Raw genomic sequence first — 57,671 nt, forward strand, 5'->3', positions numbered from 1 at the left:
TAGCAGGCTTAAAACGGCTATAAATCAGTCAAGTGCACACTTTTACCGGTATATACTGGCCACTTTAGCTGAAAAGAAAGTGGCCACTTTGAGTAAAAAACGGTGGCCACTTTTTGGATAATCCCCAGATAACCAACAAGCCATTATAAATATGAAAACTCTAACCATTGTATTACTTTTTGTGCTGTTTGGTGTATCGGCAACATTTGCGCAAAACCTTAAATTAGATAAGGATACGGCAGGTAACTACGGCTATATAAACAGAAAGGGTGTTTTAAAGATACCCCACAAATACAACATGTTTGCCAATGAGTTTTCTGAAGGGCTTGCCGCCGTTTATAACGACGGAAAATATGGTTTTATTGATGAGAATGATAAGTTGGTCATTCCATATCAGTACAGCGAAGTATTATTTGGTTTTAGCGAGGGGCTTGCAACGGTAAAACAGAATGGCAAATGGGGCTATATTGATAAGAAAGGCAATCAGGTTGCGCCTTTTCTTTACGATTTTACGTATGGCTTTGATGAAGGGATGGCGGCTGTAAACCAAGGGGATAAATGGGGGTTTATTGATAGAACTGGCAAACTGGTAATTCCGTGCATTTACGAAAGCGTGTATAGCTTTCGAGAAGGTCTTGTATCGGTAAAACAGAACAATAAATGGGGCTATATTGATAAGACAGGTAAACAGGTAGTGCCTTTTGTATACGATGATGCCGGCTCATTTAATGAAGGTTTGGCGGCGGTGCAACCCACACACGATAAAGGTTTTGGCTACATCAACCAAAAAGGAGAAATGGCTATTCCGGTACAATTTAAAACAGCCTATTCGTTTGAAGATGGAATAGCAATGGCAAGTACCGAAACAAAAAGTTACGTTCATATAGATAAAGCCGGAAAAATAATTGACGTAAATAACCAAACCACCGGAAAAGGGAAATATAGATTTAGAACTGGCGATGTTTATGATGGTGATATCCTTAACGGAAAAAGAACAGGAAAAGGAAAAAATGTGTGGACAAACGGCGATGTTTACGATGGCGATTGGGTATATGATAAGATGACTGGAAAGGGGAAAAAGGTATTGGCTAACGGAAATGTGTACGAAGGCGATTGGAATGATAATTTATTAAACGGAAAAGGAAAATATACCTGGGCTGATGGCGCAGTTTACGAAGGCGACTGGGTAAATGGTAACATGACTGGTAAGGGAAAGCTGAAATGGGCAAACGGAGATGTATATACTGGCGATTGGAAAGATAACGAACCAAACGGAAAAGGAATTTTTACCAAAAAAAATGGAGCGGTAAAAAACGGCGACTGGGCAAATGGTATTTTTACCAGCAGTGTAAAACAACCAGCCACGGTGGCCACAAAAATAAATACGGCCGATGCTGCAGCACAAAAAGCACTGGTATTTAGAAATGAGGGCAATTACACCGCAGCTTTGCCCGAAGCCCAAAAAGCATTGAAACTTAGCCCAAATAATTTTTTGGCTTTGTTTGCCAACGGCGTGCTTTACGCAGAATATGAAAAAAATAATGCAAAAGCGATTACATTTTATGCAAAAGCAATTGCGGTAAACGGAAATGATTTTCGTCCATTTGTGTTCCGAGCGTATTCATATGTAGACAGCAAAAATATGGTGGAAGCCCAAAAAGACTTAGATAAAGCCATAGCGCTAAACCCTAAATGTTTTGATTGCTTTACGCTTCGCTCGCAAATTTTGGGTAAAGCGCAAAAATGGGCAGAAGCAAAAGATCAGGCACAGCTTGCCCTTAACTTAAAACCCAATTCAGAACGTGCAAAATCGCTTTACGAAATGTACAAAAATTTAGCAGAGCCAGAAACCATTAGCGCAAAGCCTTATGTAAAAAAAGAAGAACCCCAAACTGTTAGCTATAATAATAATACTTCATCAAATAAATACACCTCAGGCGATTACGCCGACCTAAGCAAAATAAAACGGGTTACTTTTGCTTTTGATAAAGATTATGATGATGAAGACAACAACAACAGTAACAGTAACAGAAAAAGAAGAACCAGCTTGAGCCAAAGCGATATGGATAATATCATTAGATCCAATTCGCCATCATCTTCATCCAGCTCATCGGGTTACGATAATTGGTTTAGGGAACGAGACAGGCAATCGGACCGAGATTACAAACGGAAAAATGACGGGTACAGGGGTTATTAAATCTGTAAAAAGAACAATTCTTAAAGGGAACTTAGATCTTTCAAAAACCCAACAAATTTACATTTAGAAACTCTCCTAGCGAATGTTTCTTTAACCCCAGCTAGGAGGTCTTCTTCAGTTAGTGCTGACCAGGAAGCTGGGGAACATTATAGCGGTAAATCACGGCATTTTTTCCCTCACTGATGCAGTAGTAGGCCTTTCCGTCTGGGGTGAAACCCACAGCCTCGCCCTGGCGCTCTAAAATGTAAGGTAGTTTAGTTGGCGTCCGCCTCAAAGTTTGGGAAATGGGTTCTTTACCATTACGCAACCAATAATACACATTGGCATAGGTTTTCAATAAAATCTGTTGGCCATCTCGGGATATATCTCCAGAAACGACATACTTTACCAAACCTTTACCTGGCAGAAAAAGGCTTCCCTGCTTTTTCATTTTAATGGTATCGCCCTTTTTGAAAAACAGCGGTGCTGAATATATTCCAACCGTATCCTGTCGCTTGGATATAATGATCAGTTCTTTCAAGATCGGATCAACCATTAAAGTCTCGGCATCCTGCGGACCATTAGGATATTTTAGGTGAACCGCCTCACTTTCGATCTGCATGTTACCGGAGAACTTGTTCGGCTCTGGGAAACGATATACCGTAACATAAGGGCGGTTGCCTCCATTGTCTCCAATATCGCCGAGGTAAATGTAGCTTTTATTCTTTACCGGGCCTGGACCACCGGCGATATCTTCGCAATCCGTTACGCCCAAATGCTTTTTTGAAGGATCTCCCTTAAAATATAAGGTAGACAACAAATTGCCCTTCGCATCGATGGCAAAGAACCGCGAGGTGTCTCCACTGTCGTTATGTATATAAAACAGATTATCTTTGGCAACAAATAAACCAGATGTCTCACTCAGCTCGGCGGGAATAATCTTAACTGGGGCTTGCTGTGCAGATACAGCGTAAACCAGGCCTACCAACCAAAACGTTATAAATGCAATTCTGGCAGGAACAAATGCGATCAGTCTTTTTGTGCTTAGGCTCATTAGGGTTTAAGGGTTTGATATCCAATGGCGAATTTGGACATCCTTATTGGAACAATCAAGTCGATTAGCAAAAAAAACCAAAATCTTACACCTTTTATTTGAACATTACGCTCGTAACCATTTATCACATCATTAAACCAGCTAACAGGTCGCGATTTTCCGTTCAACTTGTTCATTTCGATATTCAACACGCAATAAAGGTAACTTTGGTACCGTACTGGATGCTAAATTAATTGCCCTGAAATAATTTTTTTCTTTTAGAATTTGCCTGTATGAAAAGAATATTGCTCCTTGCTTTTTGCCTTATCGGATCATTTGAAAAATTAATTGCACAAAGTTTCACTGTCGGTCAGGCCTGTCGCTATCAATGTTTCGGCACATGCGATAATATATACCAAACTTATTTTGGTCAGCACAATGGCCAGCGTGCCTATGTTTTCGATTCAAGTCAGGGAAATCATGCTGAGCTTGCTTGTTCCATATATTCTGAGTCTACTGTTCTCGGCTCCTGTTATGTAGAGCAATTTGGACTATATTATAGCGGTTATGCCATTAATATTACACAGGTAATTACTTGTCCATTAGATTCCTTATCTATGCTACTTATTTCAACATCAGCAGTTTATGGGGCACTTAAGCTTATGGTGCAATATAAGTTTAACTAATTGTTCATCTATAATTTTTGGATAAGGCCAATTGCCCTTGTCCATTTTTTGTATACCTCAATGGGTTTGGGATAGTTATCAATGTCGAACATCCAAGGAATCAGGACTTCAATGTCGTTTTTGTCGGAAAGTTCCGGAATCCACTTACGGATGTAATCCTGTGCATGGTATTTGTTCGATTGATGTACCGGATTGGTATACCAGATCTCAAAGGCCTGCATATGCCAGTTCATCCAGTTGGAGCTTACATCATAATCGATAAGTTTAGATTCGAAATAATATGCGCCCCAGGTCCAGTCAATTTTCAAATCGTGAACAAGATAGCTTGCACAGTTTACCCTACCGCGGTTGCTCATGTATCCGGTTTGGTTCAGTTGCCTCATGTGGGCATCAATAAAGGGAATTCCGGTAATGCCCTGACACCATTTGCGAAACTTCGACGGGTCGTTTTCCCATTCCAGCTTCTTGTTCTTATAACCCTTTGTTTTAAATACCAGGTCTCCAAACCGCATGGATTTGAATGTGAAATAATCCCGCCATACCAGTTCGAAAATTAACCACCAGGTACTCTGATTTTTCTTGACGTCTGCCTCGTAAGCAAGCACTTTCTCATAAATTTCTCGTGCAGAAATACAGCCCAAAGCCAGGTAAGGAGAGAGTTTTGAACTGTAGTCAAGTCCATCCGATTTATTTCTGCTCCACCTATAGCCGGTTAAAAGCTCCGATTTAAAAGTATAATACTGCAACCTTTCTAATGCAGCTTTTTCACCACCATCCATTAACGGCGCTGCCTGATCATACTCATGTTTACTAAATCCATAAAGTTCATGGGATGGAAATTTATGATCGGTTATACCTGTAACCGCATTTAATTTAGAAGGGCGATTAAAGGTTTTTCTGGGATTGGCTTTAGAGCCAGCAGGGATTCTGTACGCCTTGCTGGTAAGCGGAATTTTAGCAATCTCAAACGGTATATCGTCTTTGTGATAAAGTGTTTTGCCCCAGAAAAAATGAAAGCTGACTTTAGGAGATGCCTCTACAACTTGCTTAACCAGCCCGGTTTCGTAGCTCGCATATTCCTCCTCTGCATATACATCTGTGATGTCATATTTTTTAATCAGTTCTGGCAACGTTATTTTTGCGGAACTTTCCCCCACAATTAAATGCCCGCCCAAATCTTTCAAGTTCTTTCTCAGATGCAGCACAGACTGCTCCATAAATTTAAATCTGATGATGTCTTTTCTCCTAAAGCCAAGTTCAAGCAGCTCAAACTCTTCTTTTTCGATACAGTAGCAGAAAACAAGATCTTTGCATTCTTTTTGGGCACTGATTAAACTCTCGTTATCGTGCAATCTCAAATCATTCTTAAACCACACCAGGCCCCGTTTATTCATTTATTGAAATGTTATCCTATTGCTTTAATATTATGATGGAGCCCATTGTATATTGGGGCGATTGTAACTGTCAGAACATTTTGGTCTAATAAAAGTTTTGGAGGATGTGTAGAACCTACTTTAATTCGGATAATTCAGCAACAGCTTTCAATCGTTTATAATCAAAAAACTGCATCCTGTGCAACAGACTAAGTTTTGGTTAATATTTATGTGTTGCAAATTACACCAAATGCTAATTTAAAGCCGATTATTTGGCTTGTTTTAATACAATCCAAGGCTTCCTATTTGCCCATTTTTGTGATTTTGCCATTATCCTAAAGATCGCATTGTCTTTTGAGTAAAAGCCAGCGTTTAATTCCTGCTCGAAATCTCCATCTGATCTTGGATACTCAATCATTTTAATAATTTTATCATCATCAAAAAATATAAGCTGATTAATGTCATCCCGATTGTCAATGTCAGAATGTTCAATTGGTTTCAAGTTAACATTCATTTCTTTTTGTACCCGACCAATATTGGTATAGGGAGCCAGAATCAGCACCTTTGTCCATTTGAACGCAGCTATTTTTTTAAATTCCAGTGTGCCTCCTATATTTCTTTGGACTTCACTTTTTATTGCTGCCTCAAAATCTCGATCGGTTTCTATTTTATTACAGCTTGTTAGAACTGAAATTAAAAATATGACGCTAAATAATTTATAAAAGAAAATTCTAATCATATGAGCTCTGTATCTGATCATGTTTTAAAGTTTAAATTTTTGTTTATTATGATCAGTGTAACTAAAATAAGTTACAAAATTTTGATTTGCTAGACGCTTCTTATCGTGCGCAAGCGTATGGCATGTGCATTTAAAAATCTTCTTAATTTTTTTAACCTCATCAGCAAGACTATATACATCTGGGGCATCAATGTATATATCATCTAATAAGCTATATAAAAATAGCCCATAAAATAAGCTGAAAGTTCTATTTTTGAAGATTCTCTTTAAGCAACTAAACATGCATAATTTTCAAGCGCTGTTCGATTACATTGAAGACCTTTCTGGCCAAACGCTTTCTGCGGAGGATAAGCAAGTATTGATGGCACACTTTAAACCCAAAAAAATAAGAAAACGACAATACTTTTTACAGGAGGGTGATGTATGTAAATACACCGGATTCATTGTAAAAGGTGCTGCCAAAACGTTTTCAGTTGATGAAAAGGGACATGAGCACATTTTAAAGTTAAGTGTAGAAAATTGGTGGCTGGCCGATTTTGAAAGTTTTTACAAACTGACACCAAGCCGTTTCAATATTGAAGCACTGGAAGATCTGGAGATTTTACAAATAACCCATAGCGTAGTTGAAGAATTTATAAAACCCATTCCCGCTTTTTTAGCAATGCAAAATGTGCTGAGCCAAAACAATACCATAGCTGCACAAAAGAGGATGCAGTCTTCCATTAGCCAAACTGGCGAAGAGCGGTTTCAGGAACTGGTTAATGATTATCCGCACTTTATACAGCGCTTTCCTCAGAATTTGATTGCTTCTTACTTGGGTTTAACACCCGAAAGCCTGAGCCGGATCAGAAAAAACGCCTTAAAATAGATTGATCTTTGTTAAGTGTATTTAATGACTTTTGATAAGATTTAGTTCGCTATACCGCTGCATCTTTGAGGTAACATAAATCGTAAAGATCATGAGTAAATTAAAAAACAAAATAGCCGTAATTACAGGCGGCAATAGTGGCATTGGATTGGGCATTGCAGAAGCCTTTAAAAATGAAGGGGCTTCTGGTGCAATTGTGGGCAGAAACCATCAAACTTTAGAAAATGCGATTGCTCAGCTTGGCAGTGATTTTATTGCCATTAATGCAGATGTAACCCACCTTACCGATCTGGAAAGCATGTTTAAAGAGACGGCAGAAAAATTCGGCAAAATAGATGTGCTGGTAGCCAATGCGGGAGCAGGAACGACTGGAACGGTTGCAGATGTGAGCGAGGCTGACTACGATAAGACCATGAACCTTAACCTAAAAAGCGTTTATTTCACGGTACAAAAAGCACTGCCATATATGAATGATGGAGCTTCAATCATTCTAATCGGATCCAACGCCGCACATCGGGCATATCCATCATTTGGGCTTTATGGTGCGGCAAAAGCCGCCGTAATCTTTTTGGCGAAAAGCTTTTCGAACGATTTGTTGGCAAGAAAGATTAGGGTAAACGTAATTACGCCGGGTACTACAGACACGCCTGCCTTTGATAAATTTGTTCCTGCAGAACACATTGAGGCCGTGAAAGCACAGTTTGCAGGCGTAATGCCAATAGGCAGAATTGGGCAACCTTCAGATATTGGTAAAACAGCGGTTTTCCTAGCTTCAGATGATTCTTCCTTCTTGCTCGGAACCGAAATCCTGGTTGATGGCGGCATGACTTACTTAGCCCAATAATTTATGATATACCGGCACGGTTAAACCCGTGCCATTTTTAAAACAGGCATCGTGTGAAATTTACAAAACTTCGTTTGATTTCTTTTTCGCGATATCAGCGACAGTTTCCTACTTTCCCCAGATGGAAATGAGCAATACATACCTGCGAAGTTAAGATTTACAACTGCGCAGAAATGACGCTAAAGCGCTGTTCGATCAACAATTTAAATAATCGATAGCGGTTTTATTCGTTACTTTCTTAAAAGGCATGAAACGGCAATCGGGATTCCATTTATTGCCCACATATTCAAAACCAGCTGTTTGCATAATCTCCGTTACAATTGCTGTTTGCCAGCTTCTGGCAATAAAAGGTTTTTCGTGATAAACAATTTCCTGATAGCTTGATTCTGCATTCAGTTCATCATCATTCGTTACGGCAACCAAATCATGGTAATGGTGCAATTGCTTTTCAACATCGAATTTTACGGCACTAAACCAATGTGCGTACAAGCCGTTAAAACCTGGTTCTGTATGGTTGCTTATCGCTTTTACAGAATAATCGATAAGGAAATTAGAAACTGCATCATGTTCTTCGAAATAGGAAAGCACAGCCAATCCATTTATGCGAACGTTGTTTTGGAGAAAAATTCCAAGCCGCATAATTTCTTTTAACTCCCTGAGCATACACATAGACGCATTTGCACTGCCGATAAAAATCAGATCCTGTTTCTGAGGATGCTGATAATGAATATCTGTACAGTTGGCCTTTAAATAATTTAATCCCGGAAAAGGAGTAAAATAATCGGCATTATCCAAACAGCTATAATAATTATGGGGAAATTTTTTAGCGATTGCATTGCTTTCGTAACCATTGCCGGCCATAATTTCCATAATTTGATGCCCTTTCTCCAAACCGTATTCTTCCATCAAATCAATCAGTTCCTCAATTTTCGGATCGGCCTGATTATAAGTTAAGCTGTAAACTAAATCGTAATGTGGTTTTGGGATGGCTTGGTTGCAAATCTGATGGATAATTTCTGGCGCCACTTTCACCTCAGCCAATATGAGCTGTTTGATGAGTTCGATCATATGGGTTTAATGTTTTTCAGAATTTTCCTGTGCTAAACGGTTGGCAAGTCTAATTTTTTCTTGTGTTAAATGCATTAGGTCTTGTTCCATGGCCTCGAGGTTAAGACCCAAGAGATTTTTGTCGCCTTTCATAAAATCCTGGGTAATAATGGCATAAGCCTCATCATTATAGGTTTCCCAAAAATCCCAGGTCATTTTTTTTTCTTCCCCCAAAGTAATACACGTAAGGTATTCTTCATCATAAGCAAGAATAGCAACTGCATGTCCACCTAACGAGTAGGGTTCATTATCTCCTGTCAGTCCACCAGGTTTAACTTCCCAGATTTCCTGATGCTTACTGCTTAAAGGAAGCAGAAGACCAACATAAATTCCACCAAAAAGATAAATTGAGGCTTTTACAATTTCACGCCGATCTGGCGGAACGGTTGCAAATACCCGGATTCGATGCTGATCGATGCCCTTTTTACGCCAGTACTTTAAAGCATCTATCATATATATACCCTCAGCATTTTCATGGGTGATGGGATTGTATTTAGAAAGTGCGATGTAAGTATTTAAAATGGCTTCGTCTGTAATTTCAAACTCTGCACCGGCATTGGCGGTCCAGCATTTTATCATGTGTCCGGCAGCAGCACAGGTACAGTTCTCTAAAGTGTCGTTCCCGAATACGCCCCATTCACTTTTCTTCACTGCGGTCCAATCGTGTGCATCAGGAATTTGAAGCTGATGCATGGCCAGATAATCGGTAACCTTAAAACTTCTTGGATCTTTAATGGCCTTAGGTTTTCCGCCCTTAACCTGTCCAGTGGTATTTTCCATTTCCAATTTCTACTAGCCTCCGGTTTTCCCGCTCTTACCCATTTTTTTCTTTTTACGGGGCAAACGCTTTTGTACAATTGCCGGTTTTTCTTGTTCTGTAGTTTCTACTTTTTTAGCCATAATTGTGATGCTGAGCGATGGGTTAAATAATTTCAATTCATATGGATTTAGCCAGATTTACCACCACTATTGCCCATTTTTTTCTTTTTTCTTGGCAATCTCTTTTGAATTTTTTTTTCTGCAGCAACTTCTTCAGCTGTACTTTTTTTCTTGTCCATAGGATTAAAAATTTCTATTTAGCAAAGATGACCTTCCATAAGGCTAAATGATTTTACAATGTAGCCATTTTTTGGAAAGTTTTATTAAATGCCAAAAGATGGAAAGCTGAAATGTTGGTTTTTTTTTAGTGAATTTGTTTAGGTGTCTTAATTTTTTCAATCCAGCGCATAACAACAACGCCATTAGAGCTATAAATTAATTCGCCATACAAACCATTCAATTATTCATTAATTTAGTGCAGGCAATATAATCTCTAGGTAATATGAAAAAACTGAAATTCATATGTATAACGGCATTTTTAATCAATTCATTGATACATTTCGATCTGCTCGCCCAGAAACGCGATAATCCAATAGATCAAATGTTAGCGAACTCGCATCCTGGTGCCAATCATGCACAGCTTGACCAGTTAACCGGGACATGGAATTTCCAGGATAGCAAACTGGTTTTTGTAAAAGGCACGCTTGTTCGTAAACCCATGTACGATGGCCGGTTTTATATGGTAGAAATTATTGGAGGTAAACTGCAGCTTCCGGTTGCGGATGGAAAAATGAAGGAAGACCGTTACCAAAGCTTACAGATTGAAGGTTACGACAATGTAAAATCAAAATTCATTACAATATCGCTCAACAACCATATTGGCAGTGACATTCAATATCAGCTAGGCATTTATGATGCAAATAAGAAAACTTTCACTTATGATTGGGATAGCGAAATGATAAAAGGTGAGGTTAAACACAATAGGAGGATTATAACTTTAATTGATGGTTCGCACTATACAGAAAGCTTTTATGAATTAAAAAGCGGTCAATACATCAATATTCGTACGTTATTGTACTCTAAATCTGAATAGTCAGACGCAGTTTCTACTTTCATTTGTCATCCAGCTTATCTCGTTTAGCCAAATACCTCCATTGTTATAAAGCAATAAATTTCAGCATCGTGAAAGCTTTGTAGGTACTATTCTTATAGAATTTCAAAGATATTTTAGGCTGAAGTTGTACAGATTAAGTATTCAATTAACCAAAGCAATTTTAGATTAGAAAACAAGCTCTGATCCACCCTGTAAATTAGCCCATATCCTGAATCGATACGCACTTCTATTCAAAATTTAAACTTTTTACACCTTAGCAGTGTTGAGTAACTTAACGAATCTCAAAATCGAAAGCGCTCGAACCCAAAAATCTGATATGGAAAACTTTACAATGCTGCAATATTTTCAGTGGTATTACCCTGCTGATGGAAGCTTATGGAAAAAAATGGAAACCGAGGCCCAAGAGCTAAAAGCCTTCGGCATCGATACGCTCTGGCTTCCTCCCGCACATAAGGGAATGGACGGAAAAAAATCAACGGGATATGATTCTTACGATCTTTACGATCTGGGCGAATTTGATCAAAAAGGATCTATCCGCACTAAGTACGGCACTAAAGAGGAATTTTTAAGTGGCATTAAAGCCCTTCAGGAAGCGGGCATTCAGGTATATGTAGACATCGTGCTAAACCATTTGGGTGGAGCAGATGAAACCGAAACCGTGCCGGTAAGAAAGGTAGATCCCCAGGATCGGAACGTTTTCATTTCCGATGCTTATGATATTGATGCTTATACCAAATTTACTTTCCCCGGAAGAAATGGAAAATATTCTGCCTTTCAATGGGATTTCCAGTGTTTTACCGGGATAGATTTCGATCAGCGGAGTGGAGAAAATGCCATTTTCAGCATCCAAAACCAATATGGCGAAGGCTGGCAAGATGTGCTGGATACCGAAAACGGCAACTATGATTACCTCATGCTCTGTGACATCGATTTCCGGAACCCTAATGTAACCGAAGAACTGATGAAATGGGGCGAATGGTTTCACGAGACCGCAAAATTCGACGGCTTTCGCCTGGATGCGATTAAACACATGCCCGCTTCTTTTTATAACCAATGGCTTGATCACATGCGAGAATTTACCGGGAAAGAACTTTTTACGGTAGGAGAATATTGGTCGCCTGGAAATTTGGATGCCATGCTGGCTTATATTGAAGCTACAGAAGGAAGAATGTCGCTTTTTGATGCGAGTTTGCAGGGCAATTTTTCGGCAGCCTCCAAACAGGGGAATGGTTTTGATTTATCTACCATTTTTCAGGATACATTGGTATCCGTAAAACCCGAACTTGCCGTTACCCTTGTAGAAAACCACGATACCCAACCCCTACAGTCGCTAGAGCAAACCGTTGATGAATGGTTTAGACCCATTGCCTATGCCATGATTTTATTGCGGGCCACGGGTTATCCCTGCATCTTTTATCCCGATCTTTATGGTTCTACCTACACAGATAAGGGCGACGATGGCAACGACCATAAAATCTCGCTCGAACCTGTTCAGGAAATCAAAACCATGCTCGAACTTCGAAAACATCAGGTTTATGGTGTGCAACGCGATTACTTCGATCACCCCAACTGTGTAGGCTGGACGGTAGATGGAGAAAGCGAACACCCCAATTCCGGAATCGCTGTTTTGGTTTCCAATGGAGACGAGGGCTTTAAATCGATGGAAATGGGAAAACAATTTGCCGGAAGGATTTTTCGCGACCGCTTAAACAATATCGATACAGAAGTACAGATTAATGAAGAAGGCTGGGGCGAGTTTTTGGTTAAGGCCGGATCAGTTTCTGCATGGACAGCCGATTAAACGTTACACATTTGATCTGTGCCCCAACGAATGCCAAAGATTCTTGTTTTCTCACTATAATTAAATTTCCAAAACCTTTTATTCCTTTAGCGTGTACTAGCTTGAAAGTTTAAAAACATAAAGGAAATGAAAAAACAGAACTTCTTTGAGCTAATATCCGATAAGATTACCTGTTGGACAGGTAGTCTTTGGGCATTTATAATTGCATTCGGAACCATCATCATCTGGGGGATTAGCGGACCGCTGTTCCACTTTTCAGATACCTGGCAATTGGTTATCAACACAGGGACCACAATTATTACTTTTTTAATGGTGTTCTTAATTCAAAAAACACAGAATAAGGATTCAAAGGCCATTCACCTAAAGTTAAACGAGCTCATTGCCGCCAGCAGGCATGCAAGCAATCGGATGGTAGATGTAGAAGATCTGAACGAAGATGAATTGGATGTGCTCCACCGTTATTACGAAAAACTATCTGATGTTGCGGAAAAGGACGATGACATCCACAAATCGCACTCTATCGATTCGGCCGAGAAGAATTCAGAAGAGAAAAACAGTGCGATCAAAAAAGCTAAGCCAAAGGCCTAAAAATCAACCCTAAAATTTAATATTATCGTCATCCAAAATATGTTTTCATCCTCCGAAGAGATTAAAAACTTCAATAAAAACCGCCTGCCTTGGGCACTTCAGCTAAAATACGAGGCGATGCTGGAAAATGCATTCCGGTTTTTTAGGGGCACCTGCCATCTTTTTTACCAAAGGCTTTCCAAATTAAAAAACATGCCCAAATCTCCTGTTGGATGGATCTGTGGCGACCTTCATCTCGAAAACTTTGGCAGTTACAGAGGTGGAAACAATTTGGTTTATTTTGATCTTAACGATTTCGATGAGGCGATAAAAGCACCTGTGCTCTGGGAAGTGCTGAGATTGGTAACCAGCATTTTTATCGCTTTTCAGACCCTCGAAATTGATGCAGACCAATCGATGAATATGGCACTCCTTTTTATAAAGAGCTACCGCAACACCCTGCTTTCAGGAAAGGAGACCAATATCGACCCAAGAACGGCCAAAGGAATTGTGTCTAGCTTTTTAAAAAGTGCAGAGAAGAGCTCATCCGCCCAGCTGCTTAAAAAGAGGGCTGTAAAAAAAGGACAATCGGTACAGCTAAACACCAAACACGAAAGGCATTTCAAACTAGATAAGGAACTTAAATCCCAATTGAGCGAACACATGCAAAAGTGGCTGGGAGAAAACAGTTATAGCCCCTATAATTATAAAGTTAAAGATGTGGTTTATCGTTTGGCGGGCACCGGAAGCTTAGGCCAAAAAAGGTATCTTTTTCTACTAAAAATCACCTTAAAAAAAGAGGGTTATTTATTGATCGATATGAAAGAGGCCTTTCCATCTGCCCTGCTTCCCCATATCAAAACTGTACAGCCAAAATGGAAAAACGAAGCCGAAAGAATCATTACGGTTCAAAAGCACATGCAACATGTTTCATCAGCCTTGCTTTCATATAGTATCTTCAACGGAGCATCTTATGTGATGCAGGAGCTGCAGCCCGTAAAAGATACCATAAGGTTTAAGCTCATTCGCGAGCAATATCGAGATATGTATCAGGTAATAGATGCTATGGGCATGTTAACCGCATCTTCACAGCTTAGAAGTTCGGGGTTAAATGGTGCAGCAACAAAAGACGAACTCATTAAATTTGCCCAAAATACAGATTGGCAACAGGAAGTCATCCAACTTGCCTCCCAGCAGGCCGGCCTTACCTGTACCGATTATGCAAATTTTGAGAAGGACTACCGCGAAGGCTTTTATGGTTTATAGAAATTTTCCCCCGAAGCTATTTCTTATCCTTCTCAAACTTCAATACAATGGTGCCCATATCAAGCTTTGCACCTTTTTTTTGGCCACCACCAAAGGTTTGAAAAAGTTTAAGTTCACTTTTCTGGTAGCCGGGTTTTTCAATGGTTTCTGAAACCATAACCGGAGGTGCCTCCAACATGAACATTTCCGGGATAAAAAATTTTCGGTACCGAATTTCTTTCAAATGGAACGAACCATCCGCAGCGGTAACGGTTTCACCTACCTTACACCCTGCTATGGGCTTCTTATTCTCATCAACAATAAAACCCGATAAGGCAGGCCGCTCCAATCTCGAAACACAAGACGAAAAGTTTAATGTTAGAAATAGCAATAAAACCGATGGGAAGATCGATTTAGAGTTTTTGTATGTACCGCTCATTTTTACCGAATTAAGTTTAAATATTTAGAATCTTCGCCTTCAAAAACCCGCCCTTCTGATTTGAGCATGGCAATGGCAAACTGTTCCTTTGCTTCATCCAGTCTATCCATTTCATAATAAACCTGACCCAATGCAAATTCTGAGGTGCCAAAGAAATTTGACTGATCAAATAAATAAAGCTGTCTGGCCCATTGTTCTGCATCGATCAGATTTCCTATTTTCAGATTTAAATACACCAGCCCCTGAAGCAAGGCATACCCTTCTTCGGGATATTGATATTTGGATTCGGGAAATAACGCCCAGGCTTTTTGATGGATCTCGATGCATTTATTGTATTCACCAGCTTCAAAGTAATCTTCGTTTGGTTCAAATAAAAGATCAAATTCGGTTTGTATTTCTGTAGGTAGTTCCATGCTTTAGTTTTAAATATTGGTTACTGCTCATCATCAACATCTCTATCCAATTGCGATTTGGGCAGTTGCAGATAACGGTTCATTTTATCAAACTCTTTATTATAAACCAGCACCACATCGGGCTGATTGGGTATTTTTATGCGCAAGGCATCATGGGCTGCATATTGTTTTTCTTCACTATCCATAAAAATTAAATTAGACGGTGATGGGGCATCCAGGTGTTTTATCGTTTCAATCAGTATTTTATCTCGAAAATCTTCACTGTACAAAAGATATGCATCACCCTGCCCATTGTAGGCATATACAAAAAGTTTTTCCCAGTGATTGCCTGGATCATCGTTATTGGTGGTAAGTACACAGGCGGTTTCTTTTTTATTCCGGCCTGTAAAATCGCCATAACGGATTAAATCCTCATGAATGCGTCTATCGGAAGTGATGAATCTTAAATTTTTACCATCATCACTATTAAATAAGGCAATAAGTTTATCTTTTACGGGATACGGAATTTCCTGTGTAAAAAGCTCGGTAAAGGTGTTGCTGTACTTTTCGTTAAATGATGTCCAATCCAGCATTGTATAATAAGGCTCACCATTCGGTATTTTGATGTTTGGAAATTCTGCCTTACCCTGCTCGGCCAATTTTAAATAATTAAAGAGTTTGTTCCATCTTTTCTCATGGGGAGGTGTTGTATTCGCATCTGATGGTTTCTCGTATAAACTATACTGCTTAACGTATTTTTCTACATCTTCGGGTTTAACTACACCATCTGCAGTTACCGCCACGGCTACCTCTGCCCCATTATTTACATATGGGCAAGTGGTACAATAGAGCTTGTCGCCAAAGGAAAGTACAACAAGGGTATCTGCAATTTCATCATACTCACTTTTAAACTGCTGATCGAGCAGCTTGCCTTTTACCAGATAGGCAATATCGCCACTGAAAATTTCTGCTTGCCGTAAGGTATCGGCTTTACTAATTTCTACAGTTTTTGGCTGTATTTGGTGTTGCTTGATAAAATAAAAAATAAGTGATCCGACAATCAGGATGATGATTACCGCGAGCATTACGAATACTGTTTTCTTTTTCATAATCGAAACGTTTAATCATAGGTATTTGGTTATATCTTTTTACTTACGCTATCTTCACTAATTGATCAACGGGTTAAATTCTATACTCAAAAGGCTCTCGGTTTAAGATCCCATCAATGAAATCAATAAGTCTTTGCTCAGCTCATTTAGCGCACAATTAAATTCAAATGGTTCATCATAAATCCATATTTCCTCCTGAGCGGGCAACCAGGAGGCATACCATTTTATGAAATCAAAAGCAAACACTGCATCCCTGCATTCTATTACAATCGAAATGAGATCCCTGCTTAATCTCCCCTCTAACTTTAGTACATTAGAAATGAACAATTCCCATTCCAAAATATATTTTCTGTTGAGATCATTTACTTCCCACACCCTACTGCCTAGAACATATTTTTCCAACTGGACTTTAAAGTCAGCAACATTAATTTTCCATTCAGATGCGGAAATCGGCGATATAAATAATTTCATTGTACCGGAGATTATGGACCAATATCATTTGGCTAGAGGTACAACAGAATGCAGATGAATTACAATAGGGATTGTTATACTAATTTAATAAATCTTTGCTACTTATAAAAACGCCTAGGACATTTTTTGTAATCATCCCTCAATAGTATGCTTGAGAATAGTGCTTGGATTCTAATAAAAATCAGTTTTTTTTTAATCAAATTCGAAAGGAGGATCAATTTTTATCTGGTGAAGTCCATCGTAAACAACCTTACCATCTTTGAGCAAATAAAATAAATCCATCTTCCCCATTTTATATCTGATGTAAACCCGCAGATCATCATCATGAAGCCCTTTGAGCTGATCTCGGTTTCCCTTAAAATTTTGGTTAAGCGTTTCGGTTTTGTTGTATATGTAAATAGAGTGATTCGGATAATTTCCGGTATCCAAAATTTTAAACTTTTTATGAAGCTCCGCAATCAAAAAGCGATCGGTTTCCTGATTATTGTTTAAGAAAAAGTATTCGTTTTTGGAAGATGTTGTACCATCTTTTTTGGCAGTGGGCGTTGTAAAAGTATAAGTAAACGGACTTAATGGAAGCAATTTTACAGGAGCATTATTAACCTTCTTTTTAATGCATGCCGTACCCGACAAAATGAAAATCGATAACATGATTTTAAAAATGTGATATTTGGCTGTGCGCATAATGAGTTTATTTAAAAATCTGCATCAAATCACATACCGTTTTTTGTATTAAATGCTAACGTGTATATAAACCATTTGTTCATCGCTTAAAGGCAAGAAGAAGATATAATTAGATTCTCAACAAGGATTTGCATGCGAACTCAGCATTAAGTATTGGCCCTATATGCCCCTCATTATTTTTGATCGTAAATGCATAACGCCCTAATATCAAAGCATTTTTTGTAATATTTATGTTCTAAAGCCATTGTTAATATTAAATTAATGCGCCGGGGTTATTTTTGGATGATCGATCAAATCGAAATAAACGAACATGAAAAAAACTGTCCTCATTGCAGCCTGTATCTCAGTTGCTTTCTTCTCCAAAGCCCAAGATAAAACCAACCTGGTAGCATCGGGTTCTTCCTTTAATTTATCGTCCCAACCTTTTTTGTTTGCTGTAAACACACTTACTTCCGAGAATCAAAAATGGAATGTTCATTATTCGGGTTCTTATGCAGAGCGAGCTTCCGGGCAATTTGGGTATAATGGGCTCGGACAACAGTTTGGCGTAAAAGGTTATTTAGGCAGTCGATTTACACTTTATGCTACGGCGTCTCTAGGTTTTGCCAATGGCGGAGGAATCAATTCTGCTCAACAGGCTGAGGTAATTAGAGGTTTAATTGGCGGAAACAAAGCATTAGGCTTTAGGCTGGGCGCCGGACTTGGCCTGAGCCGAGATTGGTCCAGCACCGCATCGGCCATAAGCCGAATAACGGCATCTTTTGATGAACAGCGCTGGAGATTGCTTGGCAACTTGCGTTTTGAAAAAGCCTTTGATAAAACACGCGATAAACTGGATTTTATTTCGGCCATTGGTTTCCAGCATCGGATTAATGAGGGTTGGTATTTGGGTTTCGAAGCTCTTGGACAGGATTTGGAAGGTTTTTGGGAAAAAGATGAAGCCGAAGGTGGCGCCAAGGTAATGATTGGTCCATCAATTAACCTATCGCCTAAACAATCCAAATTATCCTTTTCTTTGTCGGGCGGGCCTGTATTTTATGCCACAAGAAGTTCGGTTGTCCCTTCTGAAGCCATTCGCGAAATCGGATCGGTTGCATCAGGAAACGGATATACCATTAGAGCCTTGGTCAATTTTAATCTTCACAAATAACAAATTGTAAACTCATGAGAAAATATATAACCCTGATATTAATGGTTTTTGTTTTTCAGGGCACTTATGCACAATGGCCAGGGAAAATAGAAAGCACCAAACAGATTCTTTTACCCAACGGATGGAAATTAAGTCCGGCCGGGCATTCTATCGCCTTGGGCGATTTGCCCTTAAACATGCAGGCCAGTAGCTCGGGAAAATTTTTAGCCATCACCAATAATGGTCAGAGTACACAATCTCTTCAGCTTATCGATGTTAAAACAGAACAGATTTTAGACGAAAAAATATTAACCAAATCCTGGTATGGTTTGGCCTTCAGCAAAGATGAAAAGCACATTTATGTATCGGGCGGAAACGATAACATCATCATAAATTTCAGCATTCGCAACAATAAACTTGCTGAAAGCGATACCATAAAGCTTGGTGAAGTTTGGCCAAAAGGTAAAATCGGTCCTGCAGGAATCGCCGTAAATAAAACCAATACGAAGGTATTTACGGTAACCAAAGAAGACAGTTGTCTTTACATTTTAGATCCTGCCCGTAAAAAGATTACTAAAAAAATTCAACTGCCGGCAATAGCATACAGCTGTACACTGTCTCCTGATGAAACAAAATTATACGTTTCCCTATGGGGAGGGCGTGCTGTAGCGGTTGTGAACACGATTGAAGAAAAAATTACCACAACAATTCCAGTTGGAGATCATCCAAATGAATTGTTATTGAATAAAAAAGGAAATTATCTTTTTGTAGCCAATGCAAATGATAATTCTGTTTCCGTCATCAGCACCGTAAACAACAGGGTTATCGAAACAATTGCGACCACATTATATGCCACACAGCTTACAGGTTCAACCACCAATGGACTGGCATTAAGTACCAACGAAAAAACCTTATATATTGCAAATGCCGATAATAACTGCTTGGCTGTTTTTGATGTGAGCCAACCCGGAACGAGCCAAAGTATGGGTTTTGTTCCTGTTGGTTGGTACCCTACAAGTGTAAAGGTTATCGGATCAAAAATTTTAATTACAAACGGAAAGGGGAATACCTCCATGGCAAATCCAAAAGGCCCCCAACCGATTTCAAAAGCCGATAATAGTGGGTACCAAATGGGCAGTACGGCCAATAATAGGCTTCAATATATTGCGGGTTTATTTAAGGGATCATTATCATTTATTGATGTGCCAAAGCCTGAACAGTTAAAGGTTTACACCAAACAGGTATATGCAAACACCCCTTTTAATGATCAAAAGGAAATCACGGCAGATGGTGAAGCTGGCAACCCAATTCCACGCAAACAGGGTGAGCAGTCGCCCATTAAGCATGTTTTTTATATCATCAAAGAAAATAGAACCTACGACCAGGTTTTGGGCGACCTGCCTAAGGGTAATGGCGATTCTTCCTTAACCCTTTTTGGAAAAAAGATTACGCCCAACCAGCATGCTTTTGCAGAAAACTACGTGCTTTTAGATAATTTTTATGTTGATGCGGAAGTTAGTGCCGATGGACATAACTGGAGCATGGCGGCCTATGCAACTGATGTTGTGGAAAAAACCTGGCCTACGAGTTATGGCGCTCGTGGCGGAAGCACAACCTTTGAAGGCGGCAGACCAGTAACTTATCCTAAGGGTGGTTTTATTTGGGATTATTGCCAACGTGCCGGGGTTACTTATCGCAGTTATGGAGAATTTGGAGATTATGCAAAAGCAAATATTAAATCTCTTCAAGGACACATGTGTGCCAATTCGCCTGGTTTTGATATGGATATTACGGATCAGGTACGTGCAGATGCATGGATTCATGATTTTGATTCACTCCTAGTGGCCAATGCTGTTCCCCAGTTTAGTACGCTTCGAGTTTCAAATGATCATACCAGCGGACAGAAAAAGGGAAAAATATCTCCTCAATCGGCCGTTGCAGACAATGATCTAGCCGTTGGCAGAATTTTGGAAAGGCTTTCCCACAGCCCAATCTGGAAAGAATCTGTAGTTTTTATTTTGGAAGATGATGCCCAGAATGGACCTGATCATGTTGATGCACATCGGTCTCCTGCTTACGTTATTGGGCCATATGTAAAAAGAAACACAGCAGTACACACCATGTATTCTACTTCTGGCTTTTTAAGAACCATGGAACTGATTTTAGGTCTGCCCCCGATGAGCCAATATGATGCTGCCGCTGTTCCGCTTTTTGAATGTTTTACCAGCAAACCCGATTTAACACCATACAATGTAATTAAGCCATTAATTAATCTGGACAATAGGAATGTTGCGGTAAACGAGAGCAGTAAACGATCGGAACTTTTCAATTTCGCCAAAGAGGATGCTGCTCCAGATTTAGATCTTAATGAAGTCATCTGGAAATCGGTTAAGGGCGAAAATTCGATCATGCCGGCTCCAAAAAGAAGTGCTTTTGTTATTTTAGAGAAGAAAAAGAAAGATGATGATGACTAAGGTTTGAATCCCATTCAACAGATTTTAGGCGCTGGGCTATCCCCCTTTGGAGGGGCAGGGGGAGGTTCTTAAAAAAATCATTATTCATCTATGGCTCCTAGTCGCCAAGGCTAATAAATTTTTTTCAGTGCTTTATGTATTACCCATCACAACAAATCCGTCCTTGCGAAGGCGGTTTTTCAGCGCCTGTGGCAATCTCTTTCGAGAAATAAATTGTAATTTTCTATGCATTATACTATATACACCTTTGCATTACCCAAAATGTGCCTGCCCTTTTGTAAAATAAGTCTTCCTTCCTCCCAGTGTTTCCACCATAATGGCTTCTCCCTTTGCCGTCTCTTGAAGTTGAGGATTGTGGATTCGCATAAAATCCCGCAGTTCGCCTGTTAGTTCATCACTATTTTCTCTGGCAATTTCGGTTATGGCCTGAGTTAGTACAGTGTGAATGCTTTTATATAATTTTTTAACCTGTTTTTCGGGAATGGATTTGGATATAGAAAAAGGGGAAATACCGGCATGATATAAAATTTCATCCGAATACGAATTGCCGATGCCTCTAATCAAATGCTGATCCATCAATAACGTTTTGATCAGGCTCCGTTTTTTGGCCAGCAATGCGATAAAATCGCTTTCTTTCAAATCAAGCGCATCTGGTGCCTCTAACTTCGTGGGGTTTAGTGTTGGTTTGGCTTGTTTTTGAAGATCAATTAATGCAAAGGCATTGCCACCCTTAAAGTGGAAACCCAGAATCTGAAACTTTGGTGGTGCATCCTGGTTAATCAATACCAGTTCACCCCGCAACATTAAATGCAGGCCAAGTACCTGATCGCCAGAAAAATTAAGCTGAAGCGTTTTTCCTTCCCTTTTAATGCTTTCTAATGTTCGCCCCTCTAGTGTCCGCTTAAGTTCCTTTCCGTTAACATTAATTTTCTTGGCCACACTCACCTCAAGGGTTTCCAATACCTGACCTTTAAATCTTCTGCCTAAAATTTGGGCAAATACGGTTAAATCGGGAAGCTCTGCCATATCTTTATTTATCTACAAGAACCAGTTGTAACTTCCAATAGTTGCTGTGACGTGGCTGTTATCCGTTTGCTTTAATGTAATCGGCAATCTTAGCCCTCGAAGAACTTCCCGATGCCTGTGCCAGCTCTTTATATTTTGCTGCAGAAACCCCCTGCCTGTTTAGCTGCGTAAGCCACTTCGTTTGCATCGTTTAGATCCACCTTGGAATCTTCTCTGCCATCCTGTTTACTTTTGTTATCGCTCATCGTTTTTAAGTTTTATAACACAACAGCTTTTAAAATAAAATGGTTTTTACAACCTGAAATATTTGATCAGTTTACGCCAATCACGATAAAATAATCCTCGCCCGCCCGCTTAACCATCAAATCCAAATGATCGTCGAAATCGGCCAGATTTAAAACCTCATCTTTTAAAAAAGTGCCAAATACCTCTAAATCGGTTTCGGGTTTAAGCAAAACCTCCAGCGTTTCGCTGCTCTTCCATTCGGTAGCGATAATTTCTGGATAGGCACCTTTTAAGATGGCCGGAAAACCTTTTCTTGAAAAGGCTTCTCCCAACAAATTGGCAATGTCATAAATGTATGGTTTTAAGGCTTCGTCATGGGTATGCCATTGTAGGCCTTTTTCCTCATCTTGCCACATCGAACCCAGATTATTTTCATCCAGTTTTACCGCATAACACTCCCCCGAGCTTTCTACAACAACCTGTTGCTTACCCTGGTCGGTCTCCAGGTCAAAAATATATCTTTCCATATGAAGTGTGGGTTCTAAAGCCTTAGCAGGCTGTACCGGTTTTCTCTTTTGCGATAATAGATAAGCTGCCGTGAGCGAAAAACCCAGTATGCCACCTAATATTAATCCTTCTTGGTGTTTGCCAAGCCATCTTTCGATGGCTTTAAAATAAGGTTTACTTTTTTGCGCTTCCATATGGGCATAACAAGACCTGGGCTTGTTAAGTTTTGTAAATCTTTAAGCTTGTGGCTTTTAGCCTGATAAACAACCGCATCAAAAAACTTTCCTTTTTAAAAATGGTTAATTCTTTTAAAAGCGCACATGAAAGAAATCGTATTTTTTGGCGATAGCCTTACTGCAGGTTACGGATTAAAAAATCCAGCCAAAGAATCAATGCCGGCATTAATCGAAGAAAAAATCCTACAGCTGGGTCTGAATCTACGGGTCGTCAATGCGGGGATTAGCGGCGATACTACGCGTTCGGCCTTGGCCAGAATACACCGAAGCTTAAAGGGCGAGATAGGCATTTTTGTGCTCGAACTTGGCGCAAACGATTTTTTAAGAAGTTATGATGTAGGCGAAGTTCGAATGAACCTTCAGATGATGATTAACCAGGTACAAAAAGCCTATCCGCAGGCATCCATCCTCCTGCTGGGCATCGAATTACCGGTCTGGGCACATAGTGCAAACAGTGCGGGCTATACCAATGTATTTGCCAGTCTGGCTAAAGAAAACGATATAGAATTGGTGCCTTCTTTTCTTAAAGGGGTAGCAGGCATTCGCAGTTTAAATATGTTCGATGGTGTACATCCACTTGCATCGGGATATGTGGTCGCAGCGGATAACATTTGGCCTTCCCTTTTAAAGCTGATTGAAAATCTAAAATCATAAACAGATGAGGCGAAAAAGCAACCAGATAGAAGCCGAAAATTTTGGGCAAGCTAGAAATGATGAGCAAAGGGGTTTGACCGAAAAAGCCATTAAAGGCTATTCCAGCATCCTAAAGAAAAATCCGCTCCATCTGGATGCCACTGCACGCCTATTGGTTTTATTCCGAAAAACAAAAAATATAGACAATGAGATTGACTTATTGCGTACATCAATTGCGAGCCATGAAAAGCACATTGAAAAAGCACAGCAAGCCTGGATTGCCGAGCACCGGCAAATTGCAGAAGATTCCCGTGAGCTGGCTAAAATGCTCGGATTGTTAAATGCAAAGGAATTGCCTTTTTACGAGCATGAAGTATTGCAGAAATGGAAAAAACGCCTAGATGGCTTAGAAGTCAGATCAACAAAGATCAAAGCGAAAGTCTCCAAAAAAACATCATCATCTAAAGCCAAAGCATAGGCGAGGTGTTTTGATTTTTAATTTCATCCAATAGCCGCTTTATCGCCTTTAAATTAGGGGATGAATGGTTTATAACCTAAACGATAATCCCAAAAAATAACTTTTCATGGCCTCATGCTGTAAACCATAATTAAGTCCGCCATCGAGTTTGATGTCTTTTGCAAGCTCAAACTGTAAGGCCGCATTTAAAAAGTTATTCCATTCATGCCCCTGTATATCATAGGTGTAATACGTTTCGGCTATGGCATCCAGCTTTTTACATAAAGGGTGGCTGATGGTTAAAGATTCCAGTATTTGGGTTTTATATCCTTCGCCCTGCTCAAGCTGTAGTCGATCCATTTCGATCTGCATGCCAAGCTTCCATTCCCCGCTAAACTTTAGGGCCATCGGTACAATCAGGCCGCCTTCGTACTGATCATCCTCTTGTGCCCGAGCAGTCGGAAATTTCAGATAAGGCAAAAGTGCAATGGCGAAATTGCCCTTGTCGTTACCCAAAAGATTCTGCTTGATTCGCAGGGTTAAATCACCAAAACCATGGTTACGCTCAATTTCTCCACCACTTTGGGTTTTGTTTAGCGTGTAGCTTTCAACCACCAACTGCACAGCTGTTGATCGGCCAATGCCTAATTTTAAGTTCGCCTGGTTAAAAAACTGGGTGGTAAGCTCTTGTTCGCCCTTTGTTTTTTCCAGTCTGTACAAATCCGTTTCGACCTGAAAATGACCGGCATCTGTAGTAATGGGCGATTCCGTTACATCAGGCCGATCGGTTTCCATCTCCCGCAACTGTGCCTTAGGCACCGGACGAAAAAGACTATAACTTTCTTTATGCTGTGCTTTAAGGTTAAAAAACGCAAGGAAAATAAATGCGCTTAGAACGAGGGCTTTTTTCATGGGATTGGAGTTTAAAGGAGAACATCATTTTTGGTACAATGTTTTGCATCCTCGCCATCTGCTAAATGTTAAGTTAGCAATTGCATAGACCTACCTTATAAACTGAAGATGGATCTGCTTCATAAAAATCGACTACCCTGATATTATTAATGCATGCCACCTCTATCCTTATAAGTTCTTAAAAATTTTTTTAGCTCTAGCCGGGCCTGATGTATTCTGGTTTTTACCGTGCCCAAGGGAATACTAAGTTCATCGGCAATTTCCTGATACTTATACCCTTCAAAATATCTTTGAAAAGGAATTCTGCAGTCATCGTCCAAACTGCTTAATGCTTTCTGTATATCTCCCATAATAAAACTATTCTCCGAACCATTCTTCGAAGCACTCGGCAACAACTGTGCACTGGAAATATCTTCTTCCGTATTAACAAGCAGATCACGCTTCTGCTTTTTCCGATAATCGTTCAGGAAAGTATTGCGCATAATTACATACAACCACCCTTTTACATTGGTACCACTTTCAAAATTGTGGCAAAAACGGATTCCCTTTAGTAAGGTATCCTGCACTAGGTCTTTTGCCTCATCTTCGTCTCTCGTAAACTGTTTCGCATGCGAATGAAGAGAGGATGCATGAAGATCTGCTGCTAGGCTAAATTCTTTCTGGTTCATCTTGTCAGTTTATTTAAGTTAAAAGCAAAATCAAACTGCTGGTTTGGATGCAGTTTCAAATTTTATACTGATTATTTATTATAATAATTATCGCTTAACATCAAACAGAATTCTTGGTTTGTAATTTTTAAAATTTGAGTATAAAAACTTCATGTTACCGTGTTTATACGGTTAAAACATGCAAAAATCAATTTAAAAAAAACTAATCCCCTAAAAATGGAGTTGTCAATCAACAACCCTAATAAAACATATTATGAAAACACAGGAAACCGGAAGCAGCCCCAAGTTTGCTTCCAAAACTACCCAACAGGATGCACCGGCACTCAGCGTGCTTTTTAAAGATTCAATTGCAGACCTGTACTGGGCAGAGAACCATCTGGTAAAAAACCTTCCGAAGATGATTTCCGCCGCAACTGCACCAGAATTAAAAAGTGCCATTACTGCCCATCTTGAAGAAACCAAAGGACATGTGGTAAGACTAGAGCAGATCTTTGAACTGCTTGGCGAAAAAGCAATTGCCAAAAAATGCGATGCGATGGAAGGCATTACTAAGGAAGGTGAAGGGATTGTTGAAGAAACCGAAGCCGGAACGGCAACCAGAGACGTTGGGATTATCCTGGCTTCACAAAAAGTTGAACATTATGAAATTGCGAGTTATGGCGGTCTCTATCAATTGGCAACAACATTGGGATTAACAGATATTGCAGATATTCTGGAGCAGACCCTTGCCGAAGAGAAACTGGCAGATGGCAAACTGACCGATATTGCAGAGAACGAAATCAATTACAAAGCAGCCGACGAGGCTTAAGAGGGAGGTAATGACTATGGCCAAAAAATCATCAGAAAAAAGCAAGGCTCCTGTACAACAGGAAAATGATAAAACACAAAAACTGGAATCCTTTATTGCGGATTCTACGGGCGAATTCATGACCACCAATCATGGCCTAAAAATAAACGACGATCAAAATTCCTTAAAGGCAGGCGATCGTGGCGCCACCCTGCTGGAAGATTTCATTCTAAGGGAAAAGATTACGCATTTCGATCATGAGCGGATTCCCGAACGTATCGTACATGCGAGGGGATCGGCGGCCCATGGAACATTTAAGGTTTACGAAGACATGTCGGAAGTTACAAAAGCCGCCTTCCTTTGTGATCCGGGTGCAGAAACGCCTGTATTTGTCCGCTTTTCTACCGTTGCTGGCTCAAGAGGCTCATCCGATCTGGCTAGAGATGTAAGGGGATTTGCCGTAAAGTTTTATACTCAGGAAGGTAATTTTGACCTTGTTGGCAACAACATGCCCGTGTTCTTTATTCAGGATGCCATAAAGTTTCCCGATTTGATCCATGCGGTAAAGCCTGAACCGGATAACGAAATGCCACAGGCTGCCTCGGCGCACGATACCTTTTGGGATTTTATTTCGCAGATGCCCGAATCTTCGCACATGGTGATGTGGGCCATGAGCGATAGAGCGCTTCCCCGCAGTTATCGAATGATGGAAGGCTTCGGTGTACATACTTTCAGATTAGTTAACAAACTGGGCGTAGCAAGCTTCGTGAAGTTTCATTGGAAGCCTCTATTGGGCGTACACGCGGTGGCATGGGATGAGGCACAGAACATCTCAGGTAAAGACCCCGACTTTCATAGAAGAGATCTTTGGGATGCTATTGAAGCAGGTGCTTTTCCTGAATGGGAACTGGGCGTACAGATTGTACCGGAAGAAGACGAGTTCAAGTTTGAGTTCGATCTTTTAGACCCTACAAAACTAATTCCCGAAGAGCTTGTTCCAGTACAGCGCATCGGAAAAATGACACTGAACAGAAACCCCGATAACTTTTTCGCCGAGACTGAACAGGTTGCCTTCCATGTTGGACATGTGGTTCCGGGTATTGATTTTACCAACGATCCGCTTTTGCAGGGCCGTCTGTTCTCTTACACCGATACACAGCTGATCCGTTTAGGTGGGCCAAATTTCCACGAAATCCCAATCAACAGGCCAGTGGTGCCGGTACATAACAACCAACGAGACGGACACATGCGCCAGACCATTAACCGGGGGAAAACCAGTTATGGGCCCAACGCAATTGCTGTGAATGATCCGCAACAGGCCAAGGCTTCAGAAGGTGGCTTTGTAAGTTATAACGAAAGAATAGATGCTAAGAAAATCAGGGCAAGAAGCAGAAGTTTCTTCGACCATTTCTCTCAGGCCAGACTATTCTTCAATTCGCAGAGCGAACCTGAGAAAAACCACATTACCGACGCCTTAAGTTTTGAGCTCGGTAAGGTAAAAACGGTATCGATTAGGGAAAGGATGCTGGCTGTTCTGGCTCAGATTGATAAAGGCCTAGCTGCGGAAGTTGCCTATGCTTTAGGTTTGCATATTCCAAAAATACCGCTGGAGGAACTCAACAATAGTATTCCGGCCGATGGAGAAAGAACAGAATACGCTTCAACCAATCCAGAGGGCAGTCTGGCAAAATCTGAGGCATTGAGTATGGCCGGAACGATAAAGGACACCATCAAAACCAGAAAAATTGCCATTCTTGCTGCAGATGGAGTTAACGAAAAATCATTAAGTACGGTAAAAGATGCGCTAATTGCGGAGGGCGCCGTGGTACACATCATCGCTCCAAAACTTGGTCAGATTATTTCGGAAGAAGATAAGTTAATCACAGTAGATGAAAGTCTTCTTACAGCAGCTTCTGTACTGTATGACGCAGTATATGTACCTGGTGGCGGTAACTCCGTGGCAACACTGGAGGCTGAAGCCAATGCGGTTCATTTTCTGAATAAGGCATTTAAGCATTGCAAGGCCATAGCAACTGATGCCGAAGCATTGCAGGTATTGGAAGCTACTTATTTCTTTAAAAAACTTCCGGCAGAATATACGGAAGAAACCGTTATGCGGGAAGGAATACTTGTTTCCGGAAAAACAAAGGAACTTGCGGGCACATTTGTAAAAATGATTGCTATGCACCGTTTTTGGGAGCGTGAGAATCCACGAAAGATTCCAGCATAGAAGATAAAAAAATGAAGGCCAATTGGCCTTCATTTTTTTTATCCTATTATTCCAAAGTTAATTAATAGCCTTGCAATGGGTTTATACAATGCTTTCTAAAAGCTGTAAACCTGTTTCATTTCCCTGAAGCGCAGCAAATTCAGTGGCGTTCTTCCCATTTACATCAACTATTGTGGCATCAGCGCCTGATTCCAATAACAATTTCAATATCTCATTACGGCCAAACATGGCTGCAAACATGAGTGCGGTACCGCCATTTCCGTGTTGTAGGTTTAAGTTTGCCCCTCGCTCGATTAATAGCTTTGCAATGTCTTTATAGCCTTTAAAAGAAACACCCATAAGCGGTGTGTTTCCGCCATTGTCAGCGGCATTTAAATCTGCTCCTGCATCAATGAGCAGTTCTGCTGCTTCCTTTTGGTTGTTGTAGCAGGCAATAATTAGGGGCGTATACCCCTTTTCATCCCTGTAGTTTAAATCCACATTTCTGCGGATGAGTTCCTGTATAACTTCTATTTCCCCTTTCCTGGAAGCCGGTATAATAAGCTGGTTTAGATCTTGCATGATGGTACAACCATAATAAACTTTAAAAGTTTTATGTAAGGAAAATTGCTGAGAAGCTGTAACGCTGATTAGCAATTATTTTAAGATCAGTATCGTACCGTTGCTTTTTGATAGAATAAAATAATAACTGATCATGTTGAATCTTTTAAGGATATCTATCTTTTCAATAATGCCTTTTTTTCCATATTCATCCTCTACAGAATCACCAATACTAACCGCATCCAGTTCAACGAATGTAAAACTTCTTTTTATCATCATTTTAGTAAGGATTAGTTAAGACTAAATGAAGAGAACGTATTTATACGTAAAATTGTTTTAATCAACCATTTATTTAAGTTTTAACTGCTCCTTTCCTCTTTTCAGGATGGTGGATTTAGTTGCGCCAGATTTTCATAAGTTATTTGTTTTTTATTCCAGTAATCGTTCTTTACTATTTTTATATTTTTCGGCAAATTCGCTTGGCGTAAGCAGAAACTGCGTATAAAAACATTTACTAAAGTACGAATGTGAATTGAAGCCAACCATATAACCGATTTCAGAAATTGTATATTCTTGCTGCGCTAAAAGTTTAGCTGCCATTTTAAGGCGTATTAAACGTACAAATTCATTGGGCACATGACCGGTTTTTGCCTTAATTTTTTTATAAAGGCTTGATCTGCTTAGGCCAACTTCCCTGCCCAGATCTTCGATAGAAAGCTGTGGATCAGAAATTCGCTCTTCAATAATGCTGGTAATCTTATCCAAAAATTTCTTATCCCGATTGCCGCTAATCAGAATATCGGTACCTTCTAAGGGGCTTTGGGCAAAACGCTGTTTCAGCTTAAGCTGGAGCTCCAACAAATTTTTAATAATCAGTGAAAGCTGTTTCCATTTAAATGGTTTAGTAATATAAGCATCGGCACCACTTTCCAATCCTTCAATCTCGGCATCGGTATTGGTTTTAGCCGTAAGTAAAATTACCGGCAAGTGGCTATAGTTAATATCGTTTTTAATGGTTTTGCAGAGCTCTACGCCATCCATTACCGGCATCATTACATCAGAGATCACAATATCGATATGGTGTTTGTCCAACTGTTTAATGGCCTCTGCACCATTTTTGGCCTTAACAATTTGATACCCTTCGGCCGTAAAGCTTTTTACAAGAAAATCAAGCAATGATGGGTCATCCTCAACCAAAAGAACCGATTGCTGCCCTTCCGTTTCATCGATAATGTCCTCTACATCCGCGAAGTGATCCTCATGCTGTTTAAAGGGAATCAACATGGTGAAAATGGTTTTCACACCTTCCTTACTTTCTACCCTTAATTCTCCTCCATGCTTTTCGGTAAGCGATTTTGCCAAAGCCAGACCTATTCCTGTACCGCCCAAATTGGTGTATTGGTGCTCTGAAGTAGACACTTTGAAAAATTTCTTGAATATCGAATCGATTTGTTCTTTCGGAATTCCTATTCCATCATCTTCAACGCTAATGGAAACCATTTGCGTACCATTCTTGACTGTGTAGAGATCGTTAATTTTGATTTCGAGCTTATGCCTTGCAAACTTAAAGGCATTAATTAACAGATTGCTCAAGATTTTCATTAGTGCTTCCGGATCGGCTTCTATATTTAAATGCTGAAAATGACTGCTTAACTTAAACTCCAGTCGGTTTTTAACCGCTATAGGCGAAAAACGATCTCGAATGCTATTCACCAGATAAATCAGCTCGATCGGTTCGGTATGAATATCGAAAATATCACTTTCAATGCGTCTAAAGTCTAACAGTTGATTGACTAGGGTGAGTAAGCGATCGGAATTTTCTTCCATAACCTGCAACTGATCCAAACTTTCTGGATCTTTCTGCTTTTTGGAAAGCAGTCTTTCCAATGGCGCAATGATTAACGAAAGCGGCGTTCGGATCTCGTGTGCCATGGCGGTAAAAAATTCGATTTTCTGCTTATAAAAATCCTGTTCGCTTTTGTTTTTTAATCTTTCTAACTTAATTTCATTTTTTTTACGCTCCTTATCATAAATGTATTTTCGCAATAAGATTGCAGTAATTACAATTACGATTAAATAAAAGAGATAAGCCAGATTGGTTTTATAGAACGGCGGCAGAATTCGAACTTTTATCGTCGAAACTTTACCGTTATCATGCATCAATTCATCGGTTTCCTTTACCCTAAAAACATAATCGCCTGCGGGCAAATTGGTATATGTTGCTTTTCGCTGGCTTCCAACATTGTTCCAGTTCTTATCAAAACCATCCATTTTAAATGCATATTGAATTTTGTTGGGCGCAATAAAACTCAGCGAAGCATATTCTATACTTAAAACCGATTGATCGTGATTTAGAACAATTTCCTGTGTGTAATTGATCGATTTTTTTAAGGGGCTATTTTCAGCATTTATATCTAAATCCTTATTAAATAACTGAAAATTGGTAAACGAAATTCGAGGGGTGGTTACCATGCTCTTAACCTGATTGGGATAAAAAGCATTAAAGCCATTGATGCCCCCAAAATATAATTTACCGGATGAATCTTTGTAATAGGCCTTGTAATTGTATTGCTGGCTTTGCAGGTTGTCCCACTTGCCAAAACTCCTTTTGCTTTTAGATTTTGGATCAAATTCGAAAACCCCATTGTTGGTAGAAAACCACATTTTACCGGAATCGTCTTTTACTATTCCGTAAACCACAGCGCTTTTGGTCCAGTTTCCATCTTCATATACCTTAAATTGGCCCGTTTTTTTGTTTAAAACATTTAGACCTCCCCCATCAGTGCCTAGCCATAAATTGCCTGCATCATCATCAAGTATGCAGATGATTTTATTGGAGCTTAGCGAACCTGCTTTTTTAGCGTATGCATACTGTGTAAGCTGTTTTTGTGCATCCATTCTGATCAAACCGTTATCGTAGGTTGCAATCCAGACAATATGGTCTTTATCTTGATATACTTGATAGATACAGCTTTTTTCTAATTTTTTTCCCTTAATTCGGATGAAGCAGTCTTTTGCTGGATCGTAAAGATTTAACCCGGATATGGTCGAAATCCAGATTCTGCCTTCTCGATCTTCATCAATCGAATACACGCTGTTATCGCTAAGTGTGCTAGGATTCGACGGATTACTTTTATAGCGCTTGATTTTGCCTGTTGTTGCGTTTAAAATATTCAGCCCTCCAGTGTACATGCCGATCCAGATATTACCGCCCTTATCTTTGTATAAGGCATGGATGTTATGATAGGAAAGGCTATCCTGATTGGCGGAAAAAGGAAATTTTTTAAAGGTTTTATCTGCAGCATTAAAAAAGTTTAAGCCTCCATCTTCGGTACCTACCCAAATGTTTCCGGGCTTTGTTTCTAAAAAAGCACTTACCGCATTGCCAGAAAGTGAATTTTTTACACCTGATGGATAGTAAAATTCGAAGCCCAGACTACTTTCGTGATAGTAATTTAACCCACCAAAATAAGTTCCGGCCCAAATACCTCCTTCCCTATCCTTAAAAACATTGTAAACTGCATCGTCATTAATGCTAAATGGATCGTTGTTTTTATTTTGATAAACGGTAAATCGCTGATTTTTTAAATCGAAAATATTTAACCCCTTTTCCGTTCCGAGATATAAAAAGCCTGGTTTTGGTTCGTAAATTGCCCGTACAATATTATCACTAATGGAATTGCCTGCCGATTTTTGGTAAACATTAAATGTATCGTTGCTTTTGCGCCAAACGTTTAAACCCCCTGCCATTGTACCAATCCAAATATCGCCCTGGCCATCCTTATACAAATCGAGGATTACATTACTCGATAATTTTCCATGTGCTGATGATGCACCATAATGCATTACCTTACGGCTGGAAGGGTTTAGCACATCTATACCTTGGCCGTAAGTGCCAATCCAGATGTTTCCAGCATCATCTTGCAACAACTTTGAAATTTCATTTGATGATATTTTATTGGTAGAGGATGTAGAAAAGTTGACGAGTTTTTTATCCTTGTTCTGAAACTGATAGATTCCTTTTTCTTTGGTCGCGATCCAAATATCACCGTTTTTTGATCGGATAATGTCGTTAATAAAGAAGTGCCCAAGTGGAGCAAAGAGCGTGAATTTTTCGGTTTCCAGATTGAAAATGTAAATCCCCTCATCGGTACCGATCCAAAATGTTTTTGTATCGTATTTAAATATCTTTCGGATAAAGTTATTGCCAAGACTTCCTGCAACACCTTTTTGATATTGGAAAGATTTAAAATTATAACCATCAAACCGGCTTAAACCATACTTGGTTCCAAACCACATGTAGCCCTGATCATCTTGTTCAATATCCCAAATGGTATTGGCACATAAACCATCGGTAACGGTATAATGCCTAAAGAAAATTTTTTGGGCTAATGGCGCCTGTGTTAAAAACAGGCTAAAAAAAAGTAACAGGGCTATTGCCCTGCTTAATTTTTTAATCATAATAAATGGTTAGAATACTTATGCCAATATACTCATCTTTCGGTTGCTGAATAGCCTATTTTATTCCATTTAGTTTTTTAATCAGTTCTACTTCATCGGCTTTGTATGGCTTTCCATCTTTATGGAAAATATCATGAAACCATTCTTTTGGTTCTTCTCCATTTTTCAGTGGTGTATCCCAGGCATATTTGGTATTCGATTTTCCATCAACCAAGCCCCAGTTAATGGCACCAATATTTTCCTTTTTCAGTATTGGCATTACATTTTCAAAACGGCTACCACGAGTTCGGGCCATGTATTCCGTACAGATCATTGGTCGCCCGTGAGACCTGAGCATATCGATAACCCTTTGGTGCCATTGCGGTTCTTCGTAGTCGTGATAGGTAATTACATCAGAGTTTAGCGCCTGAAAAGCATTTAATTCCTTAAAATCCCAGGCCCAGAGACCAGCACTAATTGGTTGTTCAGGATTTACTGCCCTTGCCCAAATAAATACATTTTTTAATAAAGGTAAAGAGGCCGTTAACTTGCCAGAATTGCCCGGTTCATTATATAAATCCCATAAAAGAATTCGTTTATCCGTTTTAAAACGTGTCATCACGTCCTTAACATATTTTTCAAGTGTAGGAAAGTTGGCCTGTTCTTTAAAATCCGGATCTCCAGGATCTTGCACCCATCCTGAATTGTGAATGCCCAATTTTGGTTCTGGCTGTTTTCCAATTTTGGCCTGTTTGTTCCAGCAATCGTCAAAAAATACAAAAATTGTTTTAATGTGGTGCTTATCTGCAATGGTTAAATATTGATCCATTCTTTTCTTGAAACCAGCCTGATCCTGTTTCCATGCCAGGCTATGTAAATAAACCCTCATGGTATTAAACCCAATGCCTTCTGCCCATCCAAGTTCCTTATCAATTGTGGCTGGATCAAAACTATCGGCTTGCCACATTTCCAGTTGATTAATGGCCGTACTCGGCAAAAAATCTGCACCATTAATCCATTTATACTGTTTATACCAAGCGTTGGCCTTTTCTATTGACCATACTTTTCCAACAATTTCGGTTTTATCTTGCGCACTTGCTTTTAAAGTAAACGCTGCAAGAAACAAGAATAGATAGTTAAAATACTTTTTCATTTAAGATCTTTTGAATTATAGAAATCTGTTCCGCAGATTTATTTCTTTTCTGACGGAATTTTTAATTTTTGTGTGGTTTTTATCGGTTTGCCAAAATTTGGAGATCCATCTGCATTCCAGGTAAATTTCTGCGCTCGCGGAGATCGCTGTCCGCCACAACCTTGCCCAGGGCCTGCATTTGCATGATAAAGAATCCAGTCTTCTTTTCCATCCGGTGATTTAAAAAAAGAATTGTGCCCGGGAGCATAAACGCCATTTTCTGGCGATTGCTTAAATACAGGCTGTTTACTTTTCTCCCAGGAATTGGCATCCAAAAGATTCCTGCCTTTTAAGGTTAGCATACCCAGCGCATAAAAATCTGTCCAACAGCCACTGGCAGAATAAATTAGAAAGACCTTTTCCTTATTTATCAAAATCTGCGGCCCTTCGTTTACATCCACATGTGGTGGGTTTTGAGGGTCGTTTAAATCTCCATGTTTTTCCCAATCAAACTGTGGCGTGGATATTTTGTGTCTGGCACCATCAATTGTCCAGGGGTTTTTCATTTTCGCAATATAGATTTCCTGCTTTTGATTCACATCACCTTCCCAACCGGCCCAAATCATATAAAGCTGTTTTTGATAAATAAATACTGATCCGTCAATAGCCCATTTATCGGTTGCGTCGGCCACTTTTCCCTTAAAAATCCAGTTGCCCTTAAGCGGATCTATACTGGAATTTTCCAAAACGTACATTCTGTGGGTATTGTTGTTGCCATCATCCGCAGCAAAATAAACATACCATTTTCCATTTATAAAATGAATTTCTGGCGCCCATAATTCTTTTGAATAGGCCTTACCTGCCGGCGGAAGAAAAATTGTTTTTTTCGTTGCAGTTTTTAAGTCGGCCAGATTTTTGGTTTTCCAGATTACCAGTTTACTTTGCATAGACTGGGTATAATAATAATACCCATTTTTATAAATGCTCCAAGGATCGGCACCTGAGGGCAATAGCGGATTTGTAAAAGTTTGGGCAAAACAGCTTGTAGCGCCCAATATGGCCAGACAGGTTAATGTAAACTTTAAGAGAATTTTATTTCTGATCATTTTTATTGTTCTCCGGAAGGTTTTGTAATCTGTAATCCAGTAGCTACGGGTTCCCCAAAATCAGGACTACCATCGGCTTTGAATGTGAATTTTTGCATTCTGATGTTTCTTTTATCGGCACAGCCCTGATTTGTAGCCGAATTGGCATGATAGATAATCCAGTTTTCTTTTCCATCGGGAGATTTAAAAAAGGAATTATGACCAGGACCAAAGGCACTGTTTTGAACCTGCTTAGAAAATACCGGTTGGGTTGATTTTATCCAATCGGTTTTAACCAGTGGATTGCCACCAACTTTAAGACTTAACATGCCCAGTGCATAATCATCAGTACCGCAGTAACTCGCTGAATAAACCAGAAAGGCTTTATTATCAGAAGTAAGTAATACTTCTGGCCCTTCGTTTACGCCAAAACCATTTTTCTCCCAATTGTATTCTGGCTCGGTTAGTTTTGTTGCTGTTCCCTCTAAAGTGTAAGGATTTGTCATTTTAGAAATGTAGATATTCTGGGTCAGGTTAACATTCGTTAGATCAGGTCTTCCACACCATAAAAAATATCGGCTTCCATTAAATTCGAAAACGGTACCATCAATCGCCCAAAAATCGGCACTTGGGCTAAAAATCCGGCCTTTATCTACCCAGGTTCCCGTAGTTGGATCAGCACTGCTGTTTTCTAAAACCCAGGTTCTCTGGCTAATATCCGCACCATTTCCTGCCGTGTAATAGATGTACCATTTGCCGTCAAAAAAGAACATTTCTGGTGCCCATACATTTCTTGAGTTTTGCGCACCGGCTGTTGGGGTATATACAGTTTTTGGAATCGCAGTAGCCAGTTTAGACATGGCCGTGGTGGTCCATAAAACAATCGAACTCCCATTGGTTTGTAAATAATAATAAACGCCATCTTTTTGAAAAACAGAGGGATCGGCACCATTCATAATTGGATTGGCAAAGGTATTTGCCGCTGTAGGTGGTATTACCGGCTCTATTGGGGCTGGGCTTCCGGATTTTCCGCAAGATAAAAATGTTGCAATCACGAAGCTCCCAAAAATCAGGTTTAGGGAGTTGCGTTTTATACGTTTTAAACTGTTCATCATAACGGTATCTGATTTTTTGGTAAGGCAAGCGGCGTTTAACCACTTGCCTTTAAATTAATATTTGGGATTTTGCGTTAAGTTTGGATTTAAATCTATATCGCTTTGCGGAATTGGATAAAGCTCATGTTTTCCAACAATAAAGCCAGAAAAATCAGCATCTCTGGTTGCCAGTGCCGGACCTAAATCTCCCCAACGGGCTAAATCTGCCCAACGCCAGCCTTCGCCAGCCAATTCGGTAAGGCGTTCGTGTTTTAATTGTGTTAAAAACTGTGCCTGAGATAAGCCCGGTTTTGCTGCAGTTAATGTAGCAAGCCCTGCACGCTGTCTTACTCTATCCACAAAGGGATAAGCTTCAGCAGTTCTGTTTAAACCATTAAGGCACTCTGCATACATTAGAAGAACATCAGCATAACGGATTAAACGGTAATTATTTGGAGAACGGAATCCTTCCTGATTTTTCCAGTGATCATTAAGCAATTTGCGGAACCATACCCCATTGGCATCTGGTCCGTTGCCATAACGGCTTGCGAATGTTTGGCCATAAACAATGGTTGCCGTTGGCCCTGCTGGGTTTGCATTGTTAAAAATAAACGAAGCGGCCAAACGTGGATCTTGCGCACCGCCAACGGTGGTTTCCTGCAAAAACTCATTTACTACCCATCTACGAGCGGCACCATCAGAAAAACCAACACCTGGAGGCGCAAAAAACTGCGAAATTGAAGTTCCTGTATTGTTAATTCTGGTTTCATCAACATCATCATCTGTGCTTTCAGATTGATTTTCGCTAAACTGAATTTCAAAAACAGATTCGCTATTGTTTTCTTTTGAGATGATAAAGTTGTCGCGATAATCTGCTGTTAAGCTGTACGTAGAACTACCTGGGCCAGTTACGAGATAAGCAAAAGCATCTAATGCAGGTTGATATAATTTTTGTTGCAGATAGGTTTTTCCAAGCAATGCATACGCAGCGCCCTTGGTTGCCCTACCCAGATCACTTGCGGGATAACTTGTTGGCAAATCGGCAATTGCTTCGGTTAAATCTTTAGCAACCTGAGCATATGCCTGTGCCGATGTTGTATTGGCAGGAACATCTTTTGGTTGCGAGGGTTCCAGCATCAACGGTGGACGGCCATAGTAAAGCGTCAGATTAAAATAAAATAAAGCTCTTAAAAATTTAGCTTCGGCAATAATTCTTCTTTTAGAAGCTTCATCCATATTAATGGCCGGTACATTTGCGATAACCTGATTTGCCCTAAAAACACCTACATACAAGGTAGACCAGGTTTGTGCCGTTAAACCATCGTTATAATTGGTTTGGTTAAAACGCATTAAGTTATTTAGCCCGCCATCTCCACCAGAACCAAAACCTTCATCCGATTTTAAAATACCGTGGTAAAACATCCAGCGTGAGTATAAACTCGCCGTACGATAAAATGTACTGTACACCGCGTTAATTCCTTTTGTTGCATCAGCACTCGTTTTCCAGAAACTGGCTATTGTAGGTGCATTCGGATTAACAGCGTCGAAATCTCTCTTACATCCCGAAAGGGCAATAAAAGATGCAGCCAAAATGATTATATATTTTTTCATGATTTTTCTTTATTGATAATTAAAATCCTACACTTAAACCAAATGATATTATTCTTGCCGATGGATAATTTCCATTATCAACACCAGGTTCCAAATTTGGATTTGCGCCTACAACATCAGGATCGAGACCGCTATATTTTGTAATGGTGAACAGGTTTTGTGCACTTACATATAAACGGGCATTGCTGATGTTTGCTTTTGAAATTAATTTAGATGGTAAACTGTAACCCAATTCTACATTGCGCAATCGCAAGAATGAACCGTCTTCTATCCAACGATCGGTGTTGCCTCTTGCATTTTCATTTATACCTCTATCGTTTGGAGCAAACTGATAACCCAACCGCGGAAACGTTGTGTTGGTATTGGTCGGTGTCCAAGGATTAATGGCCTTTCTGTAGTTGGAATTGCCGTAACTATCTAACTCTCTTAGCACATCATTGTATAATTTTTGTCCGAATGCACCATATAACTGCAGCGATAAACTGAAGTTTTTATAGCTTGAATTAAATTGAAGACCTGAGGTAAATTTCGGGAAAGGAGAACCTGCAAAAACACGATCCTTATCATTAATATCATCATTTGTACCACCATCTACCGTGTTTACATATCGAATGTCTCCTGGTTTTGCATAAGCACTTTGTGCTTTATGTGCATTTATTTCTGCCTGACTCTGGAAAATGCCATCTGTTTTTAAAACATAGTATTCGCCAATTGAACGGCCAACCTGAGTTCTGGTATTGCCAGATTGGATGTAGTTTTTTGGTAGGCCGGTATCTAAATCGATCCCTAAGTTACCCAGTTCCAGAACCTTATTTCTAACTATGCTGATGTTTCCGGCGATATCCCATTTAAATGCGCCGCTCAATTTCGGGCGGTAGCCCAAACTCAGTTCTAACCCTTTATTTTGGATTGAGCCGATGTTTACAATTGGATCACCTTGCAAATTACCCAAATACCCTGGTAAGGGCTGACTTAGCAACACATCCTCTGAAACAGATCTAAAAACATCGAAATTAACCGTAAACTGATCTTTAAACAATGAAGCATCAAATCCTAAGTTTGTGGTTTTTTTCTTCTCCCATCTTAAATCACCAGAAGCCAGTTTTGCCTGTATAGCACCAGCATTTGTAGTTTGTCCCGTTCCAAATATGGCATCTGGCGCCTGATTTAAGAAACCGATGTATTGGTAAGGACTTAAAGTATTAACACCTAAAGCTCCATAAGATCCACGAAGTTTCAAATCCGAAACCCAATCTACTTTAAAGAAATCTTCTTTTGAAATTCTCCAGCCCAGTGCGCCCGATGGGAAATATCCGGTTCTAAACTGAGGAGAAAAGCGAGAATCCTTGTCGGCACGGAAAGTGAAGGTTACTAGATATTTATCATCGTAAGTATAATTTAACCGGCCTAAATAAGAGTTTAGCAGGCTTTTATACAGCTCGCCAGATGAATTTCGGCCATCGCCGGCTGTAGATCTTAACGTGGTAAAATAATCGCCACCAAATTGTGCAAGTTTAATACCGCTTCCCAAAGTATTATCTGTTTGGGTAGTTTGTTCAGTATAACCTACAACACCATTAATGCGGTGTTTACCAATGTTATAATTATAGTTTAAGGTATGTTCTAACAGGTAACTCAAAAATTGATTGCGGTTATCGGTTAGCTGGCTAAAATCTGGAGACTGGTTTTGATACCATGAACCATCTTTTCTGATGGATTTACTTTTATCAAAACTGGTTTCAACACCGGCATTAAATTTATAGTTTAAGCCCTCGATAATTTTAAAATCTACGTAGGCATTTCCCAAGATTTTGGCAAAATTCGATTTTACTGAAGTAATGTTTGCAATTGCTGTTTGGTTACGCGAAAAAGTATTGATGCTTGCATTAGAACCAAAGCCCCATCCGCCCGGATTATTTGTGCTGATCAAGGCATTATCCTGAACGGGAATTAAGGGGATGCTTGTAAACATATCGTACCAAGGATTACCGGCAAAGGCACCGCCCTGAAATGGAGATCTTGCCGTAGAGGACGAAATGGCTAAATTTTCTCCAAATTTAAATCTCCCTTTTGTGGTTTCGGTATTTACCCTAAAAGATGCACGCTCAAATTCTCTGGCAATTAAAACACCCTTATCTTTAAAATATCCTCCAGAAATTAGATATTTTGATCCATTGCCTCCACCAGAGATGCTCGCATTGTAATCTTGTACAGAACCCGTTCTTAAGGTTTCATCAATCCAATCGGTATTTACTCTTCCATTGTATGCCGCAACGCCAGGCTGGATTGCAACATTAGAATTCTGATAAGCTCTTGTGTTGGTAGCGGCGTATTCATTAGCATCCATCATCTCGTATAACTTATGAACTTCCGAAACGCTGTATCTAGAGGTAACCGATATTTTAGCCGGACCTTCCTTTCCTTTTTTTGTTGTAATTAAGATTACACCATTACCTGCTCTAGAACCATAAATGGCTGCCGCTGATGCATCTTTTAAGATTTGAACATCTTCTACATCATTCGGACTAACAGTTGTATTTGGATCAGCAATCATCCCATCAATTACATACAGCGGACTTGCATTTCCGAATGTTGCCAATCCACGTATGTTTACTACCGCTTCCTGACCCGGAGCACCGCCATTCCTTACGGCAACACCCGGAGTTTGTCCCTGTAAGGCTTCTGGTAACGAACGGGATACGAGTTTTTCTGTATTGCCAATATTTACAGAGCCTGTTGCACCGGTTAAATCTTTTCTTCTTATGGTTTGATAACCGATAACCACAACATCATCCAAACTTGTATCTGATGACTGAAGCACTACATTAATGGTAGAAGTTGCAGAAACTGAAACTTCTTTTGCGGTATAACCGATATAGTTAAATACAAGAATAGCGTTTTCTGGGACACTGATGCTAAATTTTCCGTTAACATCCGTAACCACGGTTTTACTGCCTCCTTTTAAACTTACAGAAACACCAGGCAAAGTTTCGCCGGTTGATGCTGTTACCGTTCCGCTAACTACAATGTCGGCTTTGCTTTTTCTGATTTCTGAATCATTTTTGTTATTTGCCTTTGCGTAATCTGGAGCTACCATTGCTGCCAAAACAAGTGGCAAGACAAGCATCTTCTTAAAATTACTTACCCGATGGATATGAAATACATTAAGTAAAATTTCTTTTTTCATAATTGGTTTAATTGATTTTGGTTAGTTAATAGAGTTGACGAAAAATCTTCTGGATGATTTTTTGTCATCATAAAAAGCTCTGCTCTTGCTCATGAGAGTTAGATTAGTTAATACTTGGTTAGTTAGTGGAGAACCTTTGGGAGATTTCTCACAGAACAATTTTAGAGATTTAGCAGGCCAAACAATATAAAAATTGCATCTAAAACTATAACAATTGTTGATTTTTGAATTTTACAAGAACTCCCAATCAATACACAAAAAACTGATTATCAATAATTTATTATTTTTAATCTGTTATACTTATAAGAACTTGAGTATAATTTATCCAGAAAATAAAGTAAGAGGATAATTTCCATTATCACTGAACCTGAGGCTATGATTTATTAAAAGACCGTTTGAAGTTTTAGGCATATGCTGTCTACCTCTGGAAGAGGCGAGGGAAGGAAAAGAACAATCCTCCATGCATTAAACAAAAAAAAAGTCCTTGAATTAAATCCAAGGACTTTACAACAACTCAATTTAGCTTACGATTTTATAAAAGCTAAAAGATCTGCATTTATGGTTTTGGCTTCGGTGGTTGGCATACCATGCGGAAAGCCTGGATATGAAATCAGTTTACCATTTTTTAATAGGGTAACCGCTTTTGCTCCCGTGAGTGGGAAAGGAACAATCTGATCATCTTCTCCGTGCATAACCAATACCGGAACTTCTACGCTCTTAAGGTCTTCGGTAAAATCGGTTTCAGAAAATGCTTTAATGCAATCGTAGTGTGCTTTTATGCCGCCCATCATTCCTTGGCGCCACCAATTATCTCTTACACCCTGCGATACTTTTGCTCCATCGCGATTGTACCCATAAAAAGGAAGCGTAAAATCCTGAAAATATTGTGGCCTATTAAATGCAGTGCCCTCACGAATCTCATCAAATACCGAAATTGGAATACCTTCGGGATTGGTTTCTGTCTGTACCATTAAAGGTGTAACGGCACTGATCAGTACCGCTTTTGCAACACGGCCCTTACCATATTTTGCTACATAACGAATCACTTCGCCGCCACCTGTAGAATGGCCAATGTGTACGGCATCCTTCAAATCCAGTGCCTGTGTAAGTTCGGCAACATCGGCTGCGTAGGTATCCATATTATGTCCATTGGCAGTTTGGCTCGATCGACCATGGCCTCTCCGATCGTGGGCGATTACCCTAAAGCCCTGATTGAGAAAAAACATCATCTGTCCGTCCCAATCATCTCCCGACAATGGCCAGCCATGATGAAAAAATAAGGGCTGTCCTGTTCCCCAGTCTTTGTAATAAATTTCTGTACCGTCTTTTACTGTGATCTTACTCATTGTTTTAGATTTTAATAATAGGGTGAAATAAAAATTGATGATTGATCTGGCTCAAAGGAAATTTGGATAGCGCTGGCCTATTGGTTTTCAATTTATTCTTCATTTAAAACCCAGGCTTTGAAAAACTAAAAATAATAATTTAAAGCTAGAAAATGCTGTAACCAACATTACTAATTCTTTAAGAAATTAAACTTAGCGCTCAAAATAAAAATCTTCTTAAGCTTCTAACTTAGAATCAGTAAATTACACAAAAGGCACTTTAACAGTTTAAGGTGCCTTTTGCATAATAATTACGATGATTAAATCACATCCGCTTTAATTTACATCAAACCATAGTTTTGTGGTGAGCAAATCTGCCCCTTGATTGGCTACAGCATTTTTATAACTCTGAAGGTTTAAGGATTGTTCCGTTCCCGGATAGATAAAACGCACTGGAATCTGTCCGTTCAATACTGTATTTACAGATGCGTTTAGCTGTGGATAGTCTAATCTGCGTCTTTCTGCCCAGGCTTCCAATCCTTGCCCAAAGAGTGCAATCCACTTTTGTTCGCCAATTGATTTTTTATAATTTGATGGATCGTACTGTACCGAAGCCTGTGCGTAATATGCATTCGCTGTTGCATCAGAAAGACCATATTGTTTCAAAGATGCCTTAACCGCCTGCTGATAAAGATCTGCAGCATCTTCAGTGGTTAATCCCCTTGCTGCGGCCTCTGCACGATCAAACAAAAGTTCTGCATAACTAAAAATAACCGCTGGTGCCTGAGGCAATAAAAAGTAAGCACCCGGCTTCGATGTTTTTGCAAAACCGAGGTTACTGGCTTCAGAATTTGTTAATCCATTCGGCAAACCCACGTATTCCTCGGGCGTGGCTGTTTGTGTCTTACTGGCAAAAATGGCCAAACGCGGATCGTTTAAACTAAACAGTTTATCTACAATGGTTTTACTTATTCTGTAATCATCACGAGTATCGAATTGTGCACTTACCGGATTTTGCTGTGGCGATATCTGATAAATGAGTTGAGCAATATCTGTATTATCACTAATGTACAAATCGCCATCGGCCTTAATTTCATCCAAAACCTGTTTGGCTTTTGCCGGCTCTCTATCCGCAATGCGAAGTGCAATTCTAAGCCTTAATGAATTGGCCAGTTTTTTCCAGCGGGCAATGTTTCCATTATAAATAACATCGCCACCTATTGCTTTACCAGCCGGATCAAGAAAAGTTTTGGCAGATTTTAAATCAGCCAATAAACCAAAATAAACATCTTTTTGCTTATCGTAAGCTGGTGTTATGTAATCTTTCAGATTTCCGGCCTGGCTGTAAGGAATATCTCCGTAGGCATCGGTAAGCAAAAGAAAAGTCCACGATCTTAGGGTTAAGCCCACACCTTTATAATTTGGATTGCTTGTGGTATTTCCGATTTCAATAATTTTATTGAAACTGGTAATGCTTTGCGAGAAAGCAGTAGACCAAAGCGATGTAAAACTGCTGTTTGAATATATAAACCGATCTTCCTCCGTATACTGAACTTTTGCCCATTGCTGTACAAAAAGCAGACTGGAATTCATGTTGTTTGTGGTTCCCCAATAAGCATCGACCGTATTTTTGATGGCTCCCGTTAAAAGGTAATCTGGCTGTGCATTTTCTGTGGCGTTAGGGTTAATGTTAACTTTATCAAGCTCCTTACTGCATGATGCAAGTGAAAGTGCCAAAACTGCGATTAAATATATAGAGTTCTTTTTCATGGTTGGAATGTTAAAATTTGACGTTAAGATTAATGCCGTAAGTTCTGGTGGTTGGATTAGAAAGACTTTCTAATCCTTGTCCGTTGCCGGTGTTAAACGCAACTTCAGGATCAATATCCGTTACATTGCGATGAATGATCCATAAATTACGACCAACAAGCGAAACCGAAACGCCTTGAAGACTTAACGAGCGAATCCACTTTGTAGGAAGGTTATAGCTGAGTTTAACCTCACGTAATTTTACATAAGAGGCATCGAAAATATTGGCTTCATCTATCGTTCTGAAGGATTTATAATAAGTTTGTGCAGGAAGAATTTTATCATTGCGCTTTCCATCGGCGGTTACGCCATCGAAAATAATTCCATCATCATAAACCGTAACACCCGTTGGCGCTACAGCACCATTAGCAAGTCTAACAGTTCCGTTTGCTTTTACATTGCCCGGATAATAGTAAGAAATCCCTCCATATTCTGCAGCTCTGCCTGGAAGTGTAGATGCTAAAACGCCGGTATAGGTTCCGGTAGCATAAGTTCCGTTATAAATTGAACCTCCAAAACTTGCGTCAACCAAAACACCTAAACTAATTCCCTTATAACTGAAGGTATTTGAAATTCCGCCAATCCAATCTGGAGTATATTTTCCCAATACTTTTTTGTTGGGGTCGGTTTGTGGCGCACCTGTAGCATTAACCACAATATTGCCATTGCCATCTCTTAAAAAAGCATTACCAAAAAGTGTTCCGTAAGGCTGGCCTACTGCGGCTATTACCTGTGCCGAGCTTGTAGCCACCACGTAATTTTGCAAAAGTCCGGCTTTATCAAGTTCGATTACCTTACTTCTATTGGCTGCGTAATTCACATCAATATCCCAGGTAAACTGTTTCTTGATCGGCGTTATGCCCAACTGAACCTCAATTCCTTTATTGTTGATTTTACCGGCATTGAGCAGTTTTGAACGGAAGCCTGTACTCTGGCTTACATCTACACTCAAAATTTGATCGTAACTATTGGTATTGTACAAACTCAAATCGAAACGAAGCCTTTTGTTAAACAAAACCGCTTCAGCACCAAGCTCTGATGAAGTTGTAGTCTCGGGCTTTAAATCAGGATTTAAATCTGTTGTAGATGCAGTAAGTTGCGGATTGGTTCCAAATGGCGCCCCAAAAACGTAGGTATTTAATAAGCGATAAGGATCGGCATCTTTACCAACTTTAGACCAGCCTCCTCTAATTTTTGCATAATCCAATATGTCACTTTTAATATCAAAAGCCTCTGTAAGCACCAAACTTCCATTAAATGAAGGATAAAAATAAGATCTATTTTGTGCAGGCAAAGTAGAAGACCAATCGTTACGGGCCGTAACATTCGCAAATAAATAATTCCTGAAACCGATCTGTGCCGAAGCGTAACCGTTGTAAGATTTTAACTTGCTATAATTGTTCGAGGATGTTAAAGGATCGCGGGAATTGCTCAGTGTATACAATCCGGCAACGGCTAAACGCGGTGCACTCTGATCGTTCTGTTCAATGTATCTGGAGCGAATATTACTTCCCACCAAAGCTTCTAAGCTGAAATCCTGATTCAGCTGCTTGTTATAGCTTAAGGTTGCATCGGTATTGTTTTCGTTTACAGTGAAGGCACTTTCGGTATAAGAGCCGAATGGTGTTCCGTTTGTACCATAGGCAATTTTAATTTTACGGCGATCATTGTAATAATCTGTTCCCGAACGGAAATTAAATTCAAGTCCATCAATGATTTTATAATTTAACCCAATACTTCCAATTAACCGATTTCTATTCTGAGATACTGTATTTTCGTACGCTACCCAATATGGATTGCTGTAATAACTGTTGTTCCAGTTAAAGGTATTGCCGTTTTCATCCAGATAATTTTTCAATTGATTAATATCTACCTGCCTACCAAACCAGGTAAACTGCAGCATGGTACTTGTAGATCTTGAACCACCCGTACCCGGTAAATTATCCGAACTCAGTTTACTATAGTTGGCGTTTGCCAGAATACTCAGTTTTGGTGTTAGCCTTAAGGTTGTATTTAAAGCGAAAGAGTTTTTACCCTGACCAGAATTTGGAATGATGCCAACTTGTTTTAAATTGTTGTATGATAATCTGTAATCAATTTTATCACTCGCATCCTCAATAGAAACACCGTTCGTTAAGGCATATCCCGTTTCAAAAAAATCTCGTACATTATCTGGATGGGCAACAAATGGAACAGCAACACCTTTTGAATAAAACTGAGGAATCAGTCTACCATCCAGTTTTGGCCCCCAGCTTTCATCAACACCATCATTTACACCCGCACCTTTACCATCTACATAACTAAATTTGCCTTCAGAACCCTGTCCAAAAGCATCCTGATATTTTGGGAGTGTAAGCAGCGTTTCTAAAACCGCGTTAGAATTTAAGGTAATGCCCACTCCTTTTTTCGATTTACCAGACTTTGTTTTAATGATGATTACCCCGGCAGCTGCTCTAGATCCATAAAGCGCTGCGGCATTAGGTCCTTTTAAAACACTTATCGATTCAATGTCGTTTGGGTTAATATCAGAAATCGTATTGGCATAATCTCTAGCACCTGCAGAGTTAAGTTGCGAGTTATCAACAGGAATTCCATCCACCACAAAAAGCGGTTGGTTGTTGCCAGAAATGGAGGTTTCTCCTCTAATTACAATTCTGGAAGAACCCATATCGCCCTGACTGTTGGTAACCCTTACCCCTGCTATTTTACCTGCCAGTGCATTTACAAGGTTAGTTTCCTTCGCTTCAGCAAGGTTTTCGCCTTTAAGTTCTTGTACTGCGTAACCTAGTGATTTCTTTTGTCTGGAAATTCCAAGTGCCGTTACTACAACTTCATCTAAAGCATTTTCTCCATCTTTTAGTATAACTTCTAAAGCATTAGCGCTTTTATCTATTTCGATCTCTCTGGAAGAAAACCCGATATAAGAAAATATAAGGGTGCTTTTACCCGCAAGTGAAATCGAAAAACTGCCTTTTCCATCCGTAATTACGGCCTGTTTGGTTCCCTTAACAAATACGGAAACCCCAGGCAGGCTTTCGCCCAATGAAGATTTTACAACACCAGAAACAACTATGTTCTGAGCCTGTACAATTTGTGAAAGCAACAGCAAAAAAAGTATTGCAGGGAGCTTGATTTTTTTTAACATGATTATATTATTAATGATTAGTGAACTGGCATTTATAAAATCGGAGGCATAGCAATTCCAGGTCGCTATTTTTAGCGATTTTTAAAGCACATAAAATGATAATTGATTTAGGCCTGAAAAGCCTTGGCACCTATCCTAGTTTAAATGGATCATGCACATTCGGCAACAGTGATGAGATTTTTGATTCGTCAATAGAGATAATTTTGGCTCGTTAGTTTTTTCCATGGGATTTGAATTTAATTTTTAAACTATTCACTTATCAATCAGGTTTCTAGCGAAGCTTCAATAAAAAAGCACCCCTTAAATCAGAAGTGCTTGCATATATTAACATAAATGTTAGTGCATTCAACTGACTTAACTACCCCAAAATATTTGGGATGGAATTAGCACCATTTCTGTTTAAAGACGGTTGCTAAGGTTTCATCGGGCCATTCCCTCCACCTTTCTTGATAAGTATTTTAAAATAACTGGCGCAAAGATAATACAAAAACTATTAAGTCTATAATTTTAGTAGATTTTATTGAAAATATTTTTTATTGCCGTATGTGATGCTTACATTTGTCGACCTATTTAGTAGATTAAATCACCCCGATGAATATAAAATTATTTTTGCCAGCCGTACTCTTAAGCTTATTCTTTCAAAATAGCCAGGCGCAAACCCAAAAAAAGCAAGTTCAGAATTATAGTTTAAATACAAAAAATTTCGTTGCAACAGGCAATTGGCGTGGCGCATTTAAAATAAAACCAGGAATAGAAGTTCCCTTTAATTTCGACATTACAGGAAAAAATGCTGATGATCTGAACCTGGTTTTTCTGAACGCAGAAGAACGCTTTCCTGGTGGTCATGTAAACAGAAAAGCAGATTCTCTTTTTGTAAAATTGGATCAGTTTGATAATGAACTTGCATTCAAAATAGAAGGCGATTCACTTGTAGGTGTTTTAAGAAAGCAGGATAAATCTGGAAGGCCATTGGCGGTTGTTGCAGAACGCGGTAAAAATTACAGATTTAAGCCTAGCGAAACAGATCCAGCAGGAAATTTTACTGGCACTTATGATGTAGTTTTCAAATCACAGAGTGGCAATGATGAAAAAGCTGTTGGTGTATTTAAACAAATAGGAAATAAAATAACCGGAACATTTTTAAGGGTTACTGGCGATTCCCGTTACCTCGAAGGAACCGTAGAAGGAAATAATTTTTCGCTTTCTAGTTTTATCGGCTCTTCGCCATCATATTACAAAGGCACATTTTCTAAAGATGGAACACTAACGGGCGAGGTAGTAAGCGCTAGAGGAAATCAGCCCTTTACAGGCACTCAAAATCAAAATGCAAAACTTCCAGATGCGTACAAGCTAACATTTTTAAAAGACGGATATAAAACATTAGACTTTTCTTTTCCTGATGTTAACGGAAAAAAGATCTCTTTAAGTGACGAAAAATATAAAAATAAGGTAGTTATCCTTACCATAACCGGAAGCTGGTGCCCGAACTGTGTAGACGAGGCTTCGTTTATTGCGCCATGGTACAAAGAGAATAAAAAACGTGGAGTTGAAGTAATTGGAATCCATTATGAAAGACAAACCGATTCTGCTTATGTTAGAAAAGTATTAACAAGATTTAGAGAGAAATTCGATATTCAGTATGATCAGGTTATTGCGGGCACACCAGATAAACAACTGGTTGCAAAGTCTCTCCCAGCTTTGAGTAATTTTCTATCCTTTCCAACAACTATTATTATCAACAAAAAAGGCGAAGTAGCACAAATTCATACAGGTTATAGTGGCCCGGCAACCGGAAAATATTATACAGAATTTGTAAAAGAATTTAACCAGGAAATTGATGAACTCTTGAAACAATAAGATTTGGTTTTAAGGGTAGAAATTCCCTGAAATATCTTCGGGGATTTTTTTTATTTCATCGTTATACCATTTTTGGTTTTCGCTGCTAAATCCTGCTTACGCAACTTCCGCTCCTTTTTAAGTCCAGCGCTCGATGCAAAGCCGGCAAGAACTGTTTTTATCCAATAATTAAATACAAATTTTTGTTTGTTTCTTTCAAAAAACAAAAATGCTGGTTTCGAATTATCATGGCGAACGATCAAATTAATTAGCTTATTTTCTAAAAATAAAAGGAAAGTCTTTCGCTCAGGATTTTTCTTGTCTAACAAACTAATGTTCAAGTTTTTATAAGGCAAAAGAATCTGTCCTTCGGCTAAATATTTGTTTCCGTTCCATTCAGTAACCAGATTACCTGTATTCCCGCTATTAATTCTTACAGATGCCAATGGAATACTAATCTGGCTCAAAGAAGCTAAAGCCATGGGCGCAATCTTCATATTCATTTTAAAACCTGATAAAGAATCTGAATAGGACTCCCTATAATTTATACGTATAGAGTTTTGATCCATTAAGCTTACATTTCCTTTCACAGCCAAACTATCAGTTGATGAAAATCTATTGGTCAGGTTTAATATTTGAAGATTGAGATTTCCCAACGGAATTGTACCTTCCCTACCTGTTGCAACAGATATTTCATGAACATCTACATAACTATTCGATACATCTATACGGCTAATTTTTATTGGCATCTTAATACCAGCCATTAATTTTGACGGCATTAATTTTTCTTTCTGGGGTTTTTCTGCCATTCGTTTATCTCTACTCGCACTTAACTTGGCACCTTCGATACGAGCCTGAAAAATGTTCAAACCAAATTGTTTATCAAGCTTTAAATAATTAAGTCCAATTATTTCTATTTTTTTTGCAGCACCTGAAATGTAATCGGTTTGCCAAGGTTTTAATTCCCTACTTTCAGCCCATGATAAATTGGGTGTGAAGCTAAAATTATCTATATCCAGTTTTTTTGATGCAGGTATCCATTCCAAAACATTCAATTTAATTGATGCCGTTTTATTTTGATAGCTGAATTCATTTAATTTCACTGCAGATTTATAAATTAGACTTTGCCATTCAAATGCCTGATCGCCATCGTATACAAAATGTTTTTCGTGAATATTTACCAAAGCATTTTTAATTTGAAGTTTTGTACTGTCTTTCCAATAATTCGCCTTAATTCCATTTGCATTCAAATCAATCTCAGAAGAAAATCGAAGTTTATTTTTTTTCTCAATTTTGGTATTTTCCAACTTTACAAAAAGAGGTGATGAAAGATGTATACCTGATTTATTAAAATCAAGTTGCTTAATGTCAATTCGAGACGAGTTAACGGAAAGCATTTCAACCGAATTTTTCTTACCAACCAGATTTAAAAAATTGAGATTAAAAGTCGAATTAATTGTAGCTGTATCCTTTTGGCTTATTTTTTCGACCTTTACTATACCGTTTGTAATTCCGAAATCTTTAATAGAAAAGTTAATGGGCAACAAAAAAGGTTTTTTTCGAGAAACCGCTTTTACTTCTTTATTAGTTTTTAATGAGACATTCGGCGCATTAATTTTAAAGTATTCCAGATTTATATTTTTAAAATTACTGGAGATAAACGGTCCTTTAAATTCTAAAAGCGGTAAGTTAATTTTATTAAACTTGTCCTCGGTCTTAATTTCAACACTCACATTTTCAATTTTATTGTGCCCTTTGGCATTCAAATTTGCATGATTGGCATCTAAGGAAAATTTTTCGTTCTTAAATTTTATACGATTAAAATTTCCACCCAAGTCGGCCCATACCAATTCGTTGTCTTTTGAGTCTATGTTTCGACCAAAAATATTTTTGCCATTTAAGTGCATCTGATTTTTATTTGAAACTTCCACCAATTTAAAATCAAGTATATCCAACCGACCAATGTGCAGTTTGGGCAAGGGCTTCTTTACTGTTTGTTGTTGAGCATTTTTATTGATTGAAATATCAAGCGCTCCTATTTTCAAAGAGTCTACAAAAATCATTTTATAGCTTTGATATAAATCCCAGTCCAACCATTCCCAATACAAATTCTTTCCCTTTATGGATGTTCCGTTAGATAAGTTAATGGCGATTGAGCTTGCTCTATTGTGCCGAACCAAACCATTAAAAGCATAATTATTTAAAATGAGGTTAAGCTTTGGTGATTTAACCAGCATCTGTTTAAAGCTCAGTTTAGGTATGGCATGTTTTACCTCTAATGTTGTATCACTGTTTAATAGTTTATCAACTAAAATATTCGAATTCAGCTTATCAACACGTACATCTGTTTCAAATTTCGAATGCGATTTTAGCCTCAAGGTTCCATCTACGATATTGAATTTTTGTACACCAATTAAACCCTTAATGTTGTGCATAATTTTAAAAAAACGGCTAAAATCAGCAATAGTATTTGTAGCGTGTACAACCTTTGGCTTTGTATTTAAAATAATTACAGGGTTCATCAATACAGCTTCGCCTGCACTTATTCTTTTATTTAGCAGTGCATTTAAGTTTACGTTTTTTAACTGAAGGGAAGGTGTTGTAAAACTTAAACTAGTATTTCCGTTTGGATGGATTGGAGCGTACAGGGCATTTCTAAATACCACATTATTATTTGCAATCGCTAATTCTTCAACCGTTAACTGAGATTTTCCGTCCTTTGATAAAAATTTAATTTTATTTAAATTAAGCTTTATGCTATCTGTTTTTAAAGAAGTTGAAACGGATGGGTGGTAACTTAGATTGTAAATTTTTAAATCTACCTTTTTAGTTTCATTTTGAGCATTCCCCAAAGTATCCATATTTAAGAAACTTCCGTTCTCAATGCTCACATATTTAAAATTAACCCACTTAAAAAGATGTTTAATTTTAGAATTGTCGACTGGTTTTGACGGGCTATTTTTAGCTTTTCCCATTTTCAGAATCGGCTTGAGCAAAACTACAGTGTCAATGATTAAATTATCGTTAGAAAATATAGAAGACAGTTCAGCGGACCTAAACCTAATTTTATCTGATTCAATCTGCATTGCCGACCGATTTGTTGTTGCCTTGGCTTTGAAGGCAAAAGAATCCAATTGGAAGTAATGATTTTTACCTGAGAAATGAAGTTTTCGAAAATCGATGGAATGCAGGCCATCGGGAAAGGAAACATGTTGTTTATTAATCGTAAGGTCAATATCTTCTGAAGCGAAAAGGCTTTTACGTTCCGAATTTGAAAAATTAGAAATGGCAAAATCTATCTGATCAATTTTTAAATCATTAGGATGCTTTTTGTTTCTGTAACGATAAGATGCATTGCTAATTTTAAAAGTTTTAACCTCTAAATGCTTTAACAGCTTACTCAGCAGCATTTCGATATTGCCGGATTGATATGCTCTTTGTGGCTTATTTTCAATCTTATGAACTTGCAGGTAAATAGAAGGCGATTTAATTTCGAGTTGGCTAACGGAAACCTTTTGATGAAAAATAATATCGCTAAAGGAAGCTACACTGAAATAAATTTTGGGAATTTTAATATCGTAATGCAAATTGGCATTTAGTGTATCTGTGTGATAAAAAACTGCATTATTGATGGTAATGCTTTTTTTAAGAAAAGAAACATCTACATTTTTTGCATTAAAAGCATAAGTATTATCCGATTTTTCCCTTATGGCTAAACGAATAAGATCTTTAAACCTGTAATCTATCAACTGCGATAAGCCAAATAAAAGTATAAGCAAAAAACCTAAAAAAATCAGGATTCTTTTACTCCATTTCCTTTGCACTGCCGAAAGTTTCATCTAACTTTTATAGATTAATTTTGATATTAAAATAATTTAAGAAAAATGGGATGGATTTATCTCCTAAATATATAAACAATAATTCCTAAAAGAGGTAGGCTTTCAAGGATTCTACATCGAATATTAAAAATTGTTATCTTGCGATACTAATCTCATGGGCGTTTTTAAAAATTCTAACTTTAAACAAATAACTGCTTTCTTTTTAAAAAAAGAGACCGTTATCGTATCCTACATTTTACTTGCAGTTATAGCCGGATTAAAACAGTATTTACATCATAGTTATAATAATTATTTAATTTATAAATACGTTTTTTGGCATACGGTTGATCTTCAAAATCTATATCTTAATTATACAGAATACCTAGATAGCAATCACTACGGACCTATTTTTTCATTATTCATAGCGCCGTTTGCGCTCTTACCTGATGGTTTGGGAATGATTCTTTGGAATATTGCAAATGTTTCCATATTACTCTGGGGGATATTTAGCTTGCCCTTAAGTTTAAACAAACGAACATTAATTGCCTGGATTTGTGCCCACGAAGCCTTAACGGCGCTATTCAGTTTTCAATTTAATATTGCACTAACGGGAACAATTTTACTTAGCTTTTCCTACTTGATTAAAAAGAAAGAGATTCAATCTGCCTTTTTTATCGCCTTTGGTACACTTGTTAAATTATATGGCATTGTTGGTTTGGCCTTTTTCTTTTTTACAAAAAATAAGCTGAAATTTATTTTGGGAGGATTAACCGCATTCGGGGTTTTATTTTTGCTCCCAATGGCTTTATCATCTCCGTCATTTGTACTTCAATCTTACCATGATTGGTACGATTCCCTATCGCATAAAAACGCTCTAAACGCATCATTAACCTCGTTTCAGGATATTTCGCTAATGGGAATAGTACGACGAATTTCCGGTAATGTAAATATCCCCAATGCGCCTTTTTTGATTGTAGGTGTAATTTTATTTGGCTTACCTTATTCAAGGGTAAATCAATATAAAAATCTTGGGTTTAGATTAATGTTATTGGCATCTACACTAATTTTTACGGTAATTTTCAGTAGTGGTTCAGAATCTCCGACCTACATTATAGCATTTGCAGGTGTTGCAATTTGGTTCATGATTCAGCCAGATCCAAAAAATGTATGGATTATTGCATTGTTTATTTTTGCATTTTTACTCACCAGTTTATCCCCGACGGATATTTTCCCAAGACCTGTGAAAGAATTTATTCGTCTATATTCGCTTAAAGCCCTACCTTGCGTTATCATTTGGCTAACCATTATATATCAAATGATGAGAATAGATTTTCAGAGCTATTTGATTGCCGATAAATGAAAAAATTAGTTTCTATAGTTATTCCTGCCTACAACGAAGCCGATAATATTTTCGTTATTGCAGAAAGTATTAAAAATGTTTTTTCATCTATTCATTATGATTATGAAATCATTTTGGTTGATGATGGAAGTGCGGATCATACACTCGAAAAAATAAAGGAATATTCAAATACAAGCGAAAACATCTTCTTCCTAGAATTTTCTAAAAACTTTGGCCACCAACTCGCAGTAAAAGCAGGCATGGATCACGCCTATGGAGACTGTGTAATTTCAATGGATTGCGATATGCAACATCCTCCAGAATTGATTCCCGAAATGTTACAAAAATGGGAAGAAGGTTTTGAGGTTGTTTATACCATTAGAGAAGAAGATAAAGCACTTTCAAAAGGAAAAAGAAGTTCATCCAGTCTTTTTTATAAGCTATTAAATTGGCTCTCAGATATCGATTTAGAACCTGGTGCTGCAGATTTTCGCCTTCTTGACCAAAAGGTGGTTAATATTTTTAGAAACTTTCACGAGAATGAACCTTTCCTGCGTGGTTTGGTAAAATGGCTGGGTTTTAAACAATATGCCATAAAATATAATCCAGCTGCACGTTTTTCCGGAAAAAGTAAATATACGGTTAAGAAAATGTTCCGCTTGGCTTTGCATGGCGTTACCTCTTTTAGTATTAAGCCATTGTATTCTGCTGTTTACTTAGGCTTTATATTCTCTTTTGCATCTATACTTTACATTCCATACGTAATTTATGCTTTTGTAAATAATGTTGAAGTTTCTGGCTGGGCATCTATGCTTATGACCATTGTTTTCTTTGGCGGATTACAATTGATTATTTTAGGCATTATTGGTATTTATGTCGGTAAAATGTTTATGCAGACTAAAAACCGACCGAATTACATTATCCGTTCAACCAACATTCAAAATAAATAATGGTTCTTTTAAGTTTTGATATTGAAGAGTTTGATATGCCTTTTGAATATGGAAAAGACATTTCATTTGAAGATCAGATTTTAATTTCCAGAACTGGAACAATATCGATTTTGGATCTTTTGGATAAATATGATGTGAAGGCCACATTTTTCTGTACTGTAACCTTTGCCGAAAATATTCCCGATTTAATTAAAAGAATTACAGAGTCTGGACATGAGTTGGCATCTCACGGTTATTATCACTCTGATTTTAAACCAGAACATCTATTACAATCGAAACTTAAACTCGAAGAGCTTTCGGGTAAAGAAATCACCGGTTATAGAATGGCAAGGATGATGCCTGTTGATGAAAAAGAAATTGAGAAAGCCGGATATGTCTACAACACCTCTATTAATCCAACCTATTTGCCTGGCCGATATAACAACTTTAATATTTCAAGAACATTTTTTACCAAGGAAAACGTTTTACAGATTCCGGCTTCAGTTAGTCCAATAATCCGTTTTCCCCTATTCTGGCTTTCATTTCATAATCTTCCGCTCAGTATTTATAAATTCTTAGCAAGCTGGACTTATAAAAAGGATAACTATCTAAATGTATATTTTCATCCCTGGGAGTTTACTGATTTAGATGATTTTGAAAGATTTGGTTTCCCGGGTTATGTAAGAAAAAATACCGGGTCAAAAATGATTCAAAGGATGGATAACTTAATCTCGTGGATGAAATCTAAAAAATATCCTTTTGGAACTTTTCAGGATTTCATCAAGACCATTTAATTACACCAATCTATTTATAAGTTTCCGCTAATTTTAGAGCATTATAAGTATTCACAATTCCACCACTCACACAAATCTCTGAAAAAGGAACCCGTACAGTTTCATCTCTTTCATTTTTGTATTTCACTTTGTGAGCCACTTTAGAAACAGATTTCATAATAATTTCTCTAACTTGATTAGGTTTGAGCTCTGGATAATAACTCAGAATTAAAGCCGCTAAACCAGCAACAACTGGCGATGCCATACTCGTTCCATCCAGATCTTCATATTTGTTATCTGGAACAGTAGAGTTGATTAAAAACCCCGGTGCAAAAACATCAACGTTATATTTACCATAATTTGAAAAATCGGCTTTTAGGTTGTCATCATCTTTATATGCACTTGCCCCAACTTCTATCCAATTATTTGCGTGAGGTAAATTAAACTTAGTAGAGTCTAACGGAATTGGCTTAACGATTGATGATCTACCCACTGTAGGTCTCATCCCCATTCCATTTTGCATTGGTTTAGGTGGAGTAAAATCTGGTTTTGCAGGTTTTTTGTGAGCCAATTTATAAGCTTCCGCTTCAGGACTATCGAAATATTTATTTGGATAATTTTCTTCAATATCGTTATTCTGATTATCATTTCCTGCAGCATGAACCAATAAAACACCCTTACTTTCAGCGTATTTTACAGCTTCATCAACTACTTTTTTATCCCATTTATAAGCCTTTCCAAAACTCATATTAATTACTTTGGCTCCGTTATCAACCGCATAGCGAATTCCATTTGCTACATCTTTATCCCTTTCATCGCCTGTTGGCACAACACGAATGGCCATGATGCTTACATGA

45 protein-coding genes and 1 riboswitch (1 of these 46 running past the window's edge) are annotated in these 57,671 nt (G+C 38.7%); of the genes, 18 read left to right on the plus strand and 27 right to left on the minus strand.

The window, feature by feature from the left end; translation table 11 throughout:
* The first annotated feature begins 151 nt into the window (after positions 1 to 151).
* Complete coding sequence (locus DF947_RS21635; RefSeq protein ID WP_109932835.1) at positions 152 to 2,197, plus strand: WG repeat-containing protein; 2,046 nt, start codon at positions 152 to 154, stop codon at positions 2,195 to 2,197.
* Between the two features lie 118 nt (positions 2,198 to 2,315).
* On the opposite strand, the gene DF947_RS21640 is transcribed toward DF947_RS21635, so the two are convergent.
* Positions 2,316 to 3,230, minus strand: a complete 915-nt coding sequence (locus DF947_RS21640; RefSeq protein ID WP_109932837.1) for a hypothetical protein — start codon at positions 3,228 to 3,230, stop codon at positions 2,316 to 2,318.
* 272 nt (positions 3,231 to 3,502) lie between these two features.
* On the opposite strand from DF947_RS21640, the gene DF947_RS21645 reads away from it, so the two are divergent.
* The gene (locus tag DF947_RS21645; RefSeq protein ID WP_109932839.1) at positions 3,503 to 3,895 is read left to right on the plus strand and encodes a hypothetical protein; all 393 of its coding nucleotides are present in this window, start codon (positions 3,503 to 3,505) and stop codon (positions 3,893 to 3,895) included.
* A gap of 8 nt (positions 3,896 to 3,903) precedes the next feature.
* Here DF947_RS21645 and DF947_RS21650 read toward each other — a convergent pair whose 3' ends face one another.
* Together DF947_RS21650 and DF947_RS21655 are read right to left on the minus strand one after the other, a co-directional pair.
* Positions 3,904 to 5,289, minus strand: a complete 1,386-nt coding sequence (locus DF947_RS21650) for a DASH family cryptochrome (RefSeq protein ID WP_109932841.1) — start codon at positions 5,287 to 5,289, stop codon at positions 3,904 to 3,906.
* Between the two features lie 247 nt (positions 5,290 to 5,536).
* Complete coding sequence (locus DF947_RS21655) at positions 5,537 to 6,007, minus strand: hypothetical protein (RefSeq protein ID WP_109932843.1); 471 nt, start codon at positions 6,005 to 6,007, stop codon at positions 5,537 to 5,539.
* 280 nt (positions 6,008 to 6,287) lie between these two features.
* On the opposite strand from DF947_RS21655, the gene DF947_RS21665 reads away from it, so the two are divergent.
* Entirely contained in the window at positions 6,288 to 6,875 is a 588-nt protein-coding gene (locus tag DF947_RS21665; RefSeq protein ID WP_109932847.1) for a Crp/Fnr family transcriptional regulator, read from the plus strand.
* 91 nt (positions 6,876 to 6,966) lie between these two features.
* The gene (locus tag DF947_RS21670) at positions 6,967 to 7,719 is read left to right on the plus strand and encodes a glucose 1-dehydrogenase (protein ID WP_109932849.1); all 753 of its coding nucleotides are present in this window, start codon (positions 6,967 to 6,969) and stop codon (positions 7,717 to 7,719) included.
* Between the two features lie 195 nt (positions 7,720 to 7,914).
* Here DF947_RS21670 and DF947_RS21675 read toward each other — a convergent pair whose 3' ends face one another.
* Positions 7,915 to 8,787, minus strand: a complete 873-nt coding sequence (locus DF947_RS21675; protein WP_109932851.1) for a hypothetical protein — start codon at positions 8,785 to 8,787, stop codon at positions 7,915 to 7,917.
* A gap of 6 nt (positions 8,788 to 8,793) precedes the next feature.
* Positions 8,794 to 9,606 carry a hypothetical protein gene (locus DF947_RS21680; RefSeq protein WP_109932853.1) on the minus strand — a complete coding sequence of 271 codons (813 nt, stop codon included), beginning with the start codon at positions 9,604 to 9,606 and terminating at the stop codon, positions 8,794 to 8,796.
* Positions 9,607 to 10,147: 541 nt separating this feature from the next.
* On the opposite strand from DF947_RS21680, the gene DF947_RS21685 reads away from it, so the two are divergent.
* The 4 genes from DF947_RS21685 to DF947_RS21700 all read left to right on the plus strand — a co-directional run bounded on the left by DF947_RS21685 (position 10,148) and on the right by DF947_RS21700 (position 14,393).
* Positions 10,148 to 10,738 carry a DUF1579 family protein gene (locus DF947_RS21685; RefSeq protein WP_109932855.1) on the plus strand — a complete coding sequence of 197 codons (591 nt, stop codon included), beginning with the start codon at positions 10,148 to 10,150 and terminating at the stop codon, positions 10,736 to 10,738.
* A 337-nt stretch (positions 10,739 to 11,075) separates the two neighbouring features.
* Positions 11,076 to 12,560 carry an alpha-amylase gene (locus tag DF947_RS21690; RefSeq protein WP_109932928.1) on the plus strand — a complete coding sequence of 495 codons (1,485 nt, stop codon included), beginning with the start codon at positions 11,076 to 11,078 and terminating at the stop codon, positions 12,558 to 12,560.
* Positions 12,561 to 12,686: 126 nt separating this feature from the next.
* On the plus strand, positions 12,687 to 13,148 hold the full coding sequence (locus tag DF947_RS21695) for a low affinity iron permease family protein (RefSeq protein ID WP_109932857.1): 462 nt from the start codon (positions 12,687 to 12,689) through the stop codon (positions 13,146 to 13,148).
* A gap of 39 nt (positions 13,149 to 13,187) precedes the next feature.
* Entirely contained in the window at positions 13,188 to 14,393 is a 1,206-nt protein-coding gene (locus DF947_RS21700; RefSeq protein ID WP_109932859.1) for a DUF2252 domain-containing protein, read from the plus strand.
* A 16-nt stretch (positions 14,394 to 14,409) separates the two neighbouring features.
* Here DF947_RS21700 and DF947_RS21705 read toward each other — a convergent pair whose 3' ends face one another.
* The 5 genes from DF947_RS21705 to DF947_RS21725 form a co-directional block, all read right to left on the minus strand.
* Positions 14,410 to 14,811 carry a hypothetical protein gene (locus DF947_RS21705; RefSeq protein ID WP_109932861.1) on the minus strand — a complete coding sequence of 134 codons (402 nt, stop codon included), beginning with the start codon at positions 14,809 to 14,811 and terminating at the stop codon, positions 14,410 to 14,412.
* 2 nt (positions 14,812 to 14,813) lie between these two features.
* Entirely contained in the window at positions 14,814 to 15,224 is a 411-nt protein-coding gene (locus tag DF947_RS21710) for a hypothetical protein (protein ID WP_109932863.1), read from the minus strand.
* Between the two features lie 20 nt (positions 15,225 to 15,244).
* The gene (locus tag DF947_RS21715) at positions 15,245 to 16,312 is read right to left on the minus strand and encodes a hypothetical protein (RefSeq protein WP_109932865.1); all 1,068 of its coding nucleotides are present in this window, start codon (positions 16,310 to 16,312) and stop codon (positions 15,245 to 15,247) included.
* Between the two features lie 102 nt (positions 16,313 to 16,414).
* A complete protein-coding gene (locus DF947_RS21720; protein WP_109932866.1) occupies positions 16,415 to 16,783 on the minus strand; it encodes a hypothetical protein in 369 nt (122 codons plus the stop codon).
* 192 nt (positions 16,784 to 16,975) lie between these two features.
* Positions 16,976 to 17,434, minus strand: a complete 459-nt coding sequence (locus DF947_RS21725) for a hypothetical protein (protein WP_146202965.1) — start codon at positions 17,432 to 17,434, stop codon at positions 16,976 to 16,978.
* Positions 17,435 to 17,777: 343 nt separating this feature from the next.
* On the opposite strand from DF947_RS21725, the gene DF947_RS21730 reads away from it, so the two are divergent.
* Together DF947_RS21730 and DF947_RS21735 are read left to right on the plus strand one after the other, a co-directional pair.
* On the plus strand, positions 17,778 to 18,617 hold the full coding sequence (locus tag DF947_RS21730; RefSeq protein WP_109932870.1) for a hypothetical protein: 840 nt from the start codon (positions 17,778 to 17,780) through the stop codon (positions 18,615 to 18,617).
* A 14-nt stretch (positions 18,618 to 18,631) separates the two neighbouring features.
* Positions 18,632 to 21,070 (plus strand): bifunctional YncE family protein/alkaline phosphatase family protein, encoded by a 2,439-nt coding sequence (locus tag DF947_RS21735; protein ID WP_109932872.1) that lies wholly within the window; start codon positions 18,632 to 18,634, stop codon positions 21,068 to 21,070.
* Between the two features lie 252 nt (positions 21,071 to 21,322).
* On the opposite strand, the gene DF947_RS21740 is transcribed toward DF947_RS21735, so the two are convergent.
* Complete coding sequence (locus DF947_RS21740) at positions 21,323 to 22,096, minus strand: DNA-formamidopyrimidine glycosylase family protein (protein WP_109932874.1); 774 nt, start codon at positions 22,094 to 22,096, stop codon at positions 21,323 to 21,325.
* A gap of 311 nt (positions 22,097 to 22,407) precedes the next feature.
* Entirely contained in the window at positions 22,408 to 23,022 is a 615-nt protein-coding gene (locus tag DF947_RS21750; RefSeq protein WP_109932876.1) for a hypothetical protein, read from the minus strand.
* Between the two features lie 126 nt (positions 23,023 to 23,148).
* On the opposite strand from DF947_RS21750, the gene DF947_RS21755 reads away from it, so the two are divergent.
* A complete protein-coding gene (locus DF947_RS21755; protein WP_109932879.1) occupies positions 23,149 to 23,718 on the plus strand; it encodes an arylesterase in 570 nt (189 codons plus the stop codon).
* Positions 23,719 to 23,722: 4 nt separating this feature from the next.
* Positions 23,723 to 24,175, plus strand: a complete 453-nt coding sequence (locus tag DF947_RS21760; protein ID WP_109932881.1) for a hypothetical protein — start codon at positions 23,723 to 23,725, stop codon at positions 24,173 to 24,175.
* Between the two features lie 69 nt (positions 24,176 to 24,244).
* On the opposite strand, the gene DF947_RS21765 is transcribed toward DF947_RS21760, so the two are convergent.
* Positions 24,245 to 25,066 carry a transporter gene (locus DF947_RS21765; RefSeq protein WP_109932883.1) on the minus strand — a complete coding sequence of 274 codons (822 nt, stop codon included), beginning with the start codon at positions 25,064 to 25,066 and terminating at the stop codon, positions 24,245 to 24,247.
* Between the two features lie 146 nt (positions 25,067 to 25,212).
* Positions 25,213 to 25,734, minus strand: coding sequence for an RNA polymerase sigma factor (locus DF947_RS21770; RefSeq protein ID WP_109932885.1), 522 nt, complete (start codon positions 25,732 to 25,734; stop codon positions 25,213 to 25,215).
* 253 nt (positions 25,735 to 25,987) lie between these two features.
* On the opposite strand from DF947_RS21770, the gene DF947_RS21775 reads away from it, so the two are divergent.
* Together DF947_RS21775 and DF947_RS21780 are read left to right on the plus strand one after the other, a co-directional pair.
* Positions 25,988 to 26,542 (plus strand): YciE/YciF ferroxidase family protein, encoded by a 555-nt coding sequence (locus DF947_RS21775; RefSeq protein WP_109932887.1) that lies wholly within the window; start codon positions 25,988 to 25,990, stop codon positions 26,540 to 26,542.
* A gap of 16 nt (positions 26,543 to 26,558) precedes the next feature.
* Positions 26,559 to 28,751, plus strand: a complete 2,193-nt coding sequence (locus tag DF947_RS21780) for a catalase (RefSeq protein ID WP_205940835.1) — start codon at positions 26,559 to 26,561, stop codon at positions 28,749 to 28,751.
* An 81-nt stretch (positions 28,752 to 28,832) separates the two neighbouring features.
* On the opposite strand, the gene DF947_RS21785 is transcribed toward DF947_RS21780, so the two are convergent.
* The 11 genes from DF947_RS21785 to DF947_RS21835 form a co-directional block, all read right to left on the minus strand.
* On the minus strand, positions 28,833 to 29,312 hold the full coding sequence (locus DF947_RS21785) for an ankyrin repeat domain-containing protein (protein WP_109932891.1): 480 nt from the start codon (positions 29,310 to 29,312) through the stop codon (positions 28,833 to 28,835).
* A gap of 75 nt (positions 29,313 to 29,387) precedes the next feature.
* On the minus strand, positions 29,388 to 29,570 hold the full coding sequence (locus DF947_RS21790; protein ID WP_109932893.1) for a hypothetical protein: 183 nt from the start codon (positions 29,568 to 29,570) through the stop codon (positions 29,388 to 29,390).
* 150 nt (positions 29,571 to 29,720) lie between these two features.
* Positions 29,721 to 33,752: a hybrid sensor histidine kinase/response regulator gene (locus DF947_RS21795; protein WP_109932895.1), complete on the minus strand. Its 4,032-nt coding sequence runs from the start codon at positions 33,750 to 33,752 to the stop codon at positions 29,721 to 29,723.
* A gap of 55 nt (positions 33,753 to 33,807) precedes the next feature.
* Positions 33,808 to 34,884, minus strand: coding sequence for a glycoside hydrolase 5 family protein (locus tag DF947_RS21800; RefSeq protein ID WP_109932897.1), 1,077 nt, complete (start codon positions 34,882 to 34,884; stop codon positions 33,808 to 33,810).
* 38 nt (positions 34,885 to 34,922) lie between these two features.
* On the minus strand, positions 34,923 to 35,969 hold the full coding sequence (locus DF947_RS21805) for a glycoside hydrolase family 43 protein (protein WP_109932900.1): 1,047 nt from the start codon (positions 35,967 to 35,969) through the stop codon (positions 34,923 to 34,925).
* Positions 35,970 to 35,971: 2 nt separating this feature from the next.
* Positions 35,972 to 37,063 carry a glycoside hydrolase family 43 protein gene (locus DF947_RS21810; RefSeq protein ID WP_240615437.1) on the minus strand — a complete coding sequence of 364 codons (1,092 nt, stop codon included), beginning with the start codon at positions 37,061 to 37,063 and terminating at the stop codon, positions 35,972 to 35,974.
* A gap of 54 nt (positions 37,064 to 37,117) precedes the next feature.
* A complete protein-coding gene (locus DF947_RS21815; protein ID WP_205940836.1) occupies positions 37,118 to 38,653 on the minus strand; it encodes a RagB/SusD family nutrient uptake outer membrane protein in 1,536 nt (511 codons plus the stop codon).
* Positions 38,654 to 38,672: 19 nt separating this feature from the next.
* On the minus strand, positions 38,673 to 41,840 hold the full coding sequence (locus DF947_RS21820) for a SusC/RagA family TonB-linked outer membrane protein (RefSeq protein ID WP_109932907.1): 3,168 nt from the start codon (positions 41,838 to 41,840) through the stop codon (positions 38,673 to 38,675).
* Positions 41,841 to 42,364: 524 nt separating this feature from the next.
* The gene (locus tag DF947_RS21825; RefSeq protein WP_109932909.1) at positions 42,365 to 43,186 is read right to left on the minus strand and encodes an alpha/beta fold hydrolase; all 822 of its coding nucleotides are present in this window, start codon (positions 43,184 to 43,186) and stop codon (positions 42,365 to 42,367) included.
* Between the two features lie 315 nt (positions 43,187 to 43,501).
* A complete protein-coding gene (locus DF947_RS21830) occupies positions 43,502 to 44,935 on the minus strand; it encodes a SusD/RagB family nutrient-binding outer membrane lipoprotein (RefSeq protein WP_109932912.1) in 1,434 nt (477 codons plus the stop codon).
* 10 nt (positions 44,936 to 44,945) lie between these two features.
* Entirely contained in the window at positions 44,946 to 48,119 is a 3,174-nt protein-coding gene (locus DF947_RS21835) for a SusC/RagA family TonB-linked outer membrane protein (RefSeq protein ID WP_109932914.1), read from the minus strand.
* Positions 48,120 to 48,470: 351 nt separating this feature from the next.
* Positions 48,471 to 48,575, minus strand: a riboswitch (SAM riboswitch).
* A gap of 135 nt (positions 48,576 to 48,710) precedes the next feature.
* Between DF947_RS21835 and DF947_RS21840 the strand changes: the two genes are divergently transcribed.
* On the plus strand, positions 48,711 to 49,976 hold the full coding sequence (locus tag DF947_RS21840) for a peroxiredoxin family protein (protein WP_109932916.1): 1,266 nt from the start codon (positions 48,711 to 48,713) through the stop codon (positions 49,974 to 49,976).
* Positions 49,977 to 50,026: 50 nt separating this feature from the next.
* Here DF947_RS21840 and DF947_RS21845 read toward each other — a convergent pair whose 3' ends face one another.
* Entirely contained in the window at positions 50,027 to 53,794 is a 3,768-nt protein-coding gene (locus DF947_RS21845; protein ID WP_109932918.1) for a hypothetical protein, read from the minus strand.
* A 154-nt stretch (positions 53,795 to 53,948) separates the two neighbouring features.
* Between DF947_RS21845 and DF947_RS21850 the strand changes: the two genes are divergently transcribed.
* From DF947_RS21850 to DF947_RS21860, 3 genes are read left to right on the plus strand one after another with little or no spacing between them, the layout of a single operon-like run.
* Positions 53,949 to 55,133: a glycosyltransferase family 87 protein gene (locus tag DF947_RS21850; protein ID WP_109932920.1), complete on the plus strand. Its 1,185-nt coding sequence runs from the start codon at positions 53,949 to 53,951 to the stop codon at positions 55,131 to 55,133.
* On the plus strand, positions 55,130 to 56,062 hold the full coding sequence (locus DF947_RS21855) for a glycosyltransferase family 2 protein (protein WP_109932922.1): 933 nt from the start codon (positions 55,130 to 55,132) through the stop codon (positions 56,060 to 56,062). The genes DF947_RS21850 and DF947_RS21855 overlap by 4 nt, the downstream gene beginning before the upstream one ends.
* Entirely contained in the window at positions 56,062 to 56,835 is a 774-nt protein-coding gene (locus DF947_RS21860; RefSeq protein WP_109932924.1) for a polysaccharide deacetylase family protein, read from the plus strand. Before DF947_RS21855 ends, DF947_RS21860 begins: the two co-directional genes overlap by 1 nt.
* A 10-nt stretch (positions 56,836 to 56,845) precedes the next feature.
* Here the strand turns inward: DF947_RS21860 and DF947_RS21865 are convergent, their stop codons facing one another.
* Positions 56,846 to 57,671, minus strand: the end of a protein-coding gene (locus DF947_RS21865; RefSeq protein WP_240615438.1) for a S8 family peptidase. It continues 929 nt past the right edge of the window; the window shows 826 of its 1,755 coding nt (coding positions 930-1,755); the start codon falls outside the window, past its right edge — the gene reads right to left on this strand; its stop codon occupies positions 56,846 to 56,848.

The sequence above is a fragment of the Pedobacter paludis genome (assembly GCF_003173575.1).
Taxonomy (GTDB): Bacteria; Bacteroidota; Bacteroidia; order Sphingobacteriales; family Sphingobacteriaceae; genus Pedobacter; species Pedobacter paludis.

Bases quoted from the DNA above. Each gene is read 5' to 3' on its own strand.
- DF947_RS21635 (WP_109932835.1), top strand. From the start codon at position 152: ATGAAAACTCTAACCATTGTATTACTTTTTGTGCTGTTTGGTGTATCG.
- DF947_RS21640 (WP_109932837.1), bottom strand. From the start codon at position 3,230: ATGAGCCTAAGCACAAAAAGACTGATCGCATTTGTTCCTGCCAGAATT.
- DF947_RS21645 (WP_109932839.1), top strand. From the start codon at position 3,503: ATGAAAAGAATATTGCTCCTTGCTTTTTGCCTTATCGGATCATTTGAA.
- DF947_RS21650 (WP_109932841.1), bottom strand. From the start codon at position 5,289: ATGAATAAACGGGGCCTGGTGTGGTTTAAGAATGATTTGAGATTGCAC.
- DF947_RS21655 (WP_109932843.1), bottom strand. From the start codon at position 6,007: ATGATTAGAATTTTCTTTTATAAATTATTTAGCGTCATATTTTTAATT.
- DF947_RS21665 (WP_109932847.1), top strand. From the start codon at position 6,288: ATGCATAATTTTCAAGCGCTGTTCGATTACATTGAAGACCTTTCTGGC.
- DF947_RS21670 (WP_109932849.1), top strand. From the start codon at position 6,967: ATGAGTAAATTAAAAAACAAAATAGCCGTAATTACAGGCGGCAATAGT.
- DF947_RS21675 (WP_109932851.1), bottom strand. From the start codon at position 8,787: ATGATCGAACTCATCAAACAGCTCATATTGGCTGAGGTGAAAGTGGCG.
- DF947_RS21680 (WP_109932853.1), bottom strand. From the start codon at position 9,606: ATGGAAAATACCACTGGACAGGTTAAGGGCGGAAAACCTAAGGCCATT.
- DF947_RS21685 (WP_109932855.1), top strand. From the start codon at position 10,148: ATGAAAAAACTGAAATTCATATGTATAACGGCATTTTTAATCAATTCA.
- DF947_RS21690 (WP_109932928.1), top strand. From the start codon at position 11,076: ATGGAAAACTTTACAATGCTGCAATATTTTCAGTGGTATTACCCTGCT.
- DF947_RS21695 (WP_109932857.1), top strand. From the start codon at position 12,687: ATGAAAAAACAGAACTTCTTTGAGCTAATATCCGATAAGATTACCTGT.
- DF947_RS21700 (WP_109932859.1), top strand. From the start codon at position 13,188: ATGTTTTCATCCTCCGAAGAGATTAAAAACTTCAATAAAAACCGCCTG.
- DF947_RS21705 (WP_109932861.1), bottom strand. From the start codon at position 14,811: ATGAGCGGTACATACAAAAACTCTAAATCGATCTTCCCATCGGTTTTA.
- DF947_RS21710 (WP_109932863.1), bottom strand. From the start codon at position 15,224: ATGGAACTACCTACAGAAATACAAACCGAATTTGATCTTTTATTTGAA.
- DF947_RS21715 (WP_109932865.1), bottom strand. From the start codon at position 16,312: ATGAAAAAGAAAACAGTATTCGTAATGCTCGCGGTAATCATCATCCTG.
- DF947_RS21720 (WP_109932866.1), bottom strand. From the start codon at position 16,783: ATGAAATTATTTATATCGCCGATTTCCGCATCTGAATGGAAAATTAAT.
- DF947_RS21725 (WP_146202965.1), bottom strand. From the start codon at position 17,434: ATGTTATCGATTTTCATTTTGTCGGGTACGGCATGCATTAAAAAGAAG.
- DF947_RS21730 (WP_109932870.1), top strand. From the start codon at position 17,778: ATGAAAAAAACTGTCCTCATTGCAGCCTGTATCTCAGTTGCTTTCTTC.
- DF947_RS21735 (WP_109932872.1), top strand. From the start codon at position 18,632: ATGAGAAAATATATAACCCTGATATTAATGGTTTTTGTTTTTCAGGGC.
- DF947_RS21740 (WP_109932874.1), bottom strand. From the start codon at position 22,096: ATGGCAGAGCTTCCCGATTTAACCGTATTTGCCCAAATTTTAGGCAGA.
- DF947_RS21750 (WP_109932876.1), bottom strand. From the start codon at position 23,022: ATGGAAGCGCAAAAAAGTAAACCTTATTTTAAAGCCATCGAAAGATGG.
- DF947_RS21755 (WP_109932879.1), top strand. From the start codon at position 23,149: ATGAAAGAAATCGTATTTTTTGGCGATAGCCTTACTGCAGGTTACGGA.
- DF947_RS21760 (WP_109932881.1), top strand. From the start codon at position 23,723: ATGAGGCGAAAAAGCAACCAGATAGAAGCCGAAAATTTTGGGCAAGCT.
- DF947_RS21765 (WP_109932883.1), bottom strand. From the start codon at position 25,066: ATGAAAAAAGCCCTCGTTCTAAGCGCATTTATTTTCCTTGCGTTTTTT.
- DF947_RS21770 (WP_109932885.1), bottom strand. From the start codon at position 25,734: ATGAACCAGAAAGAATTTAGCCTAGCAGCAGATCTTCATGCATCCTCT.
- DF947_RS21775 (WP_109932887.1), top strand. From the start codon at position 25,988: ATGAAAACACAGGAAACCGGAAGCAGCCCCAAGTTTGCTTCCAAAACT.
- DF947_RS21780 (WP_205940835.1), top strand. From the start codon at position 26,559: ATGGCCAAAAAATCATCAGAAAAAAGCAAGGCTCCTGTACAACAGGAA.
- DF947_RS21785 (WP_109932891.1), bottom strand. From the start codon at position 29,312: ATGCAAGATCTAAACCAGCTTATTATACCGGCTTCCAGGAAAGGGGAA.
- DF947_RS21790 (WP_109932893.1), bottom strand. From the start codon at position 29,570: ATGATGATAAAAAGAAGTTTTACATTCGTTGAACTGGATGCGGTTAGT.
- DF947_RS21795 (WP_109932895.1), bottom strand. From the start codon at position 33,752: ATGATTAAAAAATTAAGCAGGGCAATAGCCCTGTTACTTTTTTTTAGC.
- DF947_RS21800 (WP_109932897.1), bottom strand. From the start codon at position 34,884: ATGAAAAAGTATTTTAACTATCTATTCTTGTTTCTTGCAGCGTTTACT.
- DF947_RS21805 (WP_109932900.1), bottom strand. From the start codon at position 35,969: ATGATCAGAAATAAAATTCTCTTAAAGTTTACATTAACCTGTCTGGCC.
- DF947_RS21810 (WP_240615437.1), bottom strand. From the start codon at position 37,063: ATGATGAACAGTTTAAAACGTATAAAACGCAACTCCCTAAACCTGATT.
- DF947_RS21815 (WP_205940836.1), bottom strand. From the start codon at position 38,653: ATGAAAAAATATATAATCATTTTGGCTGCATCTTTTATTGCCCTTTCG.
- DF947_RS21820 (WP_109932907.1), bottom strand. From the start codon at position 41,840: ATGAAAAAAGAAATTTTACTTAATGTATTTCATATCCATCGGGTAAGT.
- DF947_RS21825 (WP_109932909.1), bottom strand. From the start codon at position 43,186: ATGAGTAAGATCACAGTAAAAGACGGTACAGAAATTTATTACAAAGAC.
- DF947_RS21830 (WP_109932912.1), bottom strand. From the start codon at position 44,935: ATGAAAAAGAACTCTATATATTTAATCGCAGTTTTGGCACTTTCACTT.
- DF947_RS21835 (WP_109932914.1), bottom strand. From the start codon at position 48,119: ATGTTAAAAAAAATCAAGCTCCCTGCAATACTTTTTTTGCTGTTGCTT.
- DF947_RS21840 (WP_109932916.1), top strand. From the start codon at position 48,711: ATGAATATAAAATTATTTTTGCCAGCCGTACTCTTAAGCTTATTCTTT.
- DF947_RS21845 (WP_109932918.1), bottom strand. From the start codon at position 53,794: ATGAAACTTTCGGCAGTGCAAAGGAAATGGAGTAAAAGAATCCTGATT.
- DF947_RS21850 (WP_109932920.1), top strand. From the start codon at position 53,949: ATGGGCGTTTTTAAAAATTCTAACTTTAAACAAATAACTGCTTTCTTT.
- DF947_RS21855 (WP_109932922.1), top strand. From the start codon at position 55,130: ATGAAAAAATTAGTTTCTATAGTTATTCCTGCCTACAACGAAGCCGAT.
- DF947_RS21860 (WP_109932924.1), top strand. From the start codon at position 56,062: ATGGTTCTTTTAAGTTTTGATATTGAAGAGTTTGATATGCCTTTTGAA.